The sequence below is a fragment of the Brevibacillus sp. IT-7CA2 genome, assembly GCF_949767855.1.
GTDB lineage: Bacteria > Bacillota > Bacilli > Brevibacillales > Brevibacillaceae > Brevibacillus.
The window spans coordinates 56,630-98,275 of the sequence record NZ_CATKQT010000008.1 but is presented as its reverse complement, the minus strand read 5'-3'; the positions used below and the strand labels follow the sequence as shown (position 1 = coordinate 98,275).

General features: G+C 48.2%; 39 protein-coding genes and 2 riboswitches (1 of these 41 running past the window's edge). Of the genes, 25 read left to right on the top strand and 14 right to left on the bottom strand.

Translation table 11 applies throughout. The annotated features are described in order from the left end of the window. Positions 1 to 7 precede the first annotated feature (7 nt). Positions 8 to 370 (top strand): cupin, encoded by a 363-nt coding sequence (locus ACM6JA_RS05575; RefSeq protein WP_414851517.1) that lies wholly within the window; start codon positions 8 to 10, stop codon positions 368 to 370. 89 nt (positions 371 to 459) lie between these two features. Continuing rightward, positions 460 to 894 carry a metal-dependent hydrolase gene (locus ACM6JA_RS05570; protein WP_048036162.1) on the top strand — a complete coding sequence of 145 codons (435 nt, stop codon included), beginning with the start codon at positions 460 to 462 and terminating at the stop codon, positions 892 to 894. A gap of 166 nt (positions 895 to 1,060) precedes the next feature. Here the strand turns inward: ACM6JA_RS05570 and ACM6JA_RS05565 are convergent, their stop codons facing one another. Continuing rightward, complete coding sequence (locus ACM6JA_RS05565; protein WP_414851515.1) at positions 1,061 to 2,707, bottom strand: hypothetical protein; 1,647 nt, start codon at positions 2,705 to 2,707, stop codon at positions 1,061 to 1,063. 215 nt (positions 2,708 to 2,922) lie between these two features. Between ACM6JA_RS05565 and ACM6JA_RS05560 the strand changes: the two genes are divergently transcribed. From ACM6JA_RS05560 to ACM6JA_RS05525, 8 genes are all read left to right on the top strand, one after another. Beyond that, complete coding sequence (locus ACM6JA_RS05560) at positions 2,923 to 3,837, top strand: LysR family transcriptional regulator (RefSeq protein ID WP_106652631.1); 915 nt, start codon at positions 2,923 to 2,925, stop codon at positions 3,835 to 3,837. A gap of 97 nt (positions 3,838 to 3,934) precedes the next feature. Continuing rightward, the gene (locus tag ACM6JA_RS05555) at positions 3,935 to 5,023 is read left to right on the top strand and encodes a DUF418 domain-containing protein (protein ID WP_414851513.1); all 1,089 of its coding nucleotides are present in this window, start codon (positions 3,935 to 3,937) and stop codon (positions 5,021 to 5,023) included. A gap of 99 nt (positions 5,024 to 5,122) precedes the next feature. Continuing rightward, positions 5,123 to 6,226 carry a citrate/2-methylcitrate synthase gene (locus tag ACM6JA_RS05550; protein WP_414851512.1) on the top strand — a complete coding sequence of 368 codons (1,104 nt, stop codon included), beginning with the start codon at positions 5,123 to 5,125 and terminating at the stop codon, positions 6,224 to 6,226. A gap of 653 nt (positions 6,227 to 6,879) precedes the next feature. Next, positions 6,880 to 7,908 carry an NADH:flavin oxidoreductase/NADH oxidase gene (locus ACM6JA_RS05545; protein ID WP_414851511.1) on the top strand — a complete coding sequence of 343 codons (1,029 nt, stop codon included), beginning with the start codon at positions 6,880 to 6,882 and terminating at the stop codon, positions 7,906 to 7,908. Positions 7,909 to 7,970: 62 nt separating this feature from the next. Beyond that, entirely contained in the window at positions 7,971 to 8,249 is a 279-nt protein-coding gene (locus ACM6JA_RS05540) for a hypothetical protein (protein ID WP_414851510.1), read from the top strand. A 70-nt stretch (positions 8,250 to 8,319) separates the two neighbouring features. Further along, positions 8,320 to 9,705: a PLP-dependent aminotransferase family protein gene (locus ACM6JA_RS05535; protein ID WP_414851509.1), complete on the top strand. Its 1,386-nt coding sequence runs from the start codon at positions 8,320 to 8,322 to the stop codon at positions 9,703 to 9,705. Positions 9,706 to 9,808: 103 nt separating this feature from the next. Next, the gene (locus tag ACM6JA_RS05530; protein ID WP_414851508.1) at positions 9,809 to 10,582 is read left to right on the top strand and encodes an HAD hydrolase family protein; all 774 of its coding nucleotides are present in this window, start codon (positions 9,809 to 9,811) and stop codon (positions 10,580 to 10,582) included. 20 nt (positions 10,583 to 10,602) lie between these two features. Further along, positions 10,603 to 11,298, top strand: coding sequence for a M24 family metallopeptidase (locus tag ACM6JA_RS05525; RefSeq protein WP_414851506.1), 696 nt, complete (start codon positions 10,603 to 10,605; stop codon positions 11,296 to 11,298). Between the two features lie 66 nt (positions 11,299 to 11,364). On the opposite strand, the gene ACM6JA_RS05520 is transcribed toward ACM6JA_RS05525, so the two are convergent. The 10 genes from ACM6JA_RS05520 to ACM6JA_RS05475 form a co-directional block, all read right to left on the bottom strand. After that, positions 11,365 to 12,180, bottom strand: coding sequence for an ABC transporter permease (locus ACM6JA_RS05520; RefSeq protein ID WP_414851505.1), 816 nt, complete (start codon positions 12,178 to 12,180; stop codon positions 11,365 to 11,367). Continuing rightward, positions 12,177 to 13,163: an ABC transporter ATP-binding protein gene (locus ACM6JA_RS05515; protein WP_414851504.1), complete on the bottom strand. Its 987-nt coding sequence runs from the start codon at positions 13,161 to 13,163 to the stop codon at positions 12,177 to 12,179. The genes ACM6JA_RS05520 and ACM6JA_RS05515 overlap by 4 nt, the downstream gene beginning before the upstream one ends. 17 nt (positions 13,164 to 13,180) lie before the next feature. Next, a complete protein-coding gene (locus tag ACM6JA_RS05510) occupies positions 13,181 to 13,990 on the bottom strand; it encodes an ABC transporter permease (protein WP_414851503.1) in 810 nt (269 codons plus the stop codon). Position 13,991: 1 nt separating this feature from the next. Then, on the bottom strand, positions 13,992 to 15,089 hold the full coding sequence (locus ACM6JA_RS05505) for an ArsR/SmtB family transcription factor (protein ID WP_414851502.1): 1,098 nt from the start codon (positions 15,087 to 15,089) through the stop codon (positions 13,992 to 13,994). A 152-nt stretch (positions 15,090 to 15,241) separates the two neighbouring features. Then, the gene (locus tag ACM6JA_RS05500) at positions 15,242 to 16,570 is read right to left on the bottom strand and encodes a DUF4129 domain-containing protein (protein ID WP_414851501.1); all 1,329 of its coding nucleotides are present in this window, start codon (positions 16,568 to 16,570) and stop codon (positions 15,242 to 15,244) included. Next, a complete protein-coding gene (locus ACM6JA_RS05495; RefSeq protein ID WP_414851500.1) occupies positions 16,567 to 17,757 on the bottom strand; it encodes a DUF58 domain-containing protein in 1,191 nt (396 codons plus the stop codon). Before ACM6JA_RS05495 ends, ACM6JA_RS05500 begins: the two co-directional genes overlap by 4 nt. A 4-nt stretch (positions 17,758 to 17,761) precedes the next feature. Next, entirely contained in the window at positions 17,762 to 18,700 is a 939-nt protein-coding gene (locus ACM6JA_RS05490) for an AAA family ATPase (protein ID WP_414851499.1), read from the bottom strand. A 48-nt stretch (positions 18,701 to 18,748) separates the two neighbouring features. Beyond that, positions 18,749 to 19,975, bottom strand: a complete 1,227-nt coding sequence (locus tag ACM6JA_RS05485) for an MFS transporter (RefSeq protein ID WP_414851498.1) — start codon at positions 19,973 to 19,975, stop codon at positions 18,749 to 18,751. After that, complete coding sequence (locus ACM6JA_RS05480) at positions 19,972 to 21,021, bottom strand: ArsR/SmtB family transcription factor (protein WP_414851497.1); 1,050 nt, start codon at positions 21,019 to 21,021, stop codon at positions 19,972 to 19,974. Before ACM6JA_RS05480 ends, ACM6JA_RS05485 begins: the two co-directional genes overlap by 4 nt. A gap of 158 nt (positions 21,022 to 21,179) precedes the next feature. Next, positions 21,180 to 22,484 (bottom strand): homocysteine synthase, encoded by a 1,305-nt coding sequence (locus ACM6JA_RS05475; RefSeq protein WP_414851496.1) that lies wholly within the window; start codon positions 22,482 to 22,484, stop codon positions 21,180 to 21,182. Positions 22,485 to 22,574: 90 nt separating this feature from the next. After that, a riboswitch (SAM riboswitch) is annotated at positions 22,575 to 22,681 on the bottom strand. A 311-nt stretch (positions 22,682 to 22,992) separates the two neighbouring features. On the opposite strand from ACM6JA_RS05475, the gene ACM6JA_RS05470 reads away from it, so the two are divergent. Further along, positions 22,993 to 23,304, top strand: a complete 312-nt coding sequence (locus ACM6JA_RS05470) for a rhodanese-like domain-containing protein (RefSeq protein WP_007721173.1) — start codon at positions 22,993 to 22,995, stop codon at positions 23,302 to 23,304. A gap of 81 nt (positions 23,305 to 23,385) precedes the next feature. Continuing rightward, entirely contained in the window at positions 23,386 to 24,012 is a 627-nt protein-coding gene (locus ACM6JA_RS05465; RefSeq protein WP_414851495.1) for an SCO family protein, read from the top strand. Here ACM6JA_RS05465 and ACM6JA_RS05460 read toward each other — a convergent pair. After that, positions 24,009 to 24,383 (bottom strand): YqzG/YhdC family protein, encoded by a 375-nt coding sequence (locus ACM6JA_RS05460; RefSeq protein ID WP_414851494.1) that lies wholly within the window; start codon positions 24,381 to 24,383, stop codon positions 24,009 to 24,011. The two genes, ACM6JA_RS05465 and ACM6JA_RS05460, sit on opposite strands and share 4 nt — an antisense overlap. A 67-nt stretch (positions 24,384 to 24,450) precedes the next feature. Between ACM6JA_RS05460 and ACM6JA_RS05455 the strand changes: the two genes are divergently transcribed. From ACM6JA_RS05455 to ACM6JA_RS05440, 4 genes are all read left to right on the top strand, one after another. Beyond that, on the top strand, positions 24,451 to 25,221 hold the full coding sequence (locus tag ACM6JA_RS05455; protein WP_414851493.1) for a hypothetical protein: 771 nt from the start codon (positions 24,451 to 24,453) through the stop codon (positions 25,219 to 25,221). 98 nt (positions 25,222 to 25,319) lie between these two features. After that, entirely contained in the window at positions 25,320 to 26,990 is a 1,671-nt protein-coding gene (gene rnjA, locus ACM6JA_RS05450) for a ribonuclease J1 (RefSeq protein WP_039960600.1), read from the top strand. Between the two features lie 79 nt (positions 26,991 to 27,069). Further along, a complete protein-coding gene (locus ACM6JA_RS05445; RefSeq protein WP_007721164.1) occupies positions 27,070 to 27,498 on the top strand; it encodes a BrxA/BrxB family bacilliredoxin in 429 nt (142 codons plus the stop codon). Between the two features lie 510 nt (positions 27,499 to 28,008). Next, positions 28,009 to 28,710 carry an SDR family oxidoreductase gene (locus tag ACM6JA_RS05440; protein WP_414851492.1) on the top strand — a complete coding sequence of 234 codons (702 nt, stop codon included), beginning with the start codon at positions 28,009 to 28,011 and terminating at the stop codon, positions 28,708 to 28,710. Between the two features lie 89 nt (positions 28,711 to 28,799). Here ACM6JA_RS05440 and ACM6JA_RS05435 read toward each other — a convergent pair whose 3' ends face one another. Continuing rightward, on the bottom strand, positions 28,800 to 30,050 hold the full coding sequence (locus ACM6JA_RS05435; protein WP_414851491.1) for an MFS transporter: 1,251 nt from the start codon (positions 30,048 to 30,050) through the stop codon (positions 28,800 to 28,802). Between the two features lie 347 nt (positions 30,051 to 30,397). Between ACM6JA_RS05435 and ACM6JA_RS05430 the strand changes: the two genes are divergently transcribed. Beyond that, positions 30,398 to 30,763 (top strand): hypothetical protein, encoded by a 366-nt coding sequence (locus ACM6JA_RS05430; RefSeq protein ID WP_414851490.1) that lies wholly within the window; start codon positions 30,398 to 30,400, stop codon positions 30,761 to 30,763. 57 nt (positions 30,764 to 30,820) lie between these two features. On the opposite strand, the gene ACM6JA_RS05425 is transcribed toward ACM6JA_RS05430, so the two are convergent. Further along, positions 30,821 to 32,053 carry an MFS transporter gene (locus ACM6JA_RS05425; RefSeq protein WP_414851489.1) on the bottom strand — a complete coding sequence of 411 codons (1,233 nt, stop codon included), beginning with the start codon at positions 32,051 to 32,053 and terminating at the stop codon, positions 30,821 to 30,823. 186 nt (positions 32,054 to 32,239) lie between these two features. Between ACM6JA_RS05425 and ACM6JA_RS05420 the strand changes: the two genes are divergently transcribed. The 8 genes from ACM6JA_RS05420 to ACM6JA_RS05385 all read left to right on the top strand — a co-directional run. After that, positions 32,240 to 33,226: an LCP family protein gene (locus ACM6JA_RS05420; RefSeq protein WP_414851488.1), complete on the top strand. Its 987-nt coding sequence runs from the start codon at positions 32,240 to 32,242 to the stop codon at positions 33,224 to 33,226. Between the two features lie 70 nt (positions 33,227 to 33,296). Next, positions 33,297 to 34,748, top strand: coding sequence for a spore germination protein (locus ACM6JA_RS05415; RefSeq protein ID WP_414851487.1), 1,452 nt, complete (start codon positions 33,297 to 33,299; stop codon positions 34,746 to 34,748). An 11-nt stretch (positions 34,749 to 34,759) separates the two neighbouring features. Then, positions 34,760 to 35,884, top strand: coding sequence for a GerAB/ArcD/ProY family transporter (locus tag ACM6JA_RS05410; RefSeq protein WP_414851486.1), 1,125 nt, complete (start codon positions 34,760 to 34,762; stop codon positions 35,882 to 35,884). Then, positions 35,884 to 37,044: a Ger(x)C family spore germination protein gene (locus tag ACM6JA_RS05405; RefSeq protein WP_414851485.1), complete on the top strand. Its 1,161-nt coding sequence runs from the start codon at positions 35,884 to 35,886 to the stop codon at positions 37,042 to 37,044. Before ACM6JA_RS05410 ends, ACM6JA_RS05405 begins: the two co-directional genes overlap by 1 nt. A gap of 106 nt (positions 37,045 to 37,150) precedes the next feature. Continuing rightward, positions 37,151 to 37,267, top strand: a riboswitch (SAM riboswitch). A gap of 101 nt (positions 37,268 to 37,368) precedes the next feature. Further along, a complete protein-coding gene (locus tag ACM6JA_RS05400; protein ID WP_007721154.1) occupies positions 37,369 to 38,382 on the top strand; it encodes a methionine ABC transporter ATP-binding protein in 1,014 nt (337 codons plus the stop codon). Further along, positions 38,383 to 39,048, top strand: coding sequence for a methionine ABC transporter permease (locus tag ACM6JA_RS05395; protein ID WP_007721152.1), 666 nt, complete (start codon positions 38,383 to 38,385; stop codon positions 39,046 to 39,048). A 59-nt stretch (positions 39,049 to 39,107) separates the two neighbouring features. Further along, entirely contained in the window at positions 39,108 to 39,947 is an 840-nt protein-coding gene (locus ACM6JA_RS05390; RefSeq protein ID WP_007721150.1) for a MetQ/NlpA family ABC transporter substrate-binding protein, read from the top strand. Positions 39,948 to 40,135: 188 nt separating this feature from the next. Next, positions 40,136 to 41,646, top strand: partial view of a peptide ABC transporter substrate-binding protein gene (locus tag ACM6JA_RS05385; RefSeq protein WP_414851484.1) — the 5' portion only. Its footprint extends 136 nt past the window's final position; 1,511 of the gene's 1,647 nt are visible here — the first part of the coding sequence; it begins with the start codon at positions 40,136 to 40,138; its stop codon lies off the right edge, out of view.

Sequence of the window (41,646 nt, the reverse complement as noted above, 5' to 3'; positions counted from 1 at the left end):
GGAAAGTGTGAAACGATTCCGATTTGATCAGCAAGTAGGCAAAACGATTGACCGCTATAATTCCGTCCATGCGACGATTTCTCGTGTTATGCGCACGCCCGAAGCGGTTTCGATCGGGTGTATCCATTTGGAGCCAGGCGGGATTGTCGGTTATCATCCGGCAACTTGCCCACAGCTTTTTCTAGTCGTGAGCGGAGAGGGCTGGGTACGTGGAGAAGGTACAGAGCGTATCCCGATCCAGAGTGGTCAGGCGGCATTCTGGATCATAGGAGAAGGGCACGAATCAGGCAGTGAAACCGGAATGACGGCAATCGTGATCGAAGGAGATGGACTCGATCCGGAGAGCTTTATGTCCTTGTTGGAGACGTAGCATCCGTATGTATGAAGGTATTGGTTTGCCATTCCACCAACCGTACATAAGCTCATTAGACTATCCTAGAAAGACGGTGTGAAAGGCGAATGAATTGGAAAACACATATGGCACTTGGTGCCATCGCAGGCTACTGCGCCTATCCTTCATGGAAGGGCAGCGTCATTGGCGCGACAATGGCACTCGTACCTGATATCGATCAGGCAAATAGCAAGCTCGGAAACTTGATGGGACCTGTATCCAAAATGCTGCAAAAAGGATTCGGTCATCGTACAGTGACACACTCATGGGTAATATTGTTCCTTCCATTTCTGCTATTCGGTGATTCTCCGGCCGCAATGGCAGCGCTTTGGGGGATTTTGTCCCATCTGATCAGCGATATGCTGGTAGGACGCATTCAGTTATTGTGGCCGTTGCGAGTGGGATGGCTCGGCATTCGAGTGTCCAAGTCTATGTATCGGACTGTGGATCGAATCGTATTTTATGTAGCGATTGTGTATATTGTGATCAAAGGTTATCAGTAAAAGGAATGGACATTGAGAAAGGACCTCCCCTCAGGAGGTCCCCCTTTTTAAAGTAATTGGAATATTGAAATGAATTGTGGTTTTAATAAAAAAGCTGACACCGGTTTAGGACCGATGCCAGCTTGCTAGTAACAATTATGAGCGGATTCTTCTTATCACGAAACAATTAAGGCATCATGAACTGTTGTACGAGTTCAGCGTTTTCAGTCATGAATTTATCTGCGTTTTGCATGACTTCTTGTTGAGCTTCCATCATTTGTTGGTCAGTCACTGTAGCGAAATTGATGGAGTTGTCAGCAGTCATAGCTGGAATTTCCAGAGCTTTGCCGAATTCTGCTTTGGACTTCAGCTTGAAGCTAAAGCCTTTTGGCATATCTGGAGTAGGGTTCGAGAAGTTCACTTTTACCGTGCCGTCAGAATCTACACCATTGTCCGTCTTCGTCTCGTTCACGGTAACATTACCGGTCAGAGCAACAGGGTTGGAGGAGTATTCGTCTGCCACTACGAGTGCAAAGTCATAGTTTCCAGTTGTTTTCTTGTCTTGCTTGGTTGTCTCGAAAGTAGTCGAGAGGTCCAGAATTGGCTGGTCAGTCTCTTTCGCCAGGATGCTGAACTTGCCCTTTGTCTTGTCTTTTTCTTCTGTCGCTCTGTACGTGAAGGACATTTCGCCATTTTTCTGATCAGACAGGTTGTGCAGGGAGTAACGGTAGTACGATTCTGCACCTTTATCGTAGGAAACACTGCTGTAGACCAACTGATCTTTTTGCTCTTTGTCATCGAACAAGAGCTTGCGGGACAAGATTTGATGATCGCTATCCACGAGCACGACCATTCTCAATTGATCAGTTGATTTGGCGTCTGTATCTTCTGTATCCTTGATGATGTCATTGAAGGCTTGCTCGTAATTTTTCTTGAATTCTTCTTTGCTGATTTCTTCTACTTGGTAGCCGCTGTCGAGCATCAGGGTAGCCACATTGTGGTAGCGGCTGTAGATCAGGTCAAACAGCTTTTGGTCTGCTTTTGCCTTCTCTGCAATTTGCTTCGTCAGAGCCGCGCCTTCTGCGTCGTTAAAAGTAATAGTGATCTCACGTGCATCTGCCTTGAGTCCTTCTTCAGAGAAGATAACGTCTTTCTTGATGCTTACCTGGCTGTCTTTGATGCTGTCAGCATACAGCATGGCATACGGAGTCATTACTGTTTTGAGTTCATCTTGGTTAAAATTGATCGCTTCATGTAAATCGCTATAGCTTACGAAGCGCTTCGGCAGTTCCTCGCCCATTTTTTCCTTAAGGGCATCGCGATCTTTCAGGTCCATATAAGCGTATTTAGAGTAAAACTCCGGCAGCTTGAAGCCCATTACGGAATCATTCATGAAGTACTCAAGAGTAGCCAGTTTTTTATCTTGTAGGTGAACTTCCAGGTTCCCTGATTGTTGATTTTTCTGTTCATCGATGTTGCTTTGCATCACGAGCTTCGCTTTGCCCAGCATGTCGAGAATTTTTTGTGCTTGCGGGTCTGGGATCGTTGCATCTAGGGCAATCTCACTCACCTCAGTAGTGGAGTGAACTGGTTTTTCCAGGTATGGCTTCATGTAGTCTTGGTATTCCCCGTAAGCTTTGGATGCGTCGCTTGAAAACTTCATCATGCTCTCTGCTTCCGCTTGCAGGTAAATCGTTTTTGCGCTCTTAAACAAATCGTACTTGGCATAGGCGGTTCCTAATCCACCCAGCACAACGACAGCCGCTGCCCCCGCGATCAACCATACTTTTTTCTTGCTTTTGCGCGGTGGGTTCACGTTTGTTGCAGTTTCCATCTTTTCTCTCCCCTTTTTGCTCTCTCTCTTTGGTGAGCACGATGTGCGTAATGATTTTGCGCACTCGATTTTGTATTGTACCATAAGGAGGGTGAAGGGGAACGATTTCCAGTAAATTTCTTCAAAAAAGAGGAAGAAAGACCCAAATGGTTGCATTCTTCCTGCTTTTGTAATCAGATAGAACAAAGAAATCACGACAGCAGGGGGGAGATTACGTGGATTTTCGGGTGCTGCAAACGTTTATGGTGGCGGCCACGACAGAAAATTTTCACCAGACAGCAGAAGCGTTGTTCATTGCGCAGCCTACTGTCAGCCAGCATATACGACAATTGGAAAAGGAATTGGGGATCAAGCTGTTTGAACGGGTTGGCAAACGCGTTCGGTTAACGGCTGCGGGCAAACGCTACTTGCCGCATGCAAAAGGACTCCTTCAACAGTGGCATAACAGTATGGAGGATTTGCAGGCTTGGAGACAGGGCTATCGGGAAAAGCTGCAACTGGCTGTTTCACCGATTATTGCCCGTGCTCGTTTTTCCCATTTGCTGCACCGTTACACCAAGCTCTATCCCGATGTAGATATCTCGATTAAAATTGTCGACTCCGTGGAAATTGGCCCGCTGGTTCAAAATGGACAGGCTGATCTGGGTTTAACCCGGATGGTGCCGGGAGAATTCCAGTTGTCTACTTATCTTTTGTACGAAGATCCTGTTGTTTTTGCTGTCCCTCACAGTGGCGGAGATATGGAGGCGCCCTTGCCTGATTGGGAGCAGGAGGTCCAATCGAACCGTTTGCTGACCCACAATCACCCGGGCTACTGGGATGAGTTGCTGTTGCTTTTGCGTCAGAGGGGGCTTTCCTTGCGTACGATGGCTGTCTCGCAGGTAGACATTACGAAGCGATTCATCGAGGATGGATTGGGTGTTTCCTTTTTGCCTCGGACGGCTGTCGATCGGGATTTGTTTGAAAACCGCTTTATTGAACTGCCCACACCTGGCCTGGTTTTGCCGAAGGTCGCTTCTTATTTGCTGGTACCCAAGGCAGGGATTAGCGAGCCAGCGCAGCATTTTATGGATATCTTGCAGTCCTTGTATCCACCGATGCCGCTTGTTCAGTCGGGTGGACGGACATAAAAGATAACAAGCCTGTAAGGTAGATGTAAGGTGAATCGATAGTTTTGACCAATATATGTATCCTATACTGAACCCTGCTTGAAGACAGCAGGGGGGAATGACAAATATGCAGGCTGAACCAATCGCACAGAAGGATCGGATTTATTCTATTGATATTGTAAGGGGATTGGCATTGTTCGGGATTTTGCTGGTGAACTTGCCCGGCTTTATCATGTATTCGGAAGACGTTCCTATGCCAATAGAGGCGGGGATCGATGCATGGTTTCGCTTGAGCTATGATTTATTCATTCAGACGAAATTTTTCGGGATCTTTTCGTTTCTGTTTGGCTTAGGTTTTTATATTTTCATGTCACGGGCTGAACAGCGTGGACAAAAAGTATTTCGTCTCTTTAGCAGACGGTTGATCGCGATGTTTTTCATTGGAGTCATTCACATTATTATTTGGTTTGGCGATATTTTGACGGTGTATGCACTTCTCGGCTTTTTACTGATGCCTTTTTATCGAAGAAAACCTTCTACGATTCTAGCATGGGTGGCCAGTCTGGGAGGAGTGTACATGCTCACTCAAGGTGTGGCACTCGTACAGACGCTCAATGGTCAAGAAGTCTATCCGTTTGTAGCATCATTCCAGACGACACTGATACCGATCTTCGTGATGTTCTTGTTTGGTTTGTATGCGGGCAAACGCGGTTTGATTGCTCAAATTCGCGAGCATAAGCCGTTGTTGAAACGAATCGCTGCTACTACTCTTGTAGTCAGTCTTCCGATCGCAGCAGGGATTGTTTGGGCTAGCGGTGTCGGCTTTGGTCCAAAGCTTGAACAGGTGAATAAAATATTGGTTGATCTGAGTACGCTGCCTATGGCGCTGTGTTTGATAGCCAGTTTGTTTCTGTTACTGGATTGTGAGCCAGCAAGGAAAATTCTCCAGCCATTTGCCCACACGGGACAAATGGGATTAACGACTTATTTGGGTCAGACCGTCATCATGACCATTCTGATTCCTTTGTTCGGTATTACGGCCATGCCGCTCTCTTCTTGGTTTTTGCTCGCGCTGCCGATCTATGCGTTTCAATTACTCGTAAGCTGGCTGTGGCTGAAGCGTTTTAATCAGGGGCCGATGGAAAAGCTGTGGCGCTTCCTGACATACGGACGTAAAAAGAAGACGGTTCCAGCTCCTGCTAACTGATTGTAAAATGTGATCAAAACTCCGGTTTTCTTTTATTTCCCTTCACGATTATAAATCGATTATACTGAAGAGAAAAGAGACGAAAATGGAGTGGTGATGATGACAAAACAACATCCTTTGGCTATCGGCTTGGATGGTATCGCCGTAGCAGAAACAGACCTTAGTTTGGTGGATGGGATTAATGGACTGCTGGTGTACCGCGGTCATTGGGCGCGTGATTTGGCTATCCACCACACATTTGAGGAAGTGGCACACCTGCTCTGGTTCGGACATTTGCCTAGCGAGCAGGAGTTGACTGATTTAAAAGATAAGCTCAAAGCAAACCGTGAGCTGCCGGAGCACGTAAAGGGAATCCTGAAGCTGATCCCGGCAGATGTAGATATGATGAGTGTGCTGCGTACGGGTGTTTCGGCACTGGGCAGTTCCTCGCACGGCTTCCCGCCAACCATCGATGAGGTGATTTCGCTGGCTGCCAAGATGCCGACAATCGTTGCGTATCGCTTCGCTTGCCTGGAGGGCAGCGAGCCGTTTGCACCGAATCCGGAGCTGGATCATACAGCGAACTATCTGTATATGCTCAAGGGCGAAAAGCCGAATGCGGCACATGTACGTGCACTGGATGCGTACCTGATTTTGACGCAGGAGCATGGCATGAATGCATCCACATTCTCCGGTCGTGTCGTCAGCTCGACCGAATCCGATCTGATTTCTTCCATTACGGCGGCAATCGGAACCCTGAAAGGTCCTTTGCACGGCGGAGCACCATCTGAAGTGACGGAGATGATCGAGGCTATCGGCACGAAGGAAAATGCAGAGCCGTGGCTGCGCAACAAGCTGGAGAGCGGCGGACGCTTGATGGGCTTCGGGCATCGCGTCTATAAAACGATTGATCCGCGTGCAACTGCTCTGCGCGTCGTTGCATCCGAGCTGTCGTCCAACGATCCGTGGTTCGATCTGGCGACACACGTAGAAAAAGTAGGCTTGCAACTGCTGGAAGAGTACAAACCAGGGCGCAAGCTGAATACAAACGTAGAGTTTTTTGCCGCAGCTGTCATGCGCGCGGTGGGCTTGGACGACAATTTGTTTACACCGACATTTGCCGTGAGCCGTGTGGTCGGTTGGAGTGCGCACATTCTGGAGCAAGCAGGCAAGAACCGCATTATTCGCCCGCAATCCAATTACATTGGCACGATGCCAGAATAATCGAGACGTTTATTATGAAAGCTATCCGTTATGCGGGTAGCTTTTTTAGTGTTATAAATGTGGCTGTGGTGGGGAGAAGAATATTTCTAGTCTAGGCTCCAGGCTCCGTCCCTCGGGGAAGTGTGGACTGCCCGCTCCGAAGGGATTAGCGGGGAAACGCAAAAGTGGTAGCCGCTTCGTAGTATGGGCACGTTGCGTTTCTTTTGCCCGCGAATCCCTTCTCCGCTCGGTAAAACTCCACAAGTCGCTACGTCTGGAAATATTCTTCTCTGTCGTAACCGATGATGTTCTTCAATCTTTAAGTCTTTAAAAACCCGTTTTAAACACGGAAAGCTCGTAGAGGAAACAGGAGAAAAAAGCGAAGATCTTTGGTACACCGACCGAGACGGAATACAAAAAGCGAAACACGATCTTAAGCGTCCACCTCTGAAAAACATCCTGAAAGAACTACTTTGGACGCGGTTTCGCTTTTTGCATGGAGGCGGGCAGTGAATCCCTCAGCGGGTGGGACAAGAAGCTGAGCGTTTTCTCCTGTTTCCTCCCCACCACAACAGCCGGGCAAAGAATTATATCGTTTTCACAAAGTGCAACTTGGGATTGCAGAAGATGCTTACTTTTGGCATGATAATTAAAAAAAGTAAGGAGTGGAGCAAATGGCGTTGTTGTCTACCCCGTTTCAGTTAAAAGGACTTAGCTTGAAAAATCGGATTGTCATGCCGCCGATGTGCCAATACTCTGTGGATGCACACGATGGAACACCAACCGACTGGCATTTTGTTCATTACGTTTCTCGTGCAGTAGGCGGAACAGGTCTGATCATCGTGGAAATGACCGATGTCGAGCCGGATGGCAGAATTTCCAACGGCGATTTGGGCTTGTGGTCTGACGAGCAGATTCCGGCGTATGCGCGGATCGTCTCCGAGGTTCATAAGTATGGGGCCAAAATTGGTATACAGATTGCTCATGCGGGTCGCAAAGCGGAAGACGCAGAAGTGCCTGTATCGTCGTCCGCGATTGCTTTCCCAGGGGCGCGCTACAAAACGCCACGGGCGTTGACGACAGAAGAGGTCAAGCAAATGGTCGTCAAGTTCCAGGACTCAGCGAGACGTGCGGTGGAAACCGGGTTTGACACCATTGAAATCCACGGTGCGCACGGATACCTGGTTCACCAGTTCCACTCTCCTTTGACAAATCAGCGTGACGATGAGTACGGGCGTGATAAAGCGCTGTTTGGCGTGGAAATTATTCAGGCGATCAAAGAGGTCATTCCAGCTGACATGCCGCTGATCATGCGCGTCTCTGCCGTAGAGTACGTGGATGGTGGATATGGGCTTGATTACAGCACGGAGCTGTGCCGCCGTTACAAGGAAGCGGGCGTGGATATTTTCCATATATCCAGCGGCGGGGAAGGACCGATTGGTTCAGCAGGCCGTCCAGGTGTTCATCCTGGTTATCAAGTACCATTGGCACGCGCAATTAAGCAGGCACTGGATGTACCAGTCATTGCAGTCGGCAACCTCGATGATCCAAAAGTGGCGGAAGCATCGATTGGCAATGGCGATACGGATTTGGTAGCAGTCGGTCGTGGCATGCTGCGTGACCCTTATTGGGCACTGCATGCGATTCATGAACTGTCAGCGGATGAGTTGCAGCCACCGAAGCAATATTCAAGAGCGTTTTAATCAGGGTAAACGAGTAATGGGCTTTCCTTCGACTGCATGAGTCGGGGGAGAGCCTTTTTGGCTTGCTGTCTACTTTCACAAGCGCCTCGGTTATAGGCATTGCGCTCTTCTTGATACTAGGTAACGTGGGACAGTCTTTTATGCAAATCTCGATGGCGAACGTGATCTCGAGGACGTTGACGAAGGAGCAGGCGGGAGTAGGCATGGGAATCTTCTCGATGCTGGGCTTCATTTACAGCAATATTTATTTGATGATGACCCTGATGCACGTGTGTCTTATGGTCTTCTACTACTTTCAGTTCGGTAGGGCCAAGAGACAAAGCCTTCTGGCGGATAGCTGACCTTTTGTTCACTCAGGCTTAATACAATATGTGGTAGACTAAAACAAAAAAGGAAGGGGGTTCCTGTCCGTTGCGAGAGCTATCTGCCATTCGTTTTATAGAGGGAGAGCCACTGTTCATCCAAATCTATCACTTTATCAAAGACGAAATATTGCGTAACCAAATCACGTATGAAGAGTTTCTACCCTCGATCAGAAGCTGTGCGCAATCGCTTTCTGTCAGCAAAAACACGGTGGAAGTTGCCTATCAGCTACTGGTATCGGAAGGGTACATCAGCAGCATTCCGAAAAAAGGGTATCAGGTGACGTACAAAGCAGGACCTCCTTCCGGGCAGCACGCAGCGGAACGAGAAGATTCTCGTATACCGCCGATTCGCTATGACTTTCGCTACGGCAACATCGAGCTGGGGGCATTCCCTTTTCATCCGTGGAATAAGCTACGCAACAAGCTCATTTCCAACCATCAGCGCACGTATATGGTGGAGGGGCTGGCTCAAGGCGAATACGTATTGCGAAAGGAACTCTCGAAATTGCTGCATGAATCGAGAGGAGTCCTCGCCACGCCGGAGCAGATCGTTATTGGAGCCACCCCGCAACAGTTGGTGTCGATTGTCGTCCAGCTTCTTGACAGAGAGAAGCATGTAATTGGCGTAGAAAATCCGGGCTATGACGGTGCGAGAAATACGTTTCTCAACGGTGGCTACCGCGTACACGGCATTTCCTTGGAGGCAGACGGTGTATCCATAGAAGAGCTGAAAAGAAGCGGGGCTAGCATCATGTACGTGAGTCCTTCGCAGCAATTCATCAACAAAATGACGATGCCTTTGGAGAAAAGAAACCAATTGACCCTGTGGGCGCAATCCTTATCGCATTCTTATTTGGTGGAGGATGACTACGAATGGGAGTTCAAATATCAAGAGAGCTACATCCCTTCGATCCAGAGTCTGTCTCCCCAAAAGGTTGTTTACATTGGGCGGCTCTCCAAAGCATTGCTGCCGCTCGTAAACGTCAGCTACGTCGTCCTTCCTTACGAGCTGTTATCGCGTTTTCACCAGCGCATGCCTGAATACGATCAGCCTGTTTCCCGCTTGGACCAGTTGACGCTAGCGGCGTATTTGTCCGATGGCTATTGGCATAGACACTTGCAGCACATGCGAAAAGACTACGTGGAAAAGCGAGAGGTGTTTCTTCGGGCGGTCGCTCGTTACATGGACGGACGTGTGGAAATAGAAGGGAAGGATACGGGGCTGCATGTATTTTTGACCGTAAAAAGTCAGCGTACGGAAGCGGAGCTCATGGAGCGTGCCTATCAAAAGGGCGTAAAAGTTTACGGAACTGCCCGATACTGGCTGCATGATACAAGGGAGCATCCGACGGTATTGCTAGGATACGGAGCATTGACCCCCGACGATATTCTTGAGGGAATTCGCTTGTTATCTAGTGCCTGGTTCGAGTAATAGATCAGCTTTCTGTCCCACTCATCTTGAACGATCTGTCCCTTTGGCCTCAGACGGCTATCCATTACGATGGACAGGACAGCGATTAGAAAGGGTGGGAAAAATGAAGTTCATTTTTGATCTGGACGGGACGATCTGCTTCAAAGGTCAACCGATCTCAACAAACATTTTGGATAGCCTGCTTGCACTCGAACAAGCGGGACATACCGTAGGCTTCGCCTCCGCAAGACCGTGTCGTGACATGCTGCCTGTCCTCGATGAGCGGTTTGCCAACCATCTCCTCATTGGTGCGAATGGGGCGATGACTCATCACCAAGGGAGCTTGCAGGGCTGCGTGCCGATCCCGGATCGTTTGGCACATGAAATCATCAGCATTCTCGATGATTATCACGGGCAGTATTTCATCGATGACTCGTGGAATTACGCACATAATTGTGTGTCGACACATCCCTTTTTGAGCTATATCGATCCCAATCGGACAGCCAGCCGCGTGGATGTGGATCAACTGAATGCTGTGCTGAAAATCCTGATTTTATCGTGTGACCGTTACGAAGAATTGATGACGAGAATCAAGGAACTCGACGTTACGCTGCATTATCATTCGGCAGAAGGCATTCTCGACCTCACGTATCGGGGAGTGAATAAATGGGCTGCCCTGAATCGGTTCGATGTGGCAGGGGAGCCGTTCATCTGCTTTGGCAATGACATGAATGATTTGCCACTGTTTGAAAAAGCGCATCATTCCGTATTGATTGGCGAGTATGAACCGTTGCTTGCATTAGCGAAGGAAAAAATCACCCTGGATGATCATGTGGAGCAAACCATTATCGCAAAATTGCGAGAGTTGGGCGAGAAGTATGCGTTAGCTCTTCCGTAAACTGAAAAGGAGGCTATTAAATGATGAATCCATTATTGGAGAAGAGACATCAGGCACTGCGCGAAGCAGAGACGAAAGCTGAGTTTTTATTTGCCACAATCGAAGAGAAGGGCATCATTCGCAGCGGTGTGACGGAAAAAGACATCAACAAGGAGATTTACGAGCTGGCCTTTCAATTGTTCGGGATCAAAAAATATTGGCATAAGCGAATTGTGCGAGCGGGAAGAAACACGCTGTTTCCGTACCGAGAAAATCCACCGAACTTGACTGTCGCTCCCGAAGATATTGTCTTTCTGGATTTTGGGCCCATTTTTGAGGACTGGGAAGCCGATCTCGGGCGGACGTATGTGCTTGGAAATGATCCGGTAAAACAAAAGTTGCGCGACGATATTGAAAAAGCGTGGGATGAGGGCAAGGCTTACTTTTTGTCTAAGCCGGATATTACGAGTAGCGAGCTGTTTACTTACATGTGCGAGCTTGCTAAACAATATGGCTGGGAGTTCGGAGGGCCGCATGCAGGGCATCTCATCGGCGAATTCCCGCATGAAATAATTCAGGGGGAGGATATCGTCAACTATATTCACCCTGACAATCACAAGCCAATGAGTGAGCCGGATCATAACGGACACCCGCGCGATTGGATCTTGGAGGTTCATTTTATTGATCGGGAACGAGAAATTGGGGGATTTGTAGAGAAGCTGTTGACGGTGGAGTAAGAGGAATAAGAAAACGCCTTTTCCAATCAGGAAAGGGCGTTCTTTATTTAACGATTCTTTGCCAAACTAATACATCACCATGTTCCCGGTCTTTTTCATATGCTTCTCCGCTTGCTTCAACAGCACGACGGTCGCTGTCACGAGCACCAGCAGAACAGCGGCTAGAAGTCCCATACTCGCCAGCATTGTTTGCAACGACGCTCCCTCCATCAGCAGCTCGCGAATCAACTGAAGCGCGTAGGTCAGGGGAAAGCAAAAGGAAATGACCTTGGCCCAAACCGGAAAGGCCATCGGGGGCAGACGGACACCGGAAAAGATCAGCATCGGCTCATCCAGGACGGTGTACAGAAAGCTCGAATCGCGTGAAAACAGAAAGAGCACACAGAGAAAGCCGCCCCAGACGATGGCCGATACCAGCAAAATGAGGAAGGCGAGTGGGGGCGCCCACCAGCCGCTCAGCTGAATACCATCGACAAAAAACAAGGCTAACAGGACAAAGCAAAAGAACAACCAGACCCCTTCGATCAGCGAGGAAAGCGAACGCCCATACAGAAAAGCGAGTCGGTTGACCGGGCTGATGAAGATCATTTCCATGGTTCCTGCTTGTCGTTCAAAGCTCATTTGCCATGACGACTGCACTAGGCACCAATAAAAGATATACCCTAAATAGCCAGTCAACAGGAACAGCGGCAACTGCTCGTAACTGATGAACCGGGCAAGAGGGGAATCAGCTCCCATCCGGAACGGGGCAAACGAATAATACGCGGTCACGAAATTGATGACAGGCCAGACCAAGAGCGAGAAGTAGATCATTTTGCTGTGAAACGAATGGCGATGCTCCTTAATGATTTCGGCTAAAAGTAGGCAGCCTAGCTGTTTCATGCCCCCCTCCGATCTGCCATGTGCAGGATGACGTCCTCCAGTGATGGCTGTTGGGTGGAGAGACGCAAGACAGGGGATTGGTGAGCAGCCAAGAGGGAAAGCAGCGGAGTCGTCATGTCCGTTTTTCCTCGTAACGTCACTTCCCAGGTCTGCTCGTCTGTTTCTGCGATTTCACGCGAGCCGCCGTAATCTTGAGCCAGCTGGCGCAGATCGTAATCGAGCGAGTCGGAAAGAGAGGGGATCACTACCTGTAAGGCTGTATCCAGGTCGAGCGATTTGGTCAGGTGCTCCGGTGTATCATGCGCCACGAGCCTTCCTTTATCGATGATGTATACCTCGTCGCAAAGCTCTTCTACCTCATGAATGTAGTGACTGGTCAACAGAATGGCTTTTCCATGCTGAGAAGCGAGCTCACTCACATGCTTGCGAAGCTGCCGGGCAATGGGGGCGTCCAAGCCGAGAGTCGGTTCGTCAAGGAACAGGTAACTCGGATCATTGATCAGGCCGCGGGCGATTTGCAGTCGTTGCTTCATGCCTTTGGAATAACGCTCGACAGGGGTGTTGGAGGCCTCATCCAGGCCAACCTGCAAGAGTAATGAATCGATCCGATTGCGCAGTTCCTGCCCTTGCAAACCGTACAGACTGCCGAAATATTGCAGGTTTTCCCGCCCTGTCAGCCGCCAATACAGCATGTGCTCGCCCCCTGCGATCATGTTGATCTTGGCTTTGACGAACCGATCGTCCTTTACCGCGTCATACCCGTCTACCGTGATTGTGCCGCTGGTCGGGGTGAGTAGTGTGGAGCACATCTTGATCGTTGTTGTTTTCCCTGCGCCATTAATGCCTAACAATCCAATGATTTTGCCGGGTACCATGCGAAAGGACAGATCAGCGACTGCCTCGACCTCCGTCCATCGCTGGAGAAACCAGCCTTTTTTCTCTTTCACTCGGTATACCTTCCGTACATTTTCTGCAATCAGCATGATTGTTGTCCTCCTCGTTATCCAAAAATCGATTCCATGACGCGTTTTTCCATCCGACGTATACCCCACATCCCGATGACGAGATAGACGAGGGACAGGGCTGCCATATGCAACAGCTGTGGGGAAACAGCATGCAGCGGCGCTCCTTGAATCACGCATTGCCGAAAAGCATCCAGCGCAGGCGCGAGCGGCATGATGAGACCGAACGGTTGCAGCCATTCAGGCAAATACGGAATCGGAAACGTCACCCCACTGACAAAGGCCATCACGGCAAACAGCGTGTTTTGTGTGATGTACGTATCGCGGAACCAAAGCATGAGACTGCCCAATACGAGCGCCTGGCAAAAGAAAGCCCCTGTAGACAATATCCAGACAAGGATGGCGCTCCATACGTTCGTATGAGAGAGCGTGAGTCCGAACAACGCCCCTACAAGCACAATCACCGAAAATTCGAACAAAGTACGCATGAGTTGTTGGGCTACATTCCCCAAAAAGTACCCCCTGCGCAAGGAAGGAGTGAGCAAAACCGCCTCCAAGGTTCCTTCCCGTAGCTCCGTAATGAGTGAGCGGCTGACATTCATCAAGGTCGAGACAGCAAACGCATAAAAAGCTCCGCCGAGGATGGCGTACGACAAGTAATCGGACGAGCCGGTGAGAAGTGCAAAATTCTCGTCCAACTGCCCGGCAAATACATAGTGATAGGCGAAGAAGGCGAACAGCACCGTATATACCCCGGAAAAAATGTGGCCGATGACAAACGACCACGGATAGGCACGAATCATTACGCGGGTATTGCGAATAAAGGTAGCTTTGGCGACATGAAACACGTTATTTCCTCCGTTCTGGGGGATGTGATGAAGCAGGTGGAGAGACAAGTCCGGGAACAGGCATGTCGATGAATTCATGCAGATCGACGGCGAGTTGTTCCAGCCGTGATGCAATCGCGCGGTAAAACACATACCGTCCCCGTCGTTCACTCCAGATAAAGCCTGTGTCTACCAACAGATTCAAGTGCTTGTTGACGGCAGGCTCACTGATGTTATGCAGGTCAGCCAACTGCTGCGTGCAGTAAGGATGAGCCAATAACGATTTGAGAATCGCCGTCCGCGTCGGATCACTGAACACCTTCATTTTGTTGATGAAGTCAGTGGGAATCACCGAGGTGGATCTGGTGCCGGGAACGTCAACAGATAAGCCCACCGAGATGTGGTCATCGTAAATGCCGAGCAACAAATGCGGCGAGACAAAAGTAGAGACACGCAAATGGATACGAGCCAGCTCCGAATAGCCAAATGTGTACGTTTTTGCTTTATGAAATTGCAAGAAGTCTTCATGCACCTTCAAGCGCGGGTGTACCTGCGACAAAAACGAAATCGGATCAAGCTTGATCTGCTCTTGTGCTTCGTGTACAGCGCGGACGAGCCATGGTTCAATCCGCCGTTCTTCTGTCTGGAAAATAGGCAGGTAGTCGTAGCAAAACTCCAGAAAACTGCGCTTTGTCGAGAGTGGATGGCGCAAAAGTTCCCGATGCTCCGGTTTCAGCTCATCAAAAATCTCGTCTGTACGTCCTTGCATCCAAGCTTGAAGTTGTCTGGGATGATAGACAGGACCGATCATGAGCTGGGCAAACTCACCAGCATCCATCGCCTGTACACGCTCCAATGCAGCCTCAACAGAATGCTCAAAGCACTCCTCCCAAGGTGCCAGAAAGTCCATGGCATCGAGAAACTGATTAGACATGGAACTAAAATAGTGAAGCTTTTTCAAGAGCGGGGCAGGTAAAGCAGTGAGCAACTCCTCCGCCCAATGCAAGCGGGAGGTGTGATGCTCCGGCTTGGCAAGCACGTGGAGACTCAAGAAAAACTCATAGCCGGGTATGTATGCGACATGAAGATGCTTACGCAGCCAGTCAGGTAAATCTTGCACCGAGCATCCTCCTTTCTTGTTCAATTAACCATTTGGTGAATTCAATTTGGGAGTGGGCAAAATTGAAGAAATTATGCCGGAGGGGCATCTCGATGTCAAGAGAAAAAGAAAACAACCACGGCTAACGGGTAGCACGTGGTTGTGGAACGGTATTACGTTTCGGGAAAACGAGAGCCGAGCGTCTGCACGGCTTGCTGCATCACTGTCAAATCCGCTTCGGGAAGCGACTGCTCCTGATAACGATATTGCTGATAGTAACGGGTGATACGAGCGACTGCATCTAGCTGGCCTGCATCTAGCAAGGACATTTCGCGCAGGCGATTGAAAAACTCTTGGGGTGTCTCATGCAACTCGATTGGCATCCCTTGCTTCTCCATGAGGACGAGAAATTGATAGTAGGCGTACCTGGTGGGATCATTCTCTGGGCCAACGGGCTGTTTGAACCATTTAGCAGAGTCCTCCTCAGCACTTTCTTTACTGGAAGAGGGGGGAACAGTGGTTAACACAGTGTTTTGTGCAGCCGCCACTTCTTTTTCCCGCGTAATCGTCCCCTTGAAGCGCTTTTTCCATATGTATCGGCCGAGTAGGATCACACAGGTGAGGATAAAGGCAATGATTAAGTATGGCTGCAGAACAGAAAAGAGTGATTCTCCGAGCTGTATCTGTACCGCGGGATTATCTGCTTTTTGCCCTGTACTTTCCATGAGTACCTTCATGCCTGCCTGTTTTTGGTTCGCCCTCTCGTACAAACGTTCAAACAATTCCACAATGAAAATAAGCACAGGCTCAAAGAGAGTATACAGTCCAGCGCTAACAGGTCCTTTTATCCAACTCCAGATCCAATAGATGAGGCCAAGTACGATAGAACCGACAGCCAAATAACCTGCGATCAAAAGAAAACGAGTGCCTAGCACTTGACTGCCTAGTAGCAAGCTAATGCGAGCAGGCAGCCTCGTAGAAAGTGATCCTTCCCGCAGCACGAACGACACAATCGCCACTAAAATATAGCTGAGAGTAATGAGGACGAGCATGGAAAAAGAGGCTGCGAGCGAATAGGAACCCGGGTCAACGATGGAGGTGTAAAGTACTGCTAACACGAGCTGTATCAGACCCGCAATCAACGCCAGAACAAATCTGCGTTGCAGACTGTCATGTCGATAGCCTTCTGATGCAGCACTTTGTACTCTCCAAAAATAAACAGCAGCCAGTATAAGCGCAATGAGCCAGGAATCGTAGAGATAGAAGCTGCCCATTCCTATGACAAACACAAGGGGATACAGCAACAGGTGGAGCATAAAGCGACCGCCACCACTATGGTACAGCCAGCTCCCCGCCATGAGCAGGATCGCTGCGACTAGGCAAAACGAGAGCAGCTGACCAAAGTCTGCTGTCATATACCCAAACAAGATCAGGAAAATGCCCGTCAGCATGGCCTCCAGCCAAAACGCGAGCGTCCAGCGGCCCATCAAGGAGAGTGTCATCCCATCATCACGCTCCTTTTTTTCAAGCGAGCATGCTCAAAACGCTGGATGGTGACAGGGTCAGAAGAAACATCCAGCACCGCAACCTGATGACCACGTTGAACAAGGCGCTCCGCCGAGGCTTGTACAGATGGATCCATTCGTGGTGTCACAATGAGAATGGCTTCCTTCCCATATGCTCCCTCTAACCGGCGAAGAACAGTCGTCAGTGGCGTTGTCACAAAATGATGGATTTGCGCCAGTTGAGTCATGACGTGCAGGTGGTGCGCCTTGCCACTTCCCGCAGGCAAATGAAAATGTTCACGTCCTCGTTGCTTCACGGTAAGGTACAGCTCGTATCCGACCGATTTTTTCCTGCACAGGCCAGCCAAAGCCGCAAGACAGGAAATCGTCCGTTCATTGGTGGTATCGTTATACTTTTGCATCATCGGTTCATAGGAGGGCAGGATATGCCCGACGATTCGCCAGTTCGGATGGGCTGTATACTCGAAAAGACGCGTCTCCAGTGAACCTGTTTTGGCGGTTGCCTTCCAATGGATGTGCTTGAAACGGTCGCCTGGCATGTACGACCGAATGCCACGCTGAAAAGTGACATCATCCTGTTGGCGCTGACGAGAAAACCGATTCCCGTCCGGTTCCGTTTCAGCGAGCACGACGGGAGAAAGAGCAAGAGGCAGCGGATAGACCAGCAAGGAAAAGGAAATCGACAATGTCATAGCGGTAGGCTCCTCGCCCAATAACGGCAATGTCTCGGATTGAACATCCGTCAGCCAGACCGTGCCTCGCTTGGTCGGGATGAGAATCAAGGTGCGTGTGGCACTTTGTCGCATAGGCAGATCAAACCGCAGGCGAACGCTCGTCCGATGATTGAGGATTCGCACCTCGTCTGCGCCTTCCACCGAGACATGCTCCGGCAGTGTGAAGCGAAGCCAGGTAGCAGGCAAAGGCAGCCACGAACGATTGTGCAAGCGAACTGTAATGTGCACGGGTGTCCCTGACAGGACGCGCGTTTGGTCACTGGACCATTCGAGCGACACCCATTTAGACATGGACTTAACCCACCAGTCTTGTGCAGCGGGCAGAAAAAAGAAAAAGCCCCCAAACAGAAAGAAAAACCAGTGGCCGGAAAATACGGCGAAGAGCAGCAAGACAAAACCGATTACGTGAAAGGTTTGCTTGGTGATCATAGCGCTACACGCTTTCTTCGACGGGAGCGGGAACGCTAGTCAAGATTTGCTCCACGACTTCCTGCTCCGTCACATGCAGCTCTGCTTCCATGGAGAGGCGAATGCGGTGAGCTGCCAGACTTGGAAACACCACTTTTACATCATCTGGCAAGACATAAGTACGACCGGAAACGAACGCGTAAGCCTGGGCGGATCGCAACAGGGCGAGCATGGCGCGCGGACTGATGCCCACCTCAACAGAGCGATGCTGTCGAGTCGCTTCCGTCAGATCGATGACATAGTCTTCCACTGGTTGGCTGACGTGAACGGTCGTGACCTCGCGTTGCAGAGCCGCAATTTGGTCGACAGTGATGACCGGCTCGACGGCCTCTAATGGGGAGGCACTGCGGAATCTCCGCAAAATTTCTTTGGCATCCTCACGCGTACCGTAACCAAGAGACAGCTTGAAAAGGAAGCGGTCCAATTGTGCTTCTGGTAGCGGATAGGTTCCTTCCGATTCAATCGGGTTTTGGGTAGCAATGACCAGCATGGTCGATGGAAGTGGCAGGGTGACGCCTTCGATCGTGACCTGACGTTCCTCCATGCATTCCAGCAAGCCAGATTGAGTCCTGGGAGTGGCCCGGTTTATTTCATCTGCGAGCAAGACATCCGCAAAAACAGGTCCCTTGCGCAGTTCGAATTCACTTGTGCGTTGATTGAATACGTGTAGACCGACGACATCAGATGGCAGTAGATCCGCAGTAAATTGCAGGCGGTTGTAAGAGCCGCCAATCGCTTGCGCCAATGTTTTGGCAAGCACGGTTTTTCCCATTCCGGGCAAATCCTCCAGCAATACGTGACCACGGGCGAGCAAGGCCGTTACCAATAGGCGGATCTGACTTTCTTTGCCCACGATGACGCTGCTGATAGCATGCTGAAGGTTATCCAATGTCGGATGAGTCATGAAAATTCTCCTTTTCCCATTCAAAATTTAGGAGTCATACGGTTTTTATTATATATGGAATATCCTGTTAGTTACAAATTTTCGAAATAGTATTCCCGTAAGCGCTGCGAGCACGATGACGGCACCTACAGAGATGTAAAGCGGGCGAATCCCTACCTGATCGCTTAGCTGTCCGCCAAGCCAAATACCGACGGGCATCGTCGCACGCACGATGAGCAGGCGGACAGACAATACACGCCCTATTAGCTCGGAAGGAACGTGAAGCTGATATAGGCTTGTGCTATGTACTTGGAAAAAGGGAGCAAACAGACCAGCCAGTAGTTCGATAGTGATTGCGAGCCAGATGTCATGGGTAAAGCCTATCGCAACAAAGCTTAAGCCACCTAATACCAGTGATCCCAACATGATCAGGGGCTGTCCAAGGCTGCTACGGAAGCGTGGCACGAGCAAGGAGCCGAAGAAATATCCCAACGGATAACCAGCCAAAAACAAGCCTACATGAAACGAGGTGCCTTGCAGCTCGCCGGCTACAAAAGGCAGGTTTAGTACGAGTGTGACGCCGACAGCAAATTGGACGAGAGCCGAGTACAGGCCAAGCCAGAGCAGAAGGGGCTTCTCCCAAAAAATCGCAAGACCAGCCTTAAACATGACAAACCACGATTGCTTCTTGTTGGCGGTATCCGCTGGGGCGATTGGACAAAGAACCAGAAAAAATCCGCTGAGTGCATAGCTGATCGCGACTAATGCGAGTACTGACTCACCGCCGATACTCGCCACGAGAATCCCGCCCAAAGGAGGTCCTGTAATCAAGGCAATTCGTAAGACACTATCCAAATAGGCATTGGCTTGGAGGAGCTGCTCTCTTTTGACCAGAGCAGGGAGGAGCGACTGGCTGGCTGGTACATACAGTGGTTGAACGAGACCGTTGATCAAGGCAGTGAAATACAACGGCCAAAGCGATTCTGTCCCGGAAGTAATGACCGCAAAGGACAAACAAAACGCAGCAGCTCGCATCCATTGAGAAAAAATCATAACACGCTTCTTGTCGAATCGATCGATGTACGGTCCAGCTACCAATTGAATAGCGAGCGACGGCAAGAAATACAGCAGCCACATCTGTCCGACCGCAGCTTGTGAGCCTGTTGCCTGATAGATTAACCAGCTATTGGCCAGGGTACCGAGTGAGGAGCCGAGTTCTGAAATGAGCTGACCGAAAAGAATCCAACGATAAGAACGCTGCTGCCAGACAGAGGCTTGTACCGCGGTTTGGTTCATGGGTTGCTCCTGTCCAGGAATTCATCCCACATCAGCGGGAGCTTGTCCAGCGTATGACGGCGGAGTCTGTAACGGGAGCCTGCTGTTTCAACGAGATGGGCAGACCGCAGCATGGACAGGTGATGGTGCACTGTCGATTTCGCCATGGAGAGTTGATCTGTTATCTCTTGCAGGCTTAGGTCCTTTTCCGCCAGCATTTTGACCATGCGCAGCCTGTGCTCATCACCGAGTGCTTTTAAGGCTTGTACCAGTGAAGGAGGTGGCTGATTAGGATCTACAGCATCGTGCAAATTTTCGTCGGCAACAGGGTAATAAAAAATTTTCGTCCCGACAGCATCGGCCTGTACGGTCCACGGGCGATAGATCGCTTGTGGAATCAGCAGTACGCGTGTCACGGTAGGCTCTGGGAGGTAGCTCGATCCCGTTGCATACTCCACCAAGGCTTCCGGGTTGAGCTTTCCTAGCTTGCTTTGCTTTTGCGACCAATCCCGTTCTAGCATGCGAACGACTTCTTCCTCACGCGGCTTGATATGAGTGGTATACCAGCCTTCCATCAATCGGAGAATATGACTACGTAGCTCTTCTGCATCAACGGAAGTAATATGTTCGATATACGCTTCAAAAAAGAGATGCGCGCGGCACACTTCCTGCAAAGCGGCGCAATCATCCTTGTTTCCTTGTGCAGCCTTCCGCCGTGCTTCCTGCATATTTTCACCGAGATAAGGGAGGGCCTCGTATCGGAGCTGTTCTGTTGAGAGTTCTCTGACATACGAGAGAAAGGAATCCAGATCAGCGAAAGGGCAAAGATCGAGCAGTTGCAAAAGCGTCTTCCACGTGTTGTGCTCCTTCGCATAGTTGACCTCTTGCTGTACAGAGGGTGACAGCTCGTCCAATAGTTGACGCCAGTAGGCAGGAGGGTGTTCCATCGTGTGATGCAATTGATCGTAGGTAGCGGCAGCGATTCCCAAGGCAGCTTCGAATAAAGGAGAATACGAGATCTCCACGCGATACGTTGTCCGTTCACTTCCGATGTTCAAAACTTTCACGTATATCCACTCTCCCAAAATTTTCTTGAATGATAGTATTATAAAAATATCGAACGAAAAATTCAATTATTTTCGAATTAAAATAAAAAAGTAAAAGAAGAATCACAAATCTCTATCCAAAGAGATCACGTGATTCTTCTTTCCTTGTAAAGGTATGGTTAACCTACCGTGGATAATTGCAACGCACGCTGCAGGGCTTGCTCCAGATCAGAGATGATATCGTCGATCGATTCTGTGCCGACGGAGAGGCGAATAAGTCCCGGAGTCACTCCGGCTGCTGCCTGCTCTTCTTCTGTCATCTGCTGATGTGTTGTGCTAGCTGGATGAATGATGAGTGACTTGGAGTCCCCGACATTTGCGAGATGGGAGAACAGCTTCACTGATTCGATCAATGTTTTTCCTGCCTCAACGCCACCGCGAATTCCAAAGGTCAGGATCGCGCCAGCACCTTTTGGCAAATATTTTTGTGCCAATTCATGCTGGGAGTCTGACTCCAGCCCCGGATAACTCACCCACTCTACGGCAGAGTGATTGGTGAGGAATTGGGCTACTGCCAAGGCGTTCTGGCTATGCCGCTCGATGCGCAGATGCAGTGTTTCTAATCCTTGTAGGAACAAGAAGGAGTTGATTGGGGCAACAGCCGCTCCGATATCGCGCTGGAGCTGGACACGCGCCTTGATAATATAGGCGAGTGGACCGACTGCCTCTGTATAGACGACGCCATGGTAGCTTGGATCTGGTGTAGTCAGACCTGGGAATTTTCCGTTGCTCCAGTCGAATTTTCCAGAGTCTACGATGATACCGCCAATTGCTGTTCCGTGGCCGCCGATGAATTTGGTGGTGGAGTGAACGACAATATCGGCCCCGTGCTCAAAAGGACGGCACAAAATCGGAGTCGCGAAGGTGTTGTCCACGATCAAAGGCACGCCATTTTCGTGGGCAATATTGGCGATCGCCTCAATATCAGCGACATCAATGCGCGGATTGCCGATCGTCTCGCAGAACACGGCTTTTGTCTTTTCATTGATATAGGTACGGAAATTTTCCGGATTGGATTGATCAGCAAAATGAACCTTGATACCGAGGCGGGGAAGAGTGTGGGCGAACAGGTTGTAGGTACCGCCGTAGAGGCTGCTGGAAGCGACGATCTCGTCTCCTGCATGCGCAATATTTAAGATGGCGAATGTAATGGCAGCTTGCCCGGATGCGGTCGCGAGTGCGCCAACACCACCTTCGAGCAGGGCAACACGCTTCTCAAACACATCCTGTGTCGGATTCATGATGCGTGTATAGATGTTCCCAAACTCTTTTAAGCCAAACAGGTTGGCAGCATGCTCCGTATCACGGAAAACGTAGGAGGTCGTCTGATAGATCGGAACAGCACGTGAGCCTGTTACAGGGTCAACCTCCTGTCCACCGTGTACCGCAAGTGTTTCTGGCTTCCATTGTTGTTGATCGGACATGTCCATCTCTCCTTTTACTATGGGAAATCGGCTAATAAAAAACGGAGCATTCTCCTGAGAAGAAGAAGGCTCCGATCATGCACGGGCTTGTGTTCATCTCTCAGAATCACTGGATTCTGCAGGAATTGGCACCATGCAGCTAGTCTGCTGGTTGCCGGGTTTCGTAGGGCCTGTCCCTCCACCGCTCTTGATGAGAAAAGTTGTTGTCGTAATTGTATGAAAATATCCCCTCGCTGTCAACGCATAATAGTAAGTTATCAGGGAGGTTTTTATGTATATATAGATGAAAGGTGTTCACTCATGCCATTAATTTGTAACGCTTTTGCCTCAAGCTGTTCACATCCCGTGTGGCTACTGCCGCAGCGAAATAGGAGATAATGGTAGAAAAAAGGGAGCATGGATGTATGGTGAAGCCAAGTGCTCTTCGCGTTAGAAAAGTAAAAAAGCGTGTGATATCATGGAGGTGGTTACAACTGATCTGATCGTACATATAGGAGGATAAATAGCGATGAGCCATGGAGTAAAGGAAATGACACCACAAGAGCTGTTGGAAAAGCTGGAAGCCAAAGAGGAGCTGCAAGTCATTGATGTACGTGAAGTCGATGAGTGGAATGCAGGTCATATCAAAGAGGCAAAGTTGATCCCACTCGGCTTTTTGCCGCACCGTATCGATGAGCTGGATAAGAACATTCCGATTGTGATGGTTTGCCGTAGTGGTGCCAGAAGCAATACAGCTACAGAGTATTTGAGTGCACAAGGGTATGACGTGGCGAATATGGTTGGCGGCATGCTCGCATGGCCGGGTGAAGTGGAACAGTAAGAAGTGATAGAAACAGTGTGAATGCCTCCCGTGTGTAATCAGGAGGCATCTCGCATGGGACAAGCAGGGAGGAAGCAACCCGTGAGTGAAGGAACACAATTGCAGCAGGAATCTGCGATGAAAAAACATTGGTTTCCTGTGTTAGCTGGCATTATCCTTTTGGCTATCGTCGGAGTATTTGGTTATAAGTATATGACAGAAGAGAAGATCGAAGTGTTGAAGCCTATCGCGGACTTCACCTTGGACAACAGTGCCGGAGCAACCTATACATTTAATGAAAGTGCTGGCAAAGTACGACTGGTGGAGTTTATGTTTACCAAGTGTCCGGATATTTGTCCAGCGACTACGTACAACATGGCCAAGCTGCAAGATCAGTTGAAGGAAAAGGGACTGTTCGGAGACAAAGTAGAGTTTATCTCCATTTCCTTTGACCCTGATAACGATACGCCGGAAGTCTTGCAGGAGTACGCAGCCAAGTTCAAGGCAGATCAGAGCGGCTGGAAGTTCCTGCGCGGGGACGCTCAGGCTGTAGAGAAAGTGACGAAGGATTTTGGTCTGATGGTCATGAAGCAGCCAGATGGTTCTTATGCCCATACGGCTCGCATGTTCCTTGTGGATGGAGATGGAAACATGCGCCGCGCGTACGGGATGGCAGCTGACATGGACATGGAAGTCATGATGAAAGAGATGGAACAGCTCGCTGACTAGTGAGTCTCCTCATAGGAGATGGTTACGACTTCTTCTGTCTGATTCACGAATTCAATATGAACGAGTAACGCCCACCTGCGATTGCCTTCTTGAAGCAAGAGCTTAAACGTCTCTTCCGACGTGGTGGGCGTTTTTTGTTTTCGTCCGACATGTAGGTAGTCCACAATTTGAGCGTTTGGATATCGCTTCATCGTTTCCTGCATCGCGAGCCTGCCCCATTTTGCATAAGGAGGCTGGGCATAGCTAGGGAACGGCTGAAAGAGGAACAGGAAAAGTACAGTGGAGAGAAGGGGCATCATGTTCCGATAACGAAATAGGCGACGAGCGGCTTGCACTTGCTTATCCCTCTCCTTTTCGAAATGGTTTGCCATGTATTTTGAAGACTTTTCGGCATATCATTCGTAGAAAATAATGACAATGAAGTGCGGGAGGTTTCCAATGCATTACTTGCTCATTCCCTTATTTGGCCTTCCTATTTTGGTGGGGGTTCTTGCAGCAATTTTTCAAAAACCTCCTTTCTGGAAAAAATGGGGGCTCACGATTGCTTCTGCCGTATTGATTTACGGAGGCTGTTTCGCTGCGAATGTACATTGGCAAATGAATTATGGCATTCCGGTGTTACCCACGGAGTCCGACTTGGAGGTATTTTTATACTTTTGTATCCTGTTGGTGTTTGTTTGTATCCTCATGTATATTGTCTTTTTGATCATGATGAGAAAACAGTTTTGGAAAATGAACCTCGTTTTTCTATGCACAGCCTTTGGTTTGTTTAGCTTTTTTGCTGCTGCCTTTTTAGGCATGGGGCCCTTTTTGAAAAAAGCGGAGTACGTCACCGTCGTACAAAAAGCAAAAGACCAGTGGAAAGCGGCGAAGATGGACAATGAGAAGCCTATTGATCTCGCCATCGTATACAGCAAACAAGACTGTACCAAAAATTGTGCCGGGTATCCGTATTCAAGTCTGATCCTGGTACGGAATCAATCGGATCAGCCGTTGGAGATTGATTTGAAACTGCGATTGCAAAACAAAAGTGGCGCCGTATTAAAAGAAGTCGAAGCCGTACCACTAAAGCTCTCTTCAGGAGCAATTACGGAGGTATGGACGGGCGATTCCTATGCAAAGCACGACTTCTGGGCGAGAGCCAGTGTCGTTACCGATGAAAGAGTTACTGATTTGGAGTATCAGTATTCGATTATTGACCAAAGATGAATGTGTGGAATAGACAAGACTGTGTGAAACGAACGTCTTACGTTGTGATATAATAAGAATGGCATGCTTGGTTCGGGTTCCCATAATCATGCACGACGATGTTAGGAGGAAAGAGATTGAGCGACGTTAAGATTTTCGCGATGGGCGGCCTCGGCGAGATCGGAAAAAATATGTACTGCGTCGAGTATGAGGACGAAATCATCATTATTGACTGCGGGGTAAAGTTCCCCGAGAATGAAATGTTTGGTATTGATCTGGTTATCCCGGATATTTCTTATCTGAAGGACAACCAGCATAAGATAAAAGCACTTTTGTTGACGCACGGACATGAGGATCACATCGGAGCGATTCCTTATATTTTACGGCAAATCAAGGTGCCGATTTACGGTGGTCGTCTGACCCTGGGCTTGGTCAAGGCGAAGCTGGAAGAGCACCGTTTGCAAAATGAAGTGAAGCTGATTCCAATTTCGGAAGATACGGAAATTCCTTTTGCCAAGCTGAAGGCGACATTCTTCCGTACGAACCACAGTATTCCGGATTCCCTGGGAGTTGTGCTCTATACACCAGAGGGAATGGTCATTCACACGGGTGACTTCAAGTTTGACATGACACCAGTCGGACAAACAACGGAGTACGGAAAAATTGCACGCATTGGTGCGAGCGGAGACGTCTTGGCGCTTTTGTCCGACAGTACGAACAGTGAGCGTCCTGGATTTACGATGTCGGAGAGAACGGTAGGGGAAGGGATTCTCGATGTGGTACGCAAAGCGCGTGGACGCATCATCCTGGCTACTTTTGCTTCCAACGTGCATCGCCTGCAACAGGTGGTAGACGCTGCCGAGCAATGCAATCGCAAAGTGGCGGTTATTGGTCGCAGTATGGAAAAGGTTTTCTTGATTGGACAAGAGCTGGGTTACATCCAAATGCCAGAGGGCATGTTGATTGATATTAAGCACATCGACAACTACGCGGACAACCAAGTGCTGATTATTTGCACGGGTAGTCAAGGTGAGCCGATGGCAGCGTTGACCCGGATTGCTTCCGGATCGCACCGTACTGTTTCCATTTATCCAGAAGATACGGTTATCATTTCCGCATCCCCGATTCCTGGGAACACAATCAACGTCAGTCGCACGATAGACAAGCTGTACCGTGCAGGTGCCAACGTGGTATTGAGTCATGCATTTGACATCCACGCATCTGGACATGGCAGCAGTGAAGAATTGAAGCTCATGCTCAACTTCATTCGTCCGAAATATTTCATCCCGATTCATGGGGAATACCGGATGCTCAAGACTCACTCCAAGCTGGCCCAACAGGTTGGGATCGAGGAGAGCAACATCTTTATTATGGACAACGGCGAAGTGCTGAATTGCAACCGCGAAAAAGCGTGGCTCAGCAAAGTACAAGCAGGGATTGTCCTCATTGATGGCAGTGGTATTGGCGACGTCGGCAATATCGTTCTGCGCGATCGCAAGCATTTGGCAGAGGATGGCTTGATGGTTGTAGTTGTCAGCCTGGATATGAAGAACTTCAAAATTTTGACGGGCCCAGATATCGTGAGCCGCGGGTTCGTATACGTACGCGGTTCGGAATCCTTGATTCAGGAAGCGACACAGCTCGTTCGTGGGCGTCTGCAAGAAGCATTGGATAAGAAAATAAAGGAATGGTCTGAGCTGAAGTCACAGATTAATGAAGTGATCAAGCCGTTCATTTACGAAAAGACAGGCCGTAATCCAATGATTCTTACCATTTTGATGGAAGTGTAGCTCCTGCTTTCTCGGGTAGGCGTAGTCGGGGTATAATAATAAGTAAGTTGAACACGTGATATAAAGGAGAGGTTGCCCAATGATGTCTTATGAAGCATATATGAGCCAAGTAATTCAACCGATGCGCGATGAGTTGACTCGCAACGGTTTTCAAGAGCTTCGCACTGCTGAAGAAGTAGAGCAAGCACTGCCAAATGCAAAAGGCCTGACACTTGTTGTCGTGAACTCGGTTTGTGGCTGCGCAGCAGGACTCGCTCGTCCAGCAGTTGTACATTCCTTGAATCACGCTACAAAGCCGGATAACATCTTCACTGTATTCGCAGGTCAAGACAAGGAAGCGACTGCAAAAGCACGTGAGTATTTCGAAGGCTATGCACCGTCTTCCCCATCCTTCGCGATCATGAAAGATGGCAAAATCATGACTATGGTCGAGCGTCATCAGATCGAGAACAACGAACTGGCGACAATCGCTGGCCTGTTGACCAACGCTTACGACACTTACAAATAAGAAGTATGAAACATCACGAGGCGCTCGGCAACGGGCGTCTTTTTTTACAGACTTGGTGTTAGTAATCGTTTGAAATGGGGCTGTAGTGAAGAGAAGAATATTTCCAGTCTAGGCTCCAGGCTCCGTCCATCTGAGGGTTAAGACTGTCCGCTCCGAAGGGATTCGCGGGGAAACGCAAAAGTGGTAGCCGCTACGCCGTATGGGCACGGTTGCGTTTCTGTTGCCCGCGAATCCCTTCTCCGCTCGGTAGGACTCCACAAGTCGCTACGTCTGGAAATATTCTGAAACAGTCCACCTCTGAAACACATCCTGAAAGGACCACTTTGGACGCGGTTTCGCTTTTTGCATGGAGTCGTGCAGTCAATCCCCCAGGGGGTGGCCCTAGAAGCTGAGCGTTTTCTCCTGTTTCCTCCCCAACACTACAGCCCAAACTCAAATTTATTGGGATTGATTCCTTTTTATTATTATACTAAAATGTTTAATAAGTGTAATAATAGGGGAGGAGAGAAAATGAACAAGCTGGTAGTGATTACAGGTGTGACACGTGGTTTGGGTAGGGCGATGGTCGAGCGTTTTCACGAAGCAGGCTGGACGGTTGCAGGCTGCGGTCGTTCGGAAAAAGAGGTGCAAGGACTGTGTCAGCAATTCGGAGATCAGCATCATTTTTCTGTCGTCGACGTTTCTGTAATGGAGCAGGTGGAAAAGTGGGCAGAGGAAATCAAAGCCGAGGTGGGCGTTCCCAATTTGTTGATTAACAATGCCTCCATTATAAACCGGAACAGTCCAGTCATTGGACTTGCGGCAAGCGAGTTTTCGAGAGTGATGGACATCAATGTGAATGGTGTTTTCTATGTAATTCGCGCCTTTTTACCGTTTATGGTTCAGCACGCAAATGGCGGAGTCGTCGTAAATATCAGCTCATACTGGGGAAGATACGGGGAAGCATTTTTATCGCCGTACTGCGCATCGAAGTTCGCCATCGAAGGATTGACGCAATCATTGGCAGCCGAATTACCTGAGGGAATGGCAGCAGTGGCGCTTGATCCAGGAGGAAGTATCGATACTTCCATGCTCCAATCATGCTCACCAGAAGATGTGGACACGGCACCGAATCCGGTAGAGTGGAGCCGTGTGGCGGTACCGTACATCATGGGACTTGGTCCGCATGACAACGGGAAGTCGCTTACCTGCCCACCAGTGAGAAATAACTGAATATCGTTGCCATTGTTTTACCAAGCTGCCGAGAATCCCTCGGCAGCTTTTTTGGTATGAAAAAATCTCCCGTCGATGGGAGACTTTATTCATGGAGACTCATTCAATGTAGGCTTTCCAGCTTGTATTAATACCTTATTTTTCCCTAACAACATAGCCAGTATTAAAATGAATAGCCCCGTTGCAACCAGAAGCCACTCAATTTTAACAACGTCTGCAATCGGTCCAAAAATAAGCATACCCATTGGCATCATCGAAGTGGAAATCATACCGAACACACCAAATATTCTTCCCAAATAGTTTTCATCCACTTTCTCTTGAACCAAGACCATTGTCGGGGTATTGAAAATGGGCATAGCTACGCCAAATAGCGCCATGAAGACTAGATAAATCCAAAAGTTCGGAATGATACCGAGGGCTAATGTGCAGGCGCCCATGATAAAGCTCGCGAATGTCATGGTGTGCACTCTGTTTGTAAAGCCTCCCCAAGAGGCAATAATTCCTCCGCCAGCCATCATCCCGACTGAAAAAGCAATTTCGATTGCCGTTAACCGCCAAACCTCGTCGCCGAAGCTACGAGTTACCTGCAGTGGGGTCAAAAATGCAGCGGGCGCCATCAAGATAAAGAAGAAGGCGAAGAATAAAAAGAATTTCTTCAGAAAATCATTATTTTTAATGTAAACTAATCCTTCTTTAAAATCACTGAAGTAGCTCGTTTTTTGTATTTCCGATGCCTTCTCGTGTAAAGGAATCTTTAGGAAAATGAGCAACGTACCAATGGCAAGCATTGCGGTAATGACATCGATAAAGAAAATCATTTCAATGGTAGACATGGTAAGTAATGCAGCGCTCACCATAGGGGATACAAACATAATAACAGCCTGCAAGCTTCCGTTTATGCCATTAATTCTCGTCAGTTGGTCGCTTGGTACGATTTGCGGCAAAATAGCTCCGACAGCCGGGGTTTGAATACCGGCTCCGACTGCACGGATAGCAGCCATGAGAAAGAGAAGCCAGGTCGCATTGTATCCCATTAAAAAGACGACTGCGAGTATAAGCGTTGCAAAGGCAATCATAGCATCCGCATAAATGATCAACAGTTTGCGATTGTAGCGGTCTGCCCAAACTCCGGCAATGGGGGATAAAAGAAAAGTAGGGATGAAGCCGCAAATGATATATAACGTCATCATGATACCGGATTGCGTATTCAGCGTGATATACCACATCATCGCATATTGAACTAAAGATGATCCAAAAAGCGAAATCGCCTGACTGCTTAGAAAGAGAATAATGTTCTTTTTCCAATGTGGATTTGGCGCTACATGATCATTTGCTTCCATCAATTATGTTTACCCTCTCTTTCTCTCATTCTCTCCTTCATTTCCCAGTTGTGATATTTACGAAAGACATACCTATGATAGCATATGACCGTCTACAGTGATTTCTTCTGGATTGCTATTTAGGCTACCCGACTGCCGCAAATAACTCTCAGGTAATACAAACCTTCACTGTCTGGTTCGACTTTTAAACTTACATAAAATTTTTCAAAAAAGTTGCGATCTTTTTCCACTATTTTCCGTCGTATTAAGGTGTACAAGCAAAAAGGTATAGCTGCGCAGCGTACCTTTTTGAACCTGTAGCCCTCGATACAGGTTTTGAAAAGTCAACGCTCCAGACAAAGCTGCCATTGGCTGAACTGAAAAAGAAACCGATCACTGTAAAAAGTGACGGAAATGAGTTTACTTTTAAATCCGTGAAGAAGGAAATGGAAGATGATATAGCGGTTTACACAATAGAGGTAGAAGGCAAGTTTGCCAAAGGTATTGTCGGAGTTCCATATGATTGGGAGGTGTCCGATGATAAGAGGAATAATGAAAGCGGCAGTTTCTCATTCGATCAGACAGTCAATGAGGACGGTACATTCAACATCACAGGCCGATTGAAGGTTTGGAGTGAAAATGCAGATGTGAAGGAACTGTCGGTTGGTTTCGACGCGATGTACAAAGAGCATAAGGCAGATTGGGAAGTATCAATTAAGGAAGAAAAGAAGTAGTTTAACCAAAAAGCCGCTCGTCCTGTAAAAGGGCGGGCGGCTTCTTTGCAGTTGATATCAGTATTTAGCTTCAACCCCAGTTCGTTTTTCCCGATGAAAATAAGCGTGTAACAGACAGAGCAGAACCGAACCCGCAGAGACAAGGGTTGCCAAGAACAGGGTTGGATGAATGCCACCGTTGTCGTATATGAACCCCATAGCCAAAGGCCCCAGCAGTCTCCCACCAGTTGTAATCGCCCCTACGACCCCCAAATAAAACGGTGCATTCTCTCCGGTTTTTTCCGATATAAAAGTAGGAATAGTGGGCGAGATTAGCATTTCTCCAAATGTAGTGATAACCATTCCGACAACAAATGCGTAATAACTACCGTGGTAGGCCAGCATACACCCAAAACCGACAGCATACGCGATGGCACTGACGACGAGTTGAGCAGACAAGCTCTGATTCAACAGCCGCTTGATCCAGGATGTGATGGGTTGGCCGGCAAAAATGATAATCCCGTTGATCGTCCACAGCCAGCTATACGAAGACAGAGGCATACCTTGTTCGGTAATGTAAGGTGCAACGCCTGTGTTCCACACCGTATTGGAAAAGAAAATAAGTGCTGCGCCTAATGCCATAAACAAGTACAATTGGTAGCGCAATAGCAGGGTAAAGTTGTTTTTCTCGCGGTCTTTTTGCTGTTCCTCCTGTTGCTCTCCGACCAGCTCCTGATGAGATATGTTCTTCATAAAAAGGAAGAAGAACAAGGCAAACAATAAGGTGCTCGTGCTGTTGAACCAAAAAGTAAGCTGGAAGGATAAAGTGGCAATGACGCCTGCCAATGCAGTTCCGATTGCCATCCCCAAATTATTACCGACGTAGACGATGTTAAATAATTCGCGACGCTGTTCCTTCCAGCGAAAACCAATAAATGCTTGAATAGCTGGGAACGACAGGTTGAACGTAAAACCAAGTCCCATCATGAGAATCAGGTAGACAGGCCAGCTCTGAACGAAAGGAATGGAGAATTGAATAAGTCCTTGAAAAATCAATGCACCGACAATGAGACGCTTGGCACCTAGTCGATGAAACAACGATCCGCCGATGAATTGGCCGAAGATTCCAGCCAGAGATTGGATCATCAGGACGAATCCAGCTTCTGTCATCGAGCGTTGCAAAATGGTATGTACGTATAAGGTAGTAAGTGGCCACATAAAAGCGCTCCCGGAGGAGTTAATAAAGCTGGCGATGAGGAAGAAAATGGCCTCACGTGGATAGCGATTGAGGAAAGCTGACGGTGAAATCACGCGAATGCACCCCTTATCATTAAGGATAAGAATAGTATAACGAATATTCTAAACTTTGTAAATTAAAATGTTTACAATGTCACAGGTACCCAAATAAAGGCTGCTCCACTTTCCGCAAATTCGAGTATACTAATCAAAGTGGAGAGATGACATCAACTGAGGATAGAGAGAATAAAGGTGGACTTTATGAAAATATGGAAACGAGTGTTGCTTCTTTTGCTTGTCGTGATGGCTACGACAGCTGGATATTACGGATACTCTTTTTATCAATTTGCTCAAAATATTCAAGAGCCCAACATCGCACCGCCTAGTGGTGGGAATTCCACCAAAGCAGCAGAAATACCAGAGTGGGATGGCAAGGAACGTGTCAACATCCTGCTGATGGGAGTAGACCGCAGAGGAATGAAAAATAACGGGCTTCCTCGTTCTGACTCCATGATGCTGGTCAGCATCGACCCTGCGGGGAAACGTTATGATATGTTCTCAATCCTGCGTGATACGTATGTAGATATTCCCGGTAAAGGCAGCTCGCGAATCAACTCTGCGATTGTAGAAGGTGGGCCTGAGTTGGCAATGGAAACCGTTAGTCAGTTCACGGGACTTCCCGTAGATCGTTACGTCATTACTGATTTTGAAGGCTTCAAGGCTCTGATTGATGCAGTGGGTGGAGTCGAGATCGATGTAGAAAAAAACATGTACTATCATGACCCGACAGACAAAGGTGTCTACGATATTAATTTGAAAAAGGGTCTGCAAAAGCTCGATGGAGACAAGGCCTTGCAATATGTCCGTTTCCGCCATGATGCGACCTCCGATTATACACGGACGGAGCGACAACGCAAATTGATGTCGGCTGTCGTGAATCAGATGAAGAATGGCACGACGTTGATTCAGCTTCCTACGATTTTGAAGGAAGTAACCCCGTATATTCAAACCAATATTAGTTCGGTGGACATGCTGAAGCTTTCTGCACTCGGATTAAAATTGGACACGCTACAGCCGGGCAATTATCAATTGCCGCCAATGGGGATGTTCCGTGAATCGAACCGCGCAGGCTCCGTTCTGGTTCCAGATGTCGATCAGGTTCAGTCTTTTATGCAAGAAAAAATAGCCCCTCCTACAGAAACGTCAGATCAACCCGTAGGAGAAAAGAAAAGCAGCACGCAAAACTAAGCGTGCTGTTTTTTTGTGTTTTTTAGGAAAGACTAACCATGATTTTCTAAGTGCTGAGGTGACAGTGTCGATGGATCGGGAGAGTGCACAGAATTGGTTTACACATACAAGCGACTTGGTCACTGAACATATCGATGAGCCAGAAGGCCGCGTGCGACTTTTCTATTTATCGACCATGGCGGATGCCAAGGTTGTTTACAGTGAGCTCATCCCGAAGCTACGTGAGATTTGTTTGGAAGAAAGCGGAGTGGAGGAAATTGCTCGGCACCTAGGAGCGTCTAGCAGTAACCGGGTTTTTGATGAAGGGGAAGCCATTGAACGTTTACTAAGCGGTCATATTGTCATTCAAGTGGAGGACTCGTCCTACGGCTTGGCGTTCCCTAGTGATGGCACAGTTGGCAGAAGCATTCAAGCGCCCGAAATCGAAACCGTTGTACTAGGCCCACAGATCGCCTTTGTAGAAGAACTGAACGTGAACATCTGCATCATTCGCAAATATATGTCTACCCCAAGGTTGTTCCATGAACGATTGAGCGTGGGAAAAAGCATACCGATGAATGTATCGATACTGTATTTGAGCGGGACGGCCGATGAGGAAAATGTGAATACGGTGCGTCAACGGATTGATGATCTGGAATTAGACACCAGTCTGGATTCCACTATACTAGCTCAGCATATCGCGGACAATGAGAAGTCATTATTTCCTACTCTTCAGCAAACAGAGCGTCCAGACCGTGCTATACAAGGGTTGCGCCAAGGACAGATTGCCATACTCGTGGAGGGGAGCCCGTTTGCTTTACTTGGTCCCACCACCCTGTTGCAATTTTTTCAGTCGCCAGATGACTATTACTTGCGTTGGAGTCTTGCTACCTTCAACAGGCTCATGCGCATCTTTGCCATGATTTTGTCCCTGATCCTCACGCCGATCTATGTGGCAGCCCTGACCTATCATTACGAGATGGTTCCAGCTGACCTCTTGCTTTCGCTCGCGCAATCACGCTCTCGGGTACCGTTCCCGCCGTTGTGGGAGGCCCTCTTGATGGAGCTGATCATTGAGCTTTTGCGGGAAGCGGGAGCGAGACTGCCGACCAAGGTCGGTCAGACGATTGGTATCGTAGGCGGTATTGTTATCGGACAAGCTATCGTTCAGGCCGGATTCACGAGCAATATCTTGATTATTATCGTTGCCCTCGGGGCTTTGTCATCTTTTATCGCGCCTAGCTATATGATCGGTTCTACAATCCGGGTGGTTCGTTTTCCGATGATTTTACTGGCGGGGGTGCTAGGTTCATTAGGGATTGTGGTTGGATTTAGCTTTCTAGCTAGCCATTTGCTACGTCAGACTAGCTTGGGGCGTCCGTATATGTACCCCATTTACCCCGTGCGATTTACTGATTGGAAGGATGGCTTTATTCGTGCTCCCTTATCCTCCCTTTCGGAACGCCTCAAGTTTTTTAATCCAAAACGAATATTGCGTTTTGACAGAGACAAAGCCAAAGAGAAGAAAGACATTGACGAGTAAGTGAGGCGGCTATGAAGATCAATTTGAATGTAACGAAGAGCAATACGATATCAGCATTTCTTGCCGGGCTTCTGGTGCATGGCACTCAAGTTGGGATGGGTGTCCTGGGCTTTCAACGAATCATTGCCAAGGAAGCAGGGCATGATGCCTGGATTTCGGTCATACTTGCTGGCTTGATTACTCATGTAACGGTCTGGATCATTATCAAGACCTTACAAAAATACCCTTCAGCCGATCTGTACGGGATTCAAGAAGATGTGTTTGGAAGGTGGCTTGGAACAGGCATTAGCCTCCTTTATTTGACTTATTTTTTTATATCGGCGGGAGTTATTCTGCGCAACTACATCGAAGTGGTCCAAACATGGGTGTTTCCGAATTTGCCTACGTGGATTTTGTCTGGAATCATCTTGTTTCTCGTGTATTACACCATTGTGGGGGGGATTAGAGTAGTAGCCGGATATACGTTTTTTTCGATTGCGGTAACGATCTGGCTTTTATGTGATCTTTATTTTCCGCTGCAATACGCGCATTGGGAGTATTTGTTTCCGATCATGGACAGCAGTTTGGAGAACCTTTTCAAAGGAATGCTGGCCATGTCTTTGACCAGTGTTGGCTTTGAGGTGATCTACGTGGTTTACCCCTTTGTAGAAAATAAAGATAGGGTCAACAAAAGTACCCAGTGGGCGGTGCTGGTGACGTATCTGGCCTATTTGCTTATCATGCTCGTGTCCCTGGTCTTCTTTAGTCAGGGTCAGCTTATGCGGACGATCTGGGCGACACTCAATCTGCACAAGATGGTGTACCTCCCCGTTCTGGAAAGGTTCGAGCTGGTTGTCATTTCTTTGTGGCTCATCGTCATCTTGCCCAATATTATGTTGTATTTGTGGTGCTCTGCACGTGGACTCAAACGCCTCTTCGGATTCAACTTGCGAACATCGTTGAATTGGATTATGCCCCTGATCTATATTACTTCATTGACGGTGTTTACAAGGCTGGAGATGAATATGATCAATGATTGGTATGGGACAACGAGTATGTATGTTGCATTCCTGTACCCCTATTTTTTGTACATCATGGTTCTACTAAAGCAGCGAACGCAACCGACGAAATCGACGAGCAAAGGGGAAAGTGCCTGATGCGACATGATCGAAAATACGCGATGCCCTTGTTGAAGCGGTTTTTGGTGCTGTGGTGTTCGGGCATCTTGATTGTAACAGGCTGCTCGGATCGGCAAATTTTCGATGAGACAGGACTTGCAACGGCTGTCGGCTATGATCTGTTGAAAGATAGCAAAATTCGTGGGACGTCTGTCATGCCTTCCATTAATCCAGAGGCAAGGCATAAGATACAGATCTTATCAGCCACAGGGGAAACCAGCAAAGGAATCCGGGATAAGATGAATTTGCAATCAGATAAAAGAGTATTGGGTGGGCAAATTCGTGTTGCCCTCTACAGTGAATACTTTGCAAAGCAGGGACTTGGCAGCATCATTGACACGTTGTATCGGGACTCGTCCCTTTCTAGCAGGATTTATCTTTGTGTGTTTGCAGGCGAAACATATGATATGCTGACGTATCCTTATTCAGAACAAGGGAATATTGGAATCTACCTGTATCGTTTGATTGAGCAAAATATCCGTGGGGAAAAAATTCCTTCTTCGACCATGCATGAGTTTTTCCGGGCTTACTATGAAAAAGGAATCGACCCGGTCATGCCGTACATAGAAAGAAAGGGAAATGAACTGAAAATCAAAGGCATCGCCTTATTCAAAGGTGATCGTTATGTGTCATGGGTTACACCCAAGGAAGCCTTTCTACTCAAACTTATCAAGGGAAAGTTCCGCATCGGCAGCTATGATACTTCTGTTCCTGCTGCTATTTTTGGGGAGTCACTAAAAAACCACAACAGCAAAAAAGACCAAGTGCAGCTCGTTTTCGATACAATTTCCAGCCATTCGAAAATCAAACTAAGCCAAGTATCCCCACCGATCTTCGATATTCATGTCAAGTTGCATGCTCGAATTTTGGAGTTAACCATCCCGCTAAAGCTAGAAAATGCCAAGTTGATGAAAATTATGGAACATGGCCTGGAGAAAGAGCTTGAAAAAGAATTGCATAAACTGATAAGCAAACTGAAGAGCCTCGATGTTGACCCAATTGGCTTCGGCTCGATCTATCGTTCAGAGAAAAGAGGAATGGCCAACATGACGCAGGCTGAATGGCGAAAGATGTTTCAGGATGCAACGTTTCGCTTCCACGTAAAGTCAAAAATCATCCGCAACGGCGTCATGGATTAAAAAACTTTTCCTTCTATTACTATTGACGTGATATTTCCGAAAAGGATATAATCCGTTTTGTATCATCATGAAATAGAAAAGACGAACATAATATACGTAGATATCTTTCTTATCAAGAGAGGCGGAGGGACAGGCCCTATGAAGCCCGGCAGCCGGTTCATTTTCGGATGAACGTCGCGGTGCCAATTCCTACAAGATTGTTTGGATCTTGTATAGATGAGAAGGGTGGATGCGAACGTATAACATTGCGTTGCAGCCCCTTTTTCGTTTATGAAAAAAGGGGTTTTCTGATTTTATTTAGATTGTGGTCGGGAGGTGGATGCGTTGATCCAACTGCGTCATTTGCATAAAAGCTATCAAGTACAAGGTAAAACCATCCCAGCATTAACGGGGATCGACCTTTCCATAGAGCAAGGAGAAATATACGGGATTATCGGACACTCTGGTGCAGGTAAAAGTACGTTGATCCGGTGCATCAATTTGCTGGAGCGCCCAACTTCAGGGGAAGTTATTGTGGACGGCGTCGATTTGACAAAGCTGGCTGAAGGGAAGCTGCAAGAAAAGCGCCGCTCAATCGGCATGATTTTTCAGCACTTCAACTTGCTGTCTTCTTCGACAGTCGGCGAAAATGTCGCTTTTCCGCTCAAGCTGGCCAAGCGTCCGAAGGCAGAGATTGATAAGAAAGTAAACGAGCTGCTGAAGCTGGTTGGCTTGGAGGCACATAAGGACAAATATCCGTCCCAGCTGTCTGGCGGACAGAAGCAGCGTGTCGGAATCGCCCGGGCGCTCGCGAATGATCCAAAAGTGCTGCTCTGTGACGAAGCTACATCGGCTCTCGATCCGCAGACGACGAACTCCATTCTGGCACTGCTTTTGGATATCAACCGCAAGCTGGGCTTGACCATTGTGCTGATTACCCACGAGATGCACGTCATTCGCTCCATTTGTGATCGTGTCGGCGTGATTGATGGAGGAAAGATCGTCGAGTCGGGTAACGTACTGGACGTATTCCTTCGTCCGAAGCATCCAACGACACAAGAATTCGTGGAACAAGTAGCGGATTCTACAGAACTGCGCGAAGCAGTTGAGCACGAAAAGGCTTCGGGGATCCGCACCATTGCTCGTGTCACCTTCCTCGGAGAAAAAACGTACCAGCCGATCCTGTTCCAAACGATGCAAGAGACCGGCACGGTGTTCAGCATTTTGCAGGGAACGATCTCCCGCATGAAGGATACGCCGTATGGTCAGTTGGTGATCGAGCTGGAAGGCGATGTTGCACAGAATCAAAAGACCATTGAGACGCTGCGCCAACGTGGCTTGGAAGTAGAGGTGATATAAATGGACTGGACATTCGAGAATGTGGATTGGGCTGAAATCGGCGTAGGTACGATGGACACGCTCACGATGCTCGGCTTTTCCACCCTGTTTACCGTCCTGATTGGTTTGCCGTTGGGAATCATTCTGTTTTTGACTTCACGCGGACAGCTTCTGCAAAACCGCACTTTTTATACGATCGCATCATTCGTTGTCAACGTATTGCGTTCGGTACCGTTTATCATTTTGATGATCTTGCTGATTCCTGTGACGAAAATGATCGTAGGAACTTCACTCGGCGTACTTGGTGCCATTCCGCCGCTCGTATTTGGTGCCGCTCCGTTTTTCGCGCGTTTGGTGGAAACATCTCTGCGTGAGATTGATAAAGGCGTGATTGAGGCTGCACAATCTATGGGGGCTTCCAATTGGCAGATCGTCTGGAATGTCCTTTTGCCAGAGTCTAGATCTGGACTGATTGCGGGTATTACGATCACGACGGTTACGCTGGTCTCCTATACAGCGATGTCTGGGGTAATTGGCGGTGGTGGTTTGGGTGACTTGGCGATTCGATACGGATACCAACGTTTCCAAACCGATGTCATGATTGTGACTGTTGTTATTTTGCTGGTGATGGTACAGATCTTACAATCGCTGGGGGACCGTCTGGTTCTTAAGTTCAGCCGTAAGTAGGATTTTTCCATATAAGTTATCAAAGAATAAGACAAATACAAGCAAGGGGGAAATCATTCATGAAAAAGCTAGTCGTATCTGTACTTTCTACTGTATTGGCATTTTCTTTGGCAGCTTGCGGAGGCAAAACCGAAACAGCACCTGCTCCAGCTGAAGGCGGCGCACAAGGCGGACAACAGGAAGTAACATTGAAGGTAGGCGCTTCTCCCGTTCCACACGCAGCAATCTTGAAATTCGTTCAACCAAAACTGAAAGAACAAGGCGTGAACCTGGAAATTAAAGAGTTCACCGATTATGTACAACCTAACGTTCAAGTGAACGAGAAACAACTCGACGCAAACTTCTTCCAGCACAAGCCTTACCTGGAAGACTTCAATAAAGGACAAAACATGAACCTGGAGCCAGTAGTGGCTGTTCATATCGAGCCATTCGGCGCTTACAGCAAAAAAGTAAAATCTGTAGATGAATTAGCTGATGGCGCAACAGTCGCACTGCCAAACGATCCAACAAACAGCGGTCGTGCACTAGCACTCTTGGAGAAAAATGGCGTGATCAAGCTGAAAGAAGGCGCTGGCATCAGCGGTACAGTGAAAGACGTTGTTGAGAACAAGAAAAACCTGAAATTCAAAGAAGTAGAAGCAGCAATGCTGCCACGCGTTCTGGAAGAAGTAGATTTGGCATTGATCAACACCAACTATGCGCTGGAAGCAAAGCTTGTTCCAACCAAAGACGCCCTGTTTATTGAAGATAAAGATACTCCATACGCAAACTTCTTGGTAGCTCGTCCTGACAACAAGGATTCCGAAGCGATTCAAAAGCTGGCAAAAGCACTGAACTCACCTGAAGTGAAAAAGTTCATTGAAGATGAATACAAAGGCGCGATTATTCCAGCGTTCTAAAGTAGAAATAATTGATCGATCAACAAAAGCCCAACTGGCCGAAAAGCTGGTTGGGCTTTACTTTTGTTTATAATATAATGAATTTTCATAAAATTTAATTAAATCTATAACAACTCCGTTTTCAACCCAATTCCGGTTGAGTATATTGTGTTTGAAATGTGAAAATATAAATAAGGGGGAATTTTCAGATGAAAAGAAATCTCAAGTTGTTTCTTGGCGCGATGCTGGTCGCCGGAAGCGTGTTAGCTGGATGCTCCACGAGTCAGCCATCAACGACAGCCCCTCCAGCTGAGGGAACCGCAGCACCCGCTGAAAAGCCTGCAAATGCAAAGCCGCAGCTATTTCGGGCGAACATTACGAGCGAGCCATCGACAGCGGACCCTGGTCTTGCGAAGGATGCCACTTCGGGAGCGGTTGTTCGTGCTACTTTTGATGGCTTGACTCGCTTCGATGCTAACGCAAAGCCAGTAAATTCAGTAGCATCCGATATAAAGCTCTCAGATGACAAACTGGTGTATACGTTCACGCTCCGCGACTCGAAATGGAGCAATGGCGATCCAGTAACTGCCCATGACTTCGTGTATGCATGGAAGCGTGCACTCGGCAAGACTTTTGGGGCTGAGTATGCATATCAGTTGTACTATATTAAAAATGCGAAGCTGATTCACGAAGGCAAGGTAAAGCCCGACGAACTCGGTGCAAAGGCTCTCGATGACAAAACACTGGAAGTCACGCTGGAGAATCCAACGCCTTACTTCCTGGAGCTGACTGCTTTCTACACGTACTACCCGGTTAACCAAAAAGTAGTGGAGGCCAATCCAAAATGGGCAAACGAAGCGGCGACGCACGTAAGCAATGGTCCATTTAAGATGACAGCGTGGGAGCATAAGAGCAAGATCGTACTGGAAAAGAACGAGCACTACTGGGATAAAGACGTAGTGAAGCTCGATCGCATTGAATTCGCGATGATCGAGGACGATAATACAGCCCTGTCCATGTTCGAGAACGGTGAGCTGGATTGGGCAGGTCAGCCACTCGGCGGACTTCCCACCGATGCGATTCCGTCACTGAAAGACGCGGGCAAACTCGTTGTTCATCCAAAAGCGACGATGTACTGGTACAAGATGAATACGACAAAAGGGCCACTCAGCAATGTGAAAATTCGTAAAGCATTGGCATACTCGGTTGATCGTCAAACCATTGTAGATAACATCACACAAGTGGGCCAGGTGCCAACGATGGGGATGCTGCCGCAATCCATGATTATCAATAAAGAAGGCTACTTCAAGGATAATGACGTGGAAACAGCGAAAAAGCTGCTGGAAGAAGGCATGAAGGAGCTCAACGTGACAACGCTGCCTCCGATAACCTTGTCTTACAATCCAAACGACAGACATAAGAAAATTGCCGAAGCGATTCAGGACCAATGGAAACAAAAGCTTGGCATTGAAGTAAAGCTCATGGTGAAGGAGTTCGCTGTTCACTTGCAGGATATGCATGAACTCAATTACGAGATGGGCCGTATCGGTTGGAATGCAGACTTTAATGATCCGATGAACTACCTGGAGATGTTCCGTGAAGGGAAAGGCGGTAACAACGACACGGGCTGGGAAGATCCACGCTATCAAGAGCTGCTGAAACAGGCGTCGGTAGAAATTGACCCAGAGAAACGCAAGCAACTGTTTGTAGAGGCTGAACA

Bases quoted from the DNA above. Each gene is read 5' to 3' on its own strand.
- ACM6JA_RS05570 (WP_048036162.1), top strand. From the start codon at position 460: ATGAATTGGAAAACACATATGGCACTTGGTGCCATCGCAGGCTACTGC.
- ACM6JA_RS05565 (WP_414851515.1), bottom strand. From the start codon at position 2,707: ATGGAAACTGCAACAAACGTGAACCCACCGCGCAAAAGCAAGAAAAAA.
- ACM6JA_RS05555 (WP_414851513.1), top strand. From the start codon at position 3,935: ATGACAAATATGCAGGCTGAACCAATCGCACAGAAGGATCGGATTTAT.
- ACM6JA_RS05550 (WP_414851512.1), top strand. From the start codon at position 5,123: ATGACAAAACAACATCCTTTGGCTATCGGCTTGGATGGTATCGCCGTA.
- ACM6JA_RS05545 (WP_414851511.1), top strand. From the start codon at position 6,880: ATGGCGTTGTTGTCTACCCCGTTTCAGTTAAAAGGACTTAGCTTGAAA.
- ACM6JA_RS05530 (WP_414851508.1), top strand. From the start codon at position 9,809: ATGAAGTTCATTTTTGATCTGGACGGGACGATCTGCTTCAAAGGTCAA.
- ACM6JA_RS05525 (WP_414851506.1), top strand. From the start codon at position 10,603: ATGATGAATCCATTATTGGAGAAGAGACATCAGGCACTGCGCGAAGCA.
- ACM6JA_RS05520 (WP_414851505.1), bottom strand. From the start codon at position 12,180: ATGAAACAGCTAGGCTGCCTACTTTTAGCCGAAATCATTAAGGAGCAT.
- ACM6JA_RS05515 (WP_414851504.1), bottom strand. From the start codon at position 13,163: ATGCTGATTGCAGAAAATGTACGGAAGGTATACCGAGTGAAAGAGAAA.
- ACM6JA_RS05500 (WP_414851501.1), bottom strand. From the start codon at position 16,570: ATGACACTCTCCTTGATGGGCCGCTGGACGCTCGCGTTTTGGCTGGAG.
- ACM6JA_RS05495 (WP_414851500.1), bottom strand. From the start codon at position 17,757: ATGATCACCAAGCAAACCTTTCACGTAATCGGTTTTGTCTTGCTGCTC.
- ACM6JA_RS05490 (WP_414851499.1), bottom strand. From the start codon at position 18,700: ATGACTCATCCGACATTGGATAACCTTCAGCATGCTATCAGCAGCGTC.
- ACM6JA_RS05485 (WP_414851498.1), bottom strand. From the start codon at position 19,975: ATGAACCAAACCGCGGTACAAGCCTCTGTCTGGCAGCAGCGTTCTTAT.
- ACM6JA_RS05475 (WP_414851496.1), bottom strand. From the start codon at position 22,484: ATGTCCGATCAACAACAATGGAAGCCAGAAACACTTGCGGTACACGGT.
- ACM6JA_RS05470 (WP_007721173.1), top strand. From the start codon at position 22,993: ATGAGCCATGGAGTAAAGGAAATGACACCACAAGAGCTGTTGGAAAAG.
- ACM6JA_RS05460 (WP_414851494.1), bottom strand. From the start codon at position 24,383: ATGGCAAACCATTTCGAAAAGGAGAGGGATAAGCAAGTGCAAGCCGCT.
- ACM6JA_RS05455 (WP_414851493.1), top strand. From the start codon at position 24,451: ATGCATTACTTGCTCATTCCCTTATTTGGCCTTCCTATTTTGGTGGGG.
- rnjA (WP_039960600.1), top strand. From the start codon at position 25,320: ATGTTAGGAGGAAAGAGATTGAGCGACGTTAAGATTTTCGCGATGGGC.
- ACM6JA_RS05445 (WP_007721164.1), top strand. From the start codon at position 27,070: ATGATGTCTTATGAAGCATATATGAGCCAAGTAATTCAACCGATGCGC.
- ACM6JA_RS05440 (WP_414851492.1), top strand. From the start codon at position 28,009: ATGAACAAGCTGGTAGTGATTACAGGTGTGACACGTGGTTTGGGTAGG.
- ACM6JA_RS05435 (WP_414851491.1), bottom strand. From the start codon at position 30,050: ATGGAAGCAAATGATCATGTAGCGCCAAATCCACATTGGAAAAAGAAC.
- ACM6JA_RS05420 (WP_414851488.1), top strand. From the start codon at position 32,240: ATGAAAATATGGAAACGAGTGTTGCTTCTTTTGCTTGTCGTGATGGCT.
- ACM6JA_RS05415 (WP_414851487.1), top strand. From the start codon at position 33,297: ATGGATCGGGAGAGTGCACAGAATTGGTTTACACATACAAGCGACTTG.
- ACM6JA_RS05410 (WP_414851486.1), top strand. From the start codon at position 34,760: ATGAAGATCAATTTGAATGTAACGAAGAGCAATACGATATCAGCATTT.
- ACM6JA_RS05405 (WP_414851485.1), top strand. From the start codon at position 35,884: ATGCGACATGATCGAAAATACGCGATGCCCTTGTTGAAGCGGTTTTTG.
- ACM6JA_RS05395 (WP_007721152.1), top strand. From the start codon at position 38,383: ATGGACTGGACATTCGAGAATGTGGATTGGGCTGAAATCGGCGTAGGT.
- ACM6JA_RS05390 (WP_007721150.1), top strand. From the start codon at position 39,108: ATGAAAAAGCTAGTCGTATCTGTACTTTCTACTGTATTGGCATTTTCT.